We start from the raw sequence: 57,671 nt of genomic DNA on the forward strand, positions 1-57,671 counted from the left end.
CCGAGATGATGGACCAGGAAGTTATTGGACATCTCCGTATACTTCTCCAACCGGATCGCCCATCAATTATGTGCATGTATATCCTGAAAACGGAACAATCGCTCCTCAGCAACGAAATTACATCATGGCTTATGTGGACACGGTAGAAGATGTGTTGGCGAGTCCGACATTTAACGACCCCGTAAATGGCTATAGCAAATACATGGGTGTTAATACCTTTATTGATTATTTTATTCTGAATGAAATCAGTAAAAATGTGGATGGCTACAGGTTGAGTACATATTTTTATAAAGACAAACAAAGTAAAGGTGGCAAGCTAAAAGCCGGACCGGCATGGGATTTCAACCTTGCCTGGTGGAATGCTGATTATTGTGCAGGAAACATCACTTCAGGCTGGGCCTATGATTTCCCTTCTGTTTGCAGTGGTGATGGATGGCAACCAAATTTTTGGTGGGCACGTTTGTTACAAGATCCGAACTATGTTGCACAATTGCATTGCCGTTGGGATGAGCTACGTTTAACAACGTTGAGCATTCCTGTTTTAAATAATTATGTGGATTCATTGGCTACATATTTAGATGAAGCACAAGGCCGTCATTTCACCGCTTGGCCGATTTTAGGAATTTATACCTGGCCAAACCCAAGTCCGATCCCAGCTGATTATCCTGGAGAAATAGCTGCCATTAAAACGTGGATCAACGATCGTATCTTATGGATGGATGCGAATTTACCGGGAACATGCAATGTGAATGTCAATGAAAATGTATTGACAGAACACAACTTCACGGTTTATCCAAATCCATTTTCGAATGCATTAAAAATGAGTTTTTATTTACCAAGTTCACAAAGCATACAACTTGAATTAACGGATGTAATGGGAAGAGTGGTGAAACAAATTGAGAAAAAGGACTATCCAGAAGGAGAAAACACTTTGGAAATCGACCTGAATTCAACCTCCCTGAAAAATGGGATGTACCTGTTGAATATTGTTACTGATAAGGGGATTTTGGTGAAAAAGGTAACGAAAATGGAATAGTCGTACTGCCACCAGCCAAATCATAACCACATAGATACATAGGCTGGGATTGGTTTTGAAGGCAAAAAAGAGAAATACATAGGAAAAATCGTTTAGCGATTTTTCCTATGTATTTCTCTTTTAGAGCAAGTAGACTCCTTACTTTTCTATGTTTCTATGTGGTTAAAATACCCTGTTTAAGGTATTGAATTACCCCATGAATTTCCCCAATTTTGTAGGGTAAATGAATCCGACACCGAACCTCTATTTTATTCAACAAGCCATTACGGAAGAAGTGGTTAACAATTTATGGGCATTTTATCCGGAAACGATGGAATGTAAAAAGTTGAAGAAAAAATGTTGTAAAAATTATAAAAAGGAAAAACGTTGTAAACGTTGTCCGATGCATTCGTAGCTCTCATTTTCAATTACAAACCACCACCCACTTAGTCACCTAGTCACTTCTTCAACTCCCCATTTTTATACTTCTCTACTTTTATCACTTTTCCGGTTTCATCCAACTCTTTCCAATCTCCTTCTTTTTTACCATGAATGTATTTTCCTGAAATTTTTAATTTTCCACTTTCAAAATATTCTTTGTATTCGCCTTCTTCCAAATTGTTTACAAAATTTACTTCTGAGTTGATTTTCCCGTTTTTATACAATGCTTTTTGAATGCCTTCCAAAGAACCATTCTTGTAATGATATTCTATACTTACTTGTCCTTCCGGATAAAACCATTTTGCAACACCATCCCGTACATTGTTTTTATAAGTTCCTTCTTCTTGAATTTTTCCATCCGAATAATATATTTTTTTCACGCCATCCAACTTTCCCATTTTATATTCCGTTTCGGATTTCAACTTTGCGGTGGAATGATACGACATGCTTTTCCCATCCAACGTATCGTTGACATACGACTCTTTTAGGTAATAGTATCCCGACTTATCAATCAACACATAAATGCCATTGAGCTTTCCGTTTTTGTATTGTCCGATGTTACTGATCACGCCATTTGCATGATAGCAGACCCACTGTCCTTCTTTCTTCCCATCTTCGTAATAACCATAACATTGGTTTTGAACCATCTGTTCTTTCCACAGGCCAATTTTTTTGCCGGCATTGTTTGTTTTATTGGTATCGCCAACAAGCACAATTGCATTCAATGATACTGTGAGAAAAAATATTGAAATTAGTACTAGAATTTTTTTCATGTAATTTGTTTTTAAATCAGTGTTTTGCTTTTGGTTACAACCATTTCTTTTTTCTAAAATACACCACCATCGAAATCATCATCACCAACATCACCACCCAAGCGAACGTGTAGCCCCAAGCATGTCCCCACTTACTATGAATTTCAGGCATAAACTCAAAATTCATTCCATATACTCCGGCAACAAATGTTACCGGAACGAAAATGGTTGTGATGATGGTTAATACTTTCATCACTTCATTCATTTTGTTGCTGACACTCGACAAATAAATATCCATCATCCCGGAAAGCAAATCACGATAGGTTTCAACGGTATCAATTACACGAATGGTATGATCGTGTACATCTCGCAAATAAATGTCGGTGGTTGGTTTAATCAATTCTGTTTCGCAGCGTTCCATATTGTTAATCAATTCGCGCATTGGCCAAACGGATTTTCTTAAATAAATCATTTCTCGCTTCATGTCATGCAATTGGCGCATGGTTTCTTTCGTGGGTTCATCAATCAAATCTTCTTCCAAGGCTTCAATTCGATCTCCGATTTTTTCAAGAATCCCGAAATAGCAATCCACAACAGCATCCACCAGCGCATACGCTAAATAATCGGCACCCATTTTACGGATGCGACCTTTCCCCAAACGAATTCGATTTCTAATCAATTCAAATGCATCACCACCTTGCGCTTCCTGAAAAGAAATGACCATTCCATCCATCAGCACCACACTTAACTGCTCTGCTTGTAATTCAGCATCGTAATAAAGCATTTTCATAATCGCAACAACATAGTTGTCGTAATCTTCAAACTTCGGTCGCTGATTCGTATTTACAATATCTTCGAGTGTAAGCGGATGAATGTTAAATCGTTTCCCAACCGCGTCAATGAATTCAACATTGTGAATGCCATCAACATTTATCCAACGTACCAATTTAGGATCAACATGATCCAGACATTCGGATAAATCATAAAATTCTTTTTCTATAAACTCCGTCTCGTTGAATTCAATTAAAGAGATCTTCACACGATCGGTTTGTTTGTCGCCCAAGTAAACTAAGGTTCCCGGAGGTGCGCCTGTTTTATTCGTTTTATCTACCATGTAGTAAAATTATTCTTCTTCGTCAGAACGTTTATCTTTTTTATCTTTTGATTTCTTTCCTTCCAACACAATCACGATTTCACCTTTCACCGTTTTTGTTTTGAAATAATCTGCTAATTCTTTGAGTGTTCCTCTCTTATTTTCTTCAAACATTTTTGATAATTCACGCGATACAGATGCATTTCTATCGGCACCAAAGAATTCAATAAATTGTTCCAATGCTTTTACCAATCGGTGTGGAGATTCATAAAAAACCATGGTGCGATGCTCTTCCATCAATGCTTTGATTTTTGTTTGGCGGCCTTTCTTCTGTGGCAGAAACCCTTCGAAACAAAACGTATCGGTTGGCAAACCTGAGTTCACCAATGCTGGCACAAATGCGGTAGCACCCGGCAAACATTCCACGTCAATGCCTTTTGCGATGCATTCACGAATCAATAAAAATCCAGGGTCAGAAATTCCGGGTGTTCCAGCATCTGTTATCAATGCAATTTTCTCTCCATTTGCAATCCGTTCCGAAATCATCTCCACCGTTTTATGTTCATTGTGCATGTGATGGGCAAACATCTTCTTATCAATGTTCAGATGCTTCAACAGTATTCCCGACTTACGCGTGTCTTCCGCCAAAATCAAATCTACTTCTTTCAAAATGCGTATCGCACGAAGGGTAATGTCTTCGAGATTTCCAATGGGTGTAGGGACTATAAAAAGTTTCAAAGTTTAAAGTTTTAAAGTTCTGTGTACTTTGTTGTGTATTATTGGAACGCAGATTTTTTATGATTTTTATGATAAAAAAAGATTTTTATCGCCTTAGGCGATTATGATAAATTATGATTCGATCTGAATTAAATCATAAATCAAACCCAAAATATACCATAACCTTAAAACATAAAAATCATAAAAATCTGCGTTCCTATTCTTTATTATTGCTGCAAATAATCACCAAACTTCGTAATCAGTTTAAACAAATTTTCAAATTCATTCAAAGGTAGTGTTTCCGGCCGATCATAAATATCATGATAGGCCTTGATTCCACCCATCGAATAAATAAAAAAAGCTTTTACACCTTTTTCTGAAAAAAAGTAATGATCGCTGTTGGCAGACTTTCCTCGTATCTTCACCTCTTTGATGAAATTGTTCTGTGTATTTATTTCTTTGAGCTTATCAAATTCCGTTTTGAAAACACTTCCATTCACTACTGTTATTCCTTCTTCTCCCGTTCCCATGATGTCCATATTAAAAACAAATTTGATGTTCTTTAATGGAAACAAAGGATTTTCGGTATAATGCTTAGAGCCGAGTAAACCTACTTCTTCTCCACAAAATGCCATAAAGGCAATCGAGTATTTGGGTTGATTTTCGGGCTTTGAATAATGTTTGGCCAAATTCAACAACATGGCACAACCGCTGGCATTGTCATTCGCTCCAGGGAAATAAACATCTTTCCCCATTTGTCCGAGATGATCATAATGTGCAGAATACACAATAAATGAATCAGGATAAACAGAACCTTGTACATAGCCGATTACGTTCTGAGAAAGGTGATACGGAATGAATTCATTGGTAATATCAAAGGAAAGCGTTTTGGGCTGAACAAGCAAAGAAGTTCTTAAAATTTCGATTATTGGATACTCGTTTGTGGATTGTGCCATACTCCACGTTAGCTTGTCTTTCAATGATACGATTGCTTTTGCATGAATCGTGTTGCCAAGAATATCCTGCAGTTCCTTCGTTTGTTTTCCTGTGTCATTTACAATGACAACTTTATTTGAAAAATTTCCTTTAAGAAATTTGTCGAATTTTTTTTTATTTTCAACCAGCTTATCATCCGCAAACACAACCTTGAAATCCCCTTTTGATGCAGGTGAATGCGCGTATATAATAAAGTCTTTTCCGGGAACTAATTGCTTGCCATTTATTCCAACCGAAATCGTATTTGGAAAAGTATTAATCGGAAAACTCATCTTCTGATAGTAATCCGATTTAAACGATTTTAATCCAAACTTTTTAAATTCATTTTTGAGATAATGTGCAGCAATACTGTCGCCACCATTCACATACCCTCTGCCGTGCATGTTTTGAGAAGCCAGTGTGTCCACAATTATACGCGCGTAAGCAAACACTTCCCCTTTTTTTATTTCTTGGGAATAAATAGATAGGGTGATAAAGTGATAGAGTAATAAAGGAATTAGTAATTTGGAGTACATATTTTTATTGTAATCTATTTAACGCCCTCTCCCTTTTTCAAGGAGAGGTTTGGGGTGAGGTCTAGCTATAACGTCTATCCACTAAATCCAACAGTTGTTTTATTGTTTCTTTCTCCATGTCCCATTCATACAATTGCTGTAAGGTCGAAAAATAATCCATTGCAGACTCCAGACTACCTGCGCCATTCAATTGCTGAATCGCAATATTGTATTCTTGCATACTCCCTTCAAACAATTCGTTTGCAAATAAAAACTTATCGTTCAAACCAATCGCTTTTGTTAAATCTTGAATGGACGGCTTTTGAATTTTATTAGAAGGAACAATTTTTTCTATTGGTTTTTCTATTGGTTTTTCTATCTTTTTTTCTTGCTTTGGTTTTTCGGTAACAGGAGGTATTTCACTTCCAAATAAGTCAATCGGTTTTTCTGAAATTGGAGCCGGTTTAATCGCTTCGGTCTTTATTTCTACCTTCGCTGCTTCCACAATCGGCTTTTCAGCAATCGGTTCTGATTTTGGAGAGGTCGTTATTTTATCCGGAAAGGTATTCAAATGGTTAAAAACAATGGATTTTTGGTATAATTTTTCAATTTTATGAAGAATTAACTCCAATTCCAACTGAGGAATATGCTCCTTGTCACCAATATTATCAGAATGTTCCTTAATACTGTTAATCAAAGCTGCAATCTCTTTTCTAATGCTCGACTTATCCATGACTTTATTTTACCTTGTTAAAAAACAAAACGCTTTTTTGACTAAATTTGTTGTGCAATAAAAATACATTAAAATTGCGAATTTTAACACGATTTTTCAAACAAAATCAACTGGATGTTCCTCGAAAATACCATACACCTTCATAAACGCAAAGGCTCCATTGAAGTCATTTGTGGATCTATGTTTTCGGGCAAAACAGAGGAACTCATCCGGAGGATGAAGCGGGCGCAATACGCCAAGCAGAAAGTGGAAATTTTTAAACCGGAAATAGACAAACGCTACGATGATGTGAAAGTGGTTTCCCACGAAGGAAACTCCATCCATTCTACTCCTGTTCCTGCCTCTTCGCACATTCTATTGCTTGCCAATGAAGTGGATGTGGTGGGCATTGACGAAGCACAGTTTTTTGATGCCGGGCTGATTGACGTCTGCAATCAACTTGCCGACAGCGGGATTCGTGTGATTGTTGCCGGATTAGATATGGATTATCTGGGCAAACCATTCGGCCCTATCCCAGCACTTTTAGCCATTGCCGAACATGTTACAAAAGTACATGCCATTTGTATGCGCTGCGGAAACATTGCTAATCATTCCCACCGCATTACCGATGAAGAAGAATTGGTATTATTGGGGGAAACAAATAACTACGAACCACTTTGCAGAGATTGCTTTGTTGAAGCAAAAAATAAATAATGAACTACTCCATCTCTACAATAGCCTCGGTCATCAATGGAACAATTAGTGGAAACGCCACCTCAAGTGCATCCATTAAAAATTTATTAATTGATAGTCGTAAACTTTCCAACGCGGAAACCTCCTTATTTTTTGCGATTAAAGGCGAACGACATGATGGACATGCTTACTTAACTGATCTTTACGAAAAAGGTGTAAATCATTTTGTTGTTTCGACATTACCACAAAATATTGCATCCTTTACCAATGCAAATTTTATTCTAGTTAACGATACCTTGCTAGCATTGCAATTATTGTGTGCTCATCATCGTCAACAATACAAGATTCCTGTAATCGGAATAACAGGGAGCAACGGGAAAACCATTGTAAAAGAATGGTTGTATCAGCTTATGCGTGAAGATAAAAACATTGTCCGCAGTCCGAAAAGTTTCAACTCGCAAGTAGGTGTTCCGCTTTCTGTTTGGCAGATTTCGGAAGAACACGACTTAGCCATATTCGAAGCGGGTATTTCTAAACCAAAAGAAATGCGCTTGCTCGAAAATATTATTCAGCCGACTATTGGCATCATTACCAACATCGGACAAGCACACGATGAAAATTTTGAAAATCAAAAACAAAAAGTTTGCGAAAAGCTAAAGTTGTTTTTGAATTCAGAAGTATTGATTTATTGCAAAGATTATTTATCCATTCATGATGAAATCACGACCAATAAATCGTTTGCCGATGCGAAATTTTTCACGTGGTCGAAAAAATTACGTGCTGATTTATTAGTCGGACGTATCACCAAAACAGAAACCGATACTGAAATACAAGGCGTTTATAAAAATGATTTCATCCGGATTACTATTCCGTTTACAGATGAAGCCAGCATCGAAAATGCAATTCATTGCTGGGCAACCATGCTCTATCTCGGATACGAAAATAAAGTCATTACCGAACGAATGCGATTTTTAAGTCCGGTTGCGATGCGACTCGAACTCAAAGAAGGAATTAACAATTGCTCCATCATCAACGATAGTTACAACTCCGATTTAGGTTCTTTGGCCATTGCCTTGGACTTTTTAAACCAGCAAAAACAACATCCGAAAAAAACATTGATTCTTTCTGATATTTTGCAGAGCGGACAAAATGATGCAACACTTTACAAAGAAGTTGCAGAGCTGATTCATAAAAAAGGAATATCTCGTTTAATCGGAATCGGAGAAGGAATATCTTCACAAGCGGATCAGTTCAACTGCGAAAAAAGTTTTTATAAATCGACAACCGATTTTTTACAACAATTCAACAATTCCTTTTTTAGAGACGAAACCATTCTCTTGAAAGGAGCGCGAGCATTTAGTTTCGAGGCTATCAGCAAAATCATTCAGCAGAAGGCACATGAAACTGTTTTGGAAATAAACCTAAACGCCATCGTTCACAACTTAAACTATTTCCGTTCCAAGTTAAAAGCCGATACCAAAGTGATGGCAATGGTAAAAGCGTTTTCATACGGAAGTGGAAGTTTTGAAATTGCCAACATCCTTCAATTTCACCGCGTAGATTATTTAGCAGTTGCCTACGCAGATGAAGGCATCGAATTGCGCAAAGCGGGAATCACCATGCCGATTATGGTGATGAACCCTGAGGAACAAAGTTATGATGCAATGATTCAATACAACCTTGAACCTGAAATTTACAGCTTTAGAGTATTGAGTTTGTTTGAGGAAACATTAAAACGCAGCGAACGAAATAATGCACAACCCATTCCGATTCACATTAAACTGGATACCGGCATGCACCGCTTAGGCTTTGATGAGGATGAAGTGAATGAATTGATTGTACGTATCAGCAACAACAAACACCTGAAAATAAAATCCATCTTCTCTCATTTAGCAGCAAGCGATGAAGGCGAGCACGATGATTTTACTTGGCAACAAATCAAGAAGCTGAATGTGATGAGTGAAAAAATAAAATCGCATTTCAATTATCCGATTTTAAAACACATTTTGAACTCAGCCGGCATTTCACGCTTTCCGGACGCACAATTTGAAATGGTGAGATTGGGAATTGGCTTGTATGGAATTGGCGCCAATGCAACCGAACAAGCACAATTACAAAATGTGAGTACATTAAAAACAAGCATCTCACAAATCAAAAATATACCGGCTAAAGAAACCATTGGTTACAGTCGCAAGGGTGTTGCCAAACGCGACATACAAATAGCAACCGTTCCAATTGGTTATGCAGATGGACTGAGTCGTAAGCTTAGCAACGGAGCCGGGAAAATGATTGTAAAAGGGAAAGAAGCGCCAATCATCGGAAATGTGTGCATGGATATGTGCATGATTGACATTACGGATATTCAAGCAAACGAAAATGATGAAGTAATTATTTTTGGCGACTTAAATCCAATCACCGAAGTAGCAAAAGACATTGGAACGATTCCGTATGAAGTGTTGACAAATGTTTCGAGGAGAGTGAAGAGGGTTTATTATCAGGAGTAAAATTGCGGAGCGTCATTGCGAGGAACGAATACAATTATCATCCGTTTTTTCAGCGTTATCCGCGTTCCATCCCTTTCACAAAATTATACAAATTAAAATCCTCCTTCTTCAATTCCGCGTCAATCTGCTTTTGTAAATCTAATTTAGAAACACCTTTCATCTTTTTGTTTTGGATAAGGCGATATGCTTTTTCTGCAAGCAAATAAGAACGTTTGGTATTTACTCCAACCTTATTGTGTTTGTCGATGGCTGCAATCAACTCCTCCACTCCTTCGCCTTTGGTTGCAATTCCTTTAATTACAGGAATGTTCCACTCACTCGCCATCTTAGAATGTACCAACTGAACAATATTCTTAATAAATGTATTCGCTCCGTCTCTATCCGATTTGTTCACCACAAAAATATCAGCAATTTCCATCACTCCGGATTTTATTGCCTGCACATCATCACCACCTTCGGGAACTAAAACCAATACCGTTGTATCTGCTAAACCAACCACTTCCACTTCACTTTGTCCGACACCCACCGTTTCCACAATGATGTAATCAAATGGAAAAGCACGCATTACATCCACAATTTCAATTGTTTTAGCAGATAATCCACCCAAGGAACCTCGTGTTGCTAACGAACGGATATACACCTTATCATTATTAAAATGTTCTGCCATCCGCAATCGATCTCCCAACAATGAACCATAATTAAAAGGAGAAGTAGGATCTATCGCGATAATTCCAACCGACTTTTTTTCATCGGTTAGCTTTTTGATGACCGCATTGATTAATGTGCTTTTTCCGGCACCTGGAGGGCCGGTAACGCCAACTACAGGAATGGATTGATTGAACTTTAATGTGGTCAAAATTTCTTCATAACCCTCCAGTTCATTTTCAACAATAGTAATACAACGCGCCAATGCTTTTTGGTCGCCTTGCTGCAATTGTTGTATGAGTGTTTGGGTGGTTGACATGATTACAAATATAGCATATAAATGTGAAAATTTAACCACATAGAAACATAGATAAAAAAGGCGCTGTGCTTAACATAGCTCGCACAAACTGCAGACATAGCTCTCTGTGTAAAAATTTATTTTCTATACGATCCTCCTTTTCTATGTTCCTATGTGGTTAAAATTGTGTTACTTTTGTGAAATACAAAGCAATCTATAAATGCCACAACTATCCGTTGTCATTATCACGTTTAATGAAGAAAAAAACATTGGTCGCTGCCTCGAATCCATTCAAGGCATAGCGGATGATGTGGTGATTTTGGATTCCTTTTCTACGGATGCAACAGAAAGCATTTCTAAAAAATATCCTGTCAACTTCATTTCTCGAAAGTGGGAAGGCTATTCAGCATCTAAGAATTTTGCGAATGCACAAGCCAAATACGATTGGGTTTTATCCTTAGATGCGGATGAAGCTTTATCTGAAGAATTAAAAAAATCTATTTTAAAAGCGAAAGAAGGGAACGAATTAAAAACGTATAAATTCCACCGCTTAACGAATTACTGCGGTTCTTGGATCAAACATTGCGGCTGGTATCCTGATACAAAAATCAGAATCTTCGATAGACGAATCACTAAATGGGAAGGCATCATTCATGAGAAACTAGTGATTGATTTCTCGGCTTCGCTCGAAATGACAAAAGGAATTTTATTAAGTGGTGACTTACTTCACTATAGCTATTATTCTATTGAACAACATTATGCACAAACCGAAAAATTCTCTTCTCTTGCTGCACAAAATATGTTTGAGAAAGGAAAAAAAGCTTCTGTATTAAAAATGTATTTGAGTCCGATAGTGAAGTTCATCAGCGACTATATTATCAAACTCGGAATACTGGATGGAGCGGCTGGATTTACAATTTGCAGAATTTCTGCGAAACACTCGTTTCTGAAATATAAGAAGTTGAGGGAGTTGTGTGCAAAATAATTTTGAAGTGAGACTTTCACAAAACAATTAGCAAGAATGAAAAAGTATTCTGTCCTCTTTGGTATTCTTTTTATTGTTGGTTGCTCACATATAACTTCTAAAAAAAATCTAAAAGAATATGTAGATAATGCAATTGAAATTATTGAAAAAAATTCTATCCGTAAAGATTCTATTAATATAAATAATATTAGAGAACAGGCATACCTAAAGTTAAAGAATGCTAACACAATAGAAGATTGTCATACAATAATAAAATTTATTCTTAAAGAACTAAAGGATAATCATAGTCAATTTCTTGAAAAGAGCGAAATTGAGCACCTAGATAAAACTCCAGACAAATTAAATAATTTTTTCACCTTTAAAGGTGAAATTTTGGATGAAAAAATTGGATATTTAGAGGTAAAAGGATTTCTAAATTCTAACTCTGCTTCAGAGACAATTTATGCAGATAGTTTGCAAGAGTTAATAAAATCAATAGACAGTAAAAACATAACAGGATGGATAGTAGATCTTAGGCAAAATACAGGAGGTAACTGCTGGCCAATGCTCGCAGGTTTAGGCCCTTTAATAGGAGACGGAATATGCGGTTTTTTTGTAAATGCTAATAAAATAATGCACCCCATTTGCTACAAAAATGGTGTCGCTAGCCTAGATAAAGAAGCAATCATAAAAATTGATAAAAACCTTATTATACTATTAATAATCTTCCTATTGCAGTTTTAACTGGTCCAGCAACAGCTAGTTCAGGGGAAATTGTAACAATAGCTTTTCGTGAAAAAGAAAATTCTAAAAGCTTTGGTCAAAAAACTTTTGGATTATCTACAGCAAATGGCACATATACACTTTCAGATGGCTCTGCTTTAATACTTACAGACGCTATTGATGCCGACAGAAAAAAAAATATTTTTGGAAAAGAAATTACTCCTGATTTTATAGTAGAGCCAAACCTCAATAGGATAATATTACACGATGATAATGTTATTGCAACCGCTATCTCTTGGATAAATAAATACAAGATAGTTGAGCAATGAAATTTATTACTTCTTCTTCACCCAATTCTTCACCTTCACCATCAAAGGCACACTCGCTTCTTTCAGCGGACCATCAAACTTTTCTCCTCTACGTAAATAATATTTTGAAAGCGTACTGTTGGTCATTCCCCATTTGGAAATGAATTTATGGTAGCCCGGGTTTTTGGTAATCCGTTTTACAGATTTAGAACCGAAATGATAGACTCTACTTTTACTCACACCTTTGAACAATCGAATTCCTGCTTGCCATAGCTTCATCGAAAAATCAGGATCGGAATACATGCCCGGAGAAAACTCGTTGCTATAACCTCCAACTTTGTCCCAAATGCTTTTGTGAACAATGTTAGGCGGCCAAGTGGCGCCTTGCCAATCACTCATAGGCAAAGACGCAAATTCTTTTAATAATTTTTCTTCCTGAAAGGATTGAATATCGGTTCCAAAGTTTTTTTCAATCATGCAATTGCTTTGCGACTGAGGTTCAATGGAAGTGGCGGAAATAAAAAAGTTGTTGTGACCAATTGCTGCAATTTCTTCTGCTAAGTATTTATCCCAATTCGGACAAACATACATGTCGTCATTCATGTAAAGCAAGTAATCGGTGCTGAGTAATTCGCGACAACTGTTCAAGGCATAACAAACACCTACATTTTTTTCACTATAGGAATAATCAATATCGGTTTGTTCTTTCAGCCATTCCAATGTCCCGTCTTTTCCTTCGTTGATGTGAACAATCAGTTGATGTTTGAATGTAGAATTTTTTCGAATACTTCCAATACACAATTTTAAATACTCTAAATTATTCCAGGTCGGAATTACAATAGAAAATTTAGCAGAAAGGTTTTCTGTTCGTTTTACACGTTGTATGGGGAAGTCGTAAGACATTGATTGCCTAAAATTAGGGAAAATATGCGACAATGCAAGACCTCACCCCTTGCCCCTCTCCTTGTTCAAGGAGAGGGGTTGGGCTCCGAAAATAAATAGAAAAAATGAATTAAAAAAAGCATAGAAAGTAACACCTGCTTGAGTTTCCAGCGTGTCTTCCGTTAAAAATGAAACAACAGCAATCAATAAAAAAGTAATATATAGGTAGTCGAACGTTTTTCCTTTCAACACCATTGGATAGAATAGCGTAATTAAAAACCAAATCAATCCGACTAAACCAAAAGCCACACCAATCGATAAATATTGATTGTGAGAACGCAAACGCCATTCTTTCGTAAGTGGAGAATTCATTTTATCGTATTGGGCTTCAAAAGCCATTTTTACATCACCTGTTCCAACTCCAAAAACAAGGTTGTCTTTGATGATCCCCATGGCTGCTTTCCAAAATTCAAAGCGCTGTGTCAGTGAATGTCCGCTCGGGTCACCTGTAATTTTATACATTTCCAGCTCCCATGATATTTCATGCAATCGTTTTTTTAAACTCGAAATGTGCTGATAATTTACATTCACCACCCCTCGCTCGATGGCTTTTATTTCTTCCGTAGTCAGTGTTTCCACAGCATCAGCATCTTTCTTTAATCCTTTGGATGCGAGAAAACGGACCAATGTAAAATAAACCGGATTGCCTTTTAAATCTTTTTCAGAAAGTGGAATGGAGCTTCTTTTGCTCCACGATTCTTCCAATTCTTTGTTACAAAAATTTACCCAAATGTAATGCCCGTTTTCACTAAACCTACTATTTATATTATGTTCGTAAGCATTCCCGCGTGAAGTTGTTTTTTCCAATTGTGAAACATCCAGGGGTTGTGATTTTGGAATCGCATTGTTAATCTGACTGAATAAATAAAATACAAAGAGTCCGAGTGCCAATACAATGACTCCACCTGAATAGCGGATAAATGTTTGCTTCGACTTAAAAATGCTGTAGAAGGCAACTACCAATGCAGCAAAACAAAATGCAAAAAGTCCGGTGATGGATTCGGTTATAATTAAAAATGTGATGAGCCAACATCCGATTAACAGCCACATTCCTTTGTATATGGCTTTTGTTGAATAATATAAATAATATCCGGAGACAAACAACGCGATACAAATCAACAAGGCAAAACGAATGTGTGAAATGAAAATGGAAACACTTCGAATATCTACCAATTCGCGATGAATGATTCCTGTTAAAATAGAGGTGCTGATGATGGTTCCAACAATAATAGCTGCAACAAACACTTTTAAAAGTAAATCAACGACTTGCTTACTCAACGGTTTAGAGGTAGAGAAAATCAAGGGTAGCACAATCAAAGGCATCTTGATGCGCATATCGTTAGAGGCGTAATGAAAATCAGTCGTGTAAAATAAACCGATGGCATGAAGTAAAAAAAGAGAACTGAGGATCAGAGCCGGTTTATTTTTAAAGAAGGCTTTAAATTTGGCGATTACCCCACCTTCCAACAAAAAATTACACGCCAGAATAATTTGAGAAAGGCTCATCAAAAATTTTGATAGCGGCAAACCTATCACCAATAAAAGAAGGGCGAATATATAAACGTAAGTATGGTACTTCTCCGGGAGTAGCGATTTCCTCATATCCAATTGCAACGCAAATGTTGTAAAAATATTGCGTTTAAAGCCTAAAAAAATGATCCAATTTCAGTTTAGAAATTATTTCTTCGGACTTTTCCCTTTTTCCGGATTATACAACGGTTTATCAGTGGTTCCAGCAGTGGTTAAAATTTTGGTATACTTATCCATATCCGCCAATAATGCAAATGCTTCTACCAGGTCTTTGTCGTCTTTTAAAGACGACTCCAAACGGCCATTTTGGAAATAATAACGGGATGCAATTTCTTCTTCCAGGAATTGCTTGATTTCCGGTTTGTATTTTACTAAATCTTCTTTTTTGTTATGAGTAATTTTTGATTTTAATGCTTCAATGTCGGCACCAATCAAGTCAATCGATTTATCATTTTTTGCATCTTCCGTAAAGTCTTCCAACGCTCTCTCTGTTCTTGTGGTATAATCATATTCCTTATCACTTAAGAATGCAACAAATGCATCGTATTCGGCATCCGTTAATTTAAAATCTTTAGCAGGAACAATTGTTTCATGTGCTACGCGGTATTTTGTTGCATAATCAAAAATTAAATTTTTGGTTACCAGACTTGCCAAAATGCTGCTGTATTTTTGGATTTCAACGGAAATATCCGGAGCAACACCTCCACCATCATACACGATTCTTCCATTTTTTGTTTTGAATGCTGTAATCAATGAATCCGGCACTTTGTCTACACTTCCGTCTTCGTTGCGGTGAGAATAATCCAAGGCTTGAATACATCTTCCGCTAGGCGTATAATATTTAGCAACGGTAACTTTTAATTGTGCATTGTAGCTCAAAGGTCGAGTTTGTTGAACCAATCCTTTTCCATACGAACGTTGTCCAATCACTACACCACGATCCAAATCTTGAATGGAACCGGAAACAATTTCAGAAGCAGAAGCAGAACCTCTGTCTACCAATACAACAATTGGAATATTCACATCAACCGGAGAATTCACTCCTTTGTAAACTTTATCCCAGTCTTTTACTTTCCCGCGAGTACTCACAATTTCGGTTCCTTTATCGGCAAACAGGTTCACAATGTCTATCGCTTCTTTTAAAAGTCCACCGGGATTTCCTCTTAAATCAAATACTAACGATTTGAATTCCGGATTCTTTTTTAATTCTAACAATGCTGACTTTACTTCTCCAGCTGCGTTCTCCGTAAATCCTGTTAGTTTGATATAACCTACATTTTTAGAAATCATACCCGAGTATGAAACGCTTTTAATTTTTATTTCTTCTCTGCCAATCGTTTTTTCAATTGGTTTCGCTTCGCCTTCTCGTTCAATTAATAATTTAATGGACGTGTTCGCTTGTCCTTTTAAATATTTACTGATGTCATCTGTTTTTTTGCCTTTTACATCAATGTCGTTTACTTTCAAAAGTTTATCTCCTGCGCGCAAATCTGCTTTTTGTGCAGGGAATCCTTCATACGGTTCAGAGATTACAACATAGTCGCCTATCTGACGCACCAGTGCACCAATACCACCATATTGCCCGGTTGTCATGTAACGGTAATCCTCAATTTCCGATTCAGGAATGAAGTTGGTGTAAGGATCAAGCGACTCCAACATATCATCGATGCCTCTTTTCATTAAGTCACCGGGATTGGTTTCATCCACATAATAAATATTCAACTCGCGGAAGAGTGTCGCGAAAATGTCGAGGTTTTTGGATACTTCGAAGAAGTTATCTACGAAGCTATAGGATATCATTGCATATCCGGATATCAGTATGGCGATGATAAGTAATTTGAATTTTGAAACTAGTTTTTTCATTCTATTTCTTTTTATCTTTTATGTTTTGACTTTCTATGGTACCGGATCATGTCCATGTCCGCCCCAAGGATGACATTTTGAAATGCGTTTTACTGTTAATACGAATCCTTTTAAAAATCCATGTTTTTGAAATGCTTCAATTCCATATTGCGAACAGGATGGTTGAAATCTGCAAGCCGGACCTAATAAAGGAGAAATGCTATACTGATACAGTTTTATTAAACCAATGAACAAATAACTAAACGGTGCGCTGATCCATTTCATTTTACAGCAACGGTTTTACTTAAACGCTCCAATGCTTCTTTTAATTTTAATTCCAACTCTTTAAATTCAAGCTTTGTTTTGGCGGTGTAAAAAATCATCACCAAAAGTTTATTTTCACCCAATACATCGTACACATTTTGTTTATGCTTTCGATATATTTCGCGTGTTTGTCGCTTCAACCTGTTTCTGTCAACTGCTCTTTTAAACGAACGCTTCGGAACACTAATCACCACTTTTATCGGAGCGGAACTTTCTGCAATCGGAAGCCAGCTGATTCGGTAAGGCGAATGATTGAACGATTTTCCTGTTTCAATCAGTCGCTCGATTAATATCTTACTGCATAAACGTTCGTTTTTGGAAAAAGTTTGCATTACAAGTATAAAAGTAATTGAAATAATTAGTCCAAACAATAAGATTGTGATGGAAGTAGTATAAAGAATGTTAAATGGCTTCGATTTGAATAGACTACTTTGCTTTATTCGCAGCAGTAATATATTGTTCCAAGGCCATGGTCATGGATGGTGCTTTTGGATTTGGAGCATGAATGTCCAGGTTCAATCCAGCATCCTTCACCGCTTTAGCAGTAGTGGGACCAAAACAAGCAATTCGCGTTTTATTCTGTTTGAATTTCGGGAAGTTTTTAAACAACGAGCGGATTCCGGCAGGAGTAAAAAACACTAGAATATCGTAATTCACATTTGCCAAATCACTCAAATCACTGGCAACGGTGCGGAACATAACCGCTTTGGTATATTTTATTTTTGCCTCGTCCAATTTATCCGCAATTTCTTCTTTGGCAATATCCGAGCAAGGCAATAAAAAGTTTTCCGTTTTGTGCTTTTTAATCACTTCCATCAAATCGGTTACCGTTTGTTTACCGTGGAAAATTTTGCGTTTACGATACAACACATATTTTTGAAGGTAAAAAGCAGTTGATTCAGAAACACAAAAATATTTCATGGTTTCGGGAACCGTTACACGCATCTCTTGACACATTCTAAAATAATGATCTACCGCATTTCTGCTGGTCATAATCACAGCTGTATGCTCTGAAATATTTACTTTATCTTTTCGGAAATCTTGGGCTGAAACGCCTTCTATTTGTATAAACGGACGAAAGTCGATTTTAACATTGCACTTTTTTGCAAGGTCCAAATACGGTGATTTATCCCCTTCGGGCTTCGGCTGAGAAACGAGTAATGTTTTAACTTTCAATTTTGTGCGTTTAAGTGAAACAAACAAAATAAACACTCTTCTTTGCGGTTAGCTATTTAACGTTTTGGATAAACAACTTCACCATAATTACCAATGGGAGTATTTCAAGGGTGCAAAGATATAAAAATAAATAGAATTTGGAAACTCTAATGCTATTTATACCGATTATAACTCCACGCAAAACCCTGATTAACAATAACAAAGCAAAAACACTAACCCCGGAATAAATAAAAATCAAAGGCGAAACATCCTTTACAAAGGCCATACAAATGACAATTGGCAATAAAAACAGCCCTAAAATGTTACAAAACAGGAAAATCATCATGGAATAATCGGCAGCTTCTTTTTGGTTTTGAAAGAGGAACCCAAAAAAACGAACCATCAACATTTTAACGCCATATACCAAGCAAATAATAAAAGCCAGTTTCAGAAAAAACAAAACATTACTTGGCTCATCTATGTAGCCGTAAAAACGACCTACCTGATAGATGAACAATGAAAACGTAAGCACAAATAGAACGGATAAAAAAACCGATACACGATTCCCTAAGGAGAGTTCATCTCGCCCCAATTGATTGCTGAATCTGCTCACGTAAAATGATTTTACAATCTGGTTCAAGCGTTTGCTATTGGTTGCGTATAGCCAAACAAATAAAACAAAAGCCAACAAAAGGATACCGGCTATTCCAAAATCAAAATCCGTGAAATGTAATTGAGGTTGCTCCGACTTTTGAGGCAATAAATGGTTTTCAAAAAGCGAAGTTGTTGTTGTTGTATCCACCGGAGTAGAAACAAAGGTTTTAGCTTTGATATGATTGGATGGGCTTGGCAAAGTTTGGCAAAGTTACGCATTTCCTCATAAAAAAAGAGGTTGCTCATCAGAACAACCTCTTTTTTCTAAAATACCTGATTAATGTTTTTTCTTCCCACCCAAAGTAAATACTCTGGAAATGTTAAATCCGAATTTATATCCTCCCTTTAACCAACTATCAGTTGTGTTTGGGATGTAATTATTTTCGATGATTCCAGATGCATTTGTAAAGTTTAAATGAAACACGTGTCCACCGGTTTCGATTTCAAATCCTAAAGCAAGTGGATTGTAATATGGATTAATACTATTGTTTTTTCTGTAATCAGAAAACGTATAATAGTAATCACCAATTATACCAAAACGTTTTGTCAACATAAAACGGAACCCAACTCCCATAGACAACAAATCGTTTGTTTCTATTGCATCATTATCTGCATTGACACTTGCTAAAATGTAGTTACGGTGTTGATACGTTGGTGTTAGTTGCATAGAAAAGCGCCATCCGAATTTTCTTGCAATCAACAATTGTGTGGTATAGGCAAAACGATGAATGTCATTTTGCTTAAAAGATGGATCTTGAATCATTCCACTGTAAAACTGGGTAGCATCTTGCGGACTATAACTCATATCAGCATAAATCGCCAAAGAAAGCGGTATATGGTTATCAGTCGTTTGATTTAAGATGCGGTATTTCACTAATCCGTCAATCAATTCTGCTTGTTTACTTCTACCAATTCCAAGAGTCAAGTTATCCGTAATACCAAAATCAAAACCAATTCGGATGTCGGCTGAATTATCAAAACCATAGAGCTGATGTCCACCACCACCACTTTGTTTACCAATATTTCCGAAACGATGTGCAACACTAAAATCCATCGTTTTCTTTTTTACTGTTTCGGTCGATTGCATATTGATAATTTTTGTGCCTTTAAATGTTGCACTAACTTTATCATGTGTTTTTTTTGCATCCGGTGAATCCAGCATGGATAACATATCATCCTGAGCATGTAAGAATGAACCAAGAAATATACAACCGATTAAAATACTCGCTTTTTTAGAAATCATCATAACTATTAATTCTTTTTAATTGGGGCCAGTACTGCGTTTAATTTTACATCCACAATTTCTGCGATGTTCTGAACATACAAACTGGGAACTTTAATTTTATAATCGGCAACTTGCACTTTGAATTTTGAAAACAACAAAATCTCTCCACCTTTTACAGTTAATACACCATCAATGGTGATGTCTTTGTCTACGCCATGCATCGACATTTTACCTGTAACGGTTACTTTGTGTTCGCCATCTTTTGTATAATCAATCTTTTCATTGATTTTTCCTTTGAAAATGGTGTTTGGATACTTTTCACTTTCCATGTAATTCTCATTGAAATGCTCCTGCATCAATGGTTTTTCAAACATAAAAGCGGTATTGGTAATTTGTATCTGCACATCATTGGTAGCAGTATTCAAAAATGTTTTCGGCACTTTTGCAGTAGCTTCAATGTTCTCTAGCGGAGAAGCCGAAAAGAAACTTACTTCACATGTTTTTGCAACAAATATTTGTGCAAACATACCTGTGCTAAATACAAGTGCTGAGAATGATAAGACCAGTTTTTTCATTGTTTTGGGGTTTATGTTTAAATCTATTTATTCGAATTTACAATAACTATGCCCTTTGATTAATTATTTGGAGCACCTTGGTCTACCCAGCACTTTAATTTGCCTAATTCCTCTTCTGTTAATTGGGTAGAGCCACCCGGAGGCATATCTTTCAGGGTGAACACCCTGTTTTTAAATGTGCCATTGTCTACTTTTGTTTTCACTACTCCATAGGTAGTAAAATCACCTTGACTTGCACCGGTTGTATGACAAGAAACACATTTTGCATCAATTATCGGTTTGATATCGGTTTGATAAAAAATGGTGGTTGTGCAACCTACCGGCAAAGGAGTTGATTTTTCAAATGTACATGATGTGTATAAAAAAGTAGTCAGCGAGGCAATCAAAAATATTTTTTTCATAATATAGATGTTTCAATACACAAATATAGAATAATAATAAAATAAACAAAGTTTTATCTGTAACAACAAACTGTTACTTCTTTCCAAAATCTTTTGTTGTGGCTACACTCCCCTTTTCATCCCAATAGGTCCAGGTACCACTTTCAACATCATTCGTATAAAAGCCATCGTAACGCTTTTTCCCATTCTCATACCAGGTAGTTGTTTTTCCATTTCGAATACCATTGGAAAAAGTTGTTTCACTCCAAGGCAAACCGTTTTCATAGAAACTTTTCCATAAGCCATCACGTTGACCGTTTTTCATCATGCCCACCATCTTAACATTCCCATTAGGATACTTCACAATGCTTTCACCGTTTGCAATGGTTGAGTCTTGTGACCCAACAATCGTAAACCTCGCTGAATCAGGATTAGGCGCAACAATTACTTCAGCAGTTTGTACTTTTTCATCTCCTGCTTGGTTGGAACAGGAAATCAATCCTGATACAATAAAGAAGCATCCAACGATTTTCGTTTTCATAGAAATTAATTTTTACGTTCGGTTGTATATTTTACCAATGCCTGCAAAGATGCACGAGAAGGATTGTCTGAAAATTGCTCCAACAATTGCAAGGCAGCATTTTTATATTCATTCATTTTACTTTCTGCATATTGAATCCCTCCACTCTTAATCACAAAATCAATCACCTCTGCCACTTTTTTAGGATTGTTATTGTTGTTTTTTACAATGTTGATGATTCTTCTTTTTTCAAAATAAGAAGCATTGTTTAATGCAAAAATCAACGGTAAGGTCATCTTCTTTTCTTTAATATCAATTCCGGTTGGCTTCCCGATATTGGATCCATCACCATAATCAAACAAATCATCTTTTATCTGAAATGCAATTCCAACAGCTTCTCCAAACGCACGCAATTGTTCTACCACATGCTCATCTTTCGTTACCGATGCTGCACCACAAGCACAACAGGATGCAATTAAAGACGCTGTTTTTTTACGAATGATATCAAAATAAACGGCTTCGTCAATGTCCAGTTTCCGTGCCTTTTCAATTTGTAATAATTCCCCTTCGCTCATCTCGCGCACTGCATTCGAAACCAATCCTAAAAGATGAAAATCTTTATTGTCGACCGATAACAACAACCCTCTCGATAATAAAAAATCACCGACAAGCACAGCTATTTTGTTTTTCCACAAGGCATTGACAGAAAAGAAACCTCTGCGTTCGTTGGAATCATCCACTACATCATCGTGGACCAAAGTCGCAGTATGCAAGAGTTCAATTAAGGATGCAGCACGATACGTAGAATCATTCATTTCCCCAACCATCTTTGCGGACAAAAACACAAACATTGGTCGCAACTGTTTCCCTTTGCGTTTCACAATGTAATGTGTAATCTTATCTAAGAGCGGGACAGAACTCTTCATCGAAGCTTTAAACTTCAATTCAAATTCCGCCATTTCAGCTTCAATCGGTGCTTTTATTTGATCTACTGTCATGCTTTCGCCTTCATTTTTCTTTTTTCAAACCCTTCTTTATTCTTATTTGCCAATTGTCCGCAAGCTGCATCAATGTCTTTTCCTCTGCTTCTTCTCACATTCACAATAATATTTTTACTCTCTAAATAGTTTGCAAAGGCATCTAATCGTTCGGATGTTGTTTGTTGAAACTCCCCATCATCAATGGGATTGTATTCAATAATATTGACTTTACAAGGAATGTGTTTACAAAATTTTGCTAAATCCTGTGCGTCTTCAATTCCATCGTTAAAATCTTTAAACGCAATGTATTCATAAGTTACACGCGTTCCCGTCTTTTCATAAAAATATTTTAATGCTTCAGCCAATGCTTCCAACGAATTGCTTTCATTGATTGGCATGATGTGATTTCTTTTTTCATCGTTGGCCGCATGGAGCGATAAAGCTAAATTAAATTTCACTCCATCATCCCCTAACTTCTTAATCATTTTTGAAACACCTGCAGTGCTCACCGTAATGCGTTGTGGCGACATGTTCAATCCTTCCGGAGAAGTTATTTTTTGAACCGAATCCATCACATTTTTATAGTTCAACAACGGCTCTCCCATTCCCATATACACGATGTTGGTCAAAGGTGTTTTGTACTTTTCTTCCGCTTGATTTTTAATCAACACCACCTGATCATAAATTTCATCTGCATTTAAGTTTCGCAAACGTTCCAGCTTCCCAGTGGCACAAAATTTACATGTTAAACTGCAACCCACCTGAGAAGAAATACAAGCCGTCATACGAGTTGTACTCGGAATCAGCACTCCTTCAACAATATTACTGTCATACAATTTAAATGCATTTTTAATCGTGCGGTCGCTACTGATTTGCATATCATCTACCTTCACGGCATTGATTACAAAATGTTGGTCTAACAATTCACGGGTAGATTTGGAAAGATTCGTCATTTCCTCAAAGGTGGTAGCCGACTTTTTCCAAAGCCATTCATACACTTGTTTTGCTCGAAAAGCTTGGTCACCGTTTTCAACAAAAACAGTTTTTAGTTCTTCGAGTGAAAGTGCCCGTATGTCTTTCTTTGATTCCATTTGACTGAAGAACAAATTTACGAATAGATATTGATATATGGAGCAGTTATAATTTCGTAAATTCGTGCTTTATACCAGTTATTTATGCGTAAAATCTCTGCCGACTATATTTTCCCAATTGCCTCCGAACCCATTAAAAATGGGATAATTAGCGTGGAAGAAGATGGAACAATTATGGAGATTTCTGCCCCATCTTCCAACATACCTTCTACATCTGACATCCACTATGAGGGGATTATTTGTCCGGGGTTCATCAACACCCATTGCCATTTAGAGCTTTCTCACATGTGGGCTCAGGTTTCTGAAAAAGCAGGGATGATGCAATTTATAAGAGAAATCCTTAGCAAACGTGCATCTTTCTCGGCAAAGGAAATTCAAAATGCAATTGACGAGGCAGATGCTGAAATGATTAAAAATGGAATTGTAGCCGTTGGGGATATTTCTAATAATAACGATACATTTCTGCAGAAATCCAAAAGCCCAATTGCTTACCATACCTTTATTGAAGCTTTTGATTTTAATCCCGAAAAAGCAGATGAAACGTTTGCGAATGCACTAGCGCTTGGACAGCAATTGAAAGCACTTTCGCACTCCATTGTTCCCCATGCCCCGTATACTGTTTCTGAAAAATTATTTAAACTAATTTCAGAAGAGGCAATAAAGAAAAACTCCATCATCAGCATTCACAATCAAGAAAGTTTAGCTGAAAGCGATTTGTTTATTTCACATTCCGGGCCCATGTTTGACGCTTTTTCAAAAATGGGAATGAACATGGATGCGATTCCTAAAACTGGTGTGAATTCTTTACGAACCACACTTCCGAAATTACCATTATCACAAAAAATTCTGCTTGTGCACAATACGTTTACATCAAAAGAAGATTTACAATGGGTGAAAAAAATCCTAAATCCTAAATCCCAAATGCTAAATTTATTTTGGTGTACTTGCCCAAATGCGAATCTTTACATCGAAAACAAGTTGCCGGACTATTCCATTTTTATCGAAGAAAACGTATCCGTAACCATCGGAACCGACAGCCTGGCATCCAACTGGAGCCTTTCCATTTTAGATGAAATCAAAACAATTACAAAACACGCTCCTCAGATTCCTCTGCAGACATTGCTAACCTGGGCAACAAAAAATGGAGCCGAACTTTTAGGAATGAATCAACTGGGAACTCTTGAAAAAGATAAAAAACCTGGATTGAACTTATTGAAAAATGTGGATGGGATGAAGCTTACAGAAAAAACAGAAGTCGTGAAATTAGCTTAACTCATTAATGCCGCAGCCACTTTCAAATCCAACTCCGTAGTAATCTTTATATTTTCCCGATTGCCTTCAATCAAATTGATCTTTTCTCCAAATGCTTCCAGAACCGTTGCATCATCAGTGAATTCGGGTTTGTATTCTTTCAAAAAGGCCTTTTTGATTAAATCGGAATGGAAACATTGAGGCGTTTGAATAATGGAATAATGTGTACGATCAACGGCACAACTTTCTGATTTTTTAATATACCGTATCGAATCGTTTAATGGAATTGCAGGTGATGCATTGCCTCTCACCTCAGCGGCTTCAAATGTACTTCGTATCGTTTGTTGACTCACCAATGGTCGCGCTGCATCATGAATTCCTACCACACAAGCATCCGGCACAAGCGACAAACCATTTTTTACAGAATGATAGCGTGTTTCTCCGCCATCAATCAGTTGATGTGGAATGGTAAAGTTGTGTTTTACACACAGTGCTTTCCAATCATCGTTTAAGGCTTTTGCCAAAACAACAATCACAGTAATATCGGGAAAGGTCGTAGTGAATTTTTCAATGGTATGCATCAAAACCGGTTTCCCGTGCAGTTCAATAAACTGTTTGGGAACTGCATTGTTCATGCGACTCCCGGTTCCACCAGCTACTATGATAACGTACTTTTTCATTTTCTAAAGGTACAGATAACGAACAAAAACGAAATTACGAAATGTGAAATGCAATAACGATTGGCTAGAGATATTTCTTCTTTACGCCACTATTATTACACACAGATTCGCAGTTTCGTTTTTGTTCGTGATTCGTACTACAAGATTAACATTGCGTCACCGTATGTATAAAAGCGATACTTTTCTTTGATTGCTTCTTTATAAGCTTTCATCATCAAATCATATCCGCCAAATGCGCAAACCATCATCAACAAAGTTGATTCAGGTGTATGGAAATTGGTAATCATACAATTTGCAACACTGAAATCATACGGAGGAAAGATAAATTTATTCGTCCAACCATCATACGGCTTCACATATCCATCTGTACTTACTGATGTTTCAATCGCACGCATCGATGTTGTTCCAACACAACAAACTTTCTTTTTTCCTTCACGGGATTTATTGATAATCGTACAATCTTTTTCAGAAATGTACGCTTGTTCCGAATCCATTTTATGTTTTGTCAAATCTTCTACTTCAACAGTGCGGAATGTTCCCAATCCAACGTGCAAAGTAACGTTTGCAAAATTTACGCCTTTTAACTCTAAGCGTTTTAAAAGTTCGCGACTGAAATGTAAACCTGCAGTAGGTGCAGCAACTGCTCCTTCATTTTTTGCATATACCGTTTGGTAACGCTCTTTATCATCTTCCGTTGGAGCACGTTTGATGTATTTTGGAAGCGGTGTTTCACCCATATCGTTTAATGTTTTACGAAATTCTTCGTAAGATCCATCAAATAAGAAACGTAAGGTACGGCCACGAGAAGTAGTATTATCAATAACTTCAGCAACCAAAGTATCGTCATCACCAAAATACAATTTGTTTCCAATACGAATTTTACGAGCCGGATCAACCAATACATCCCATAAACGGCTTTCTGCATTTAACTCACGTAACAAAAACACTTCGATTTTAGCGCCTGTTTTTTCCTTGTTACCATACATACGTGCAGGAAACACTTTTGTATCATTCAAAATCATACAATCGCCATCACCGAAATAACTCAACACATCCTTAAAATGTTTGTGCTCAATTTTTCCTGTTTTGCGGTGTACAACCATTAATCTAGCTTCGTCACGAGTTTTTGCAGGTGTTTCAGCAATTAATTCTTTCGGTAAATTAAATTTAAATTGTGATAATTTCATATATAACTATTTGTTTTGAAGTAAGATAGTCTGGAATGACGGGAGCAGGACGCTCTGGCTATTTCATAAATCTTACGGGATTTACTTATATGTTTTCGATGAACAAGGGTGCAAAAGTAAGCTTTTAGAGAGGCGTTGTCAATGAAAATCGTGTTTATTTTGCTTATTGATTGATTTGCAGCACGTTCAGCTTGGCATTTCTATCTTCAAACTTTTTTCAAAGTCTTCAATACTCATTGCATCTTCTAATTTGTATTCCCCTATTCGGGTTCTGCACAATGCAATAAGGTGGGCTCCACTTTTTAAAGCTTCTCCAAAATCACGTGCCAACGAACGAATATAGGTTCCTTTGCTACATACCACTCTAAAATCCACTTCTGGCAAGGCAATGCGTGTGATCTCAAAAACAGATATGGTAATTTCTTTCGATTTTATTTCAGCTGTTTGTCCGGCACGCGCAATATCATAAGCCCGCTTCCCATCAATTTTTATAGCTGAGTACAATGGAGGTGTTTGTTGTATTGTTCCCGTAAATTGTTTGGTCGTTTCTCGAATCAACGCCTCAGTGATATGTTCCGTTGGATAAGTAGCATCAATTTCTTTTTCCAAATCATAACAAGGTGTTGTTGCTCCAATATAAAATGTTCCCGTGTATTCTTTTTCTTGCGCTTGGTAACTTTCAATGTTTTTCGTCTGCTTTCCCGTACACACAATCAATAAACCGGTTGCCAAAGGATCCAACGTTCCTGCATGTCCAATTTTGGGTTGCACTTTTTTGCCGTCTAACAATAAAGAAGGATGATTTTTAATTAACCATTTCATCTTATTCACCACCTGAAAGGAAGTCCATTTGAGTGGCTTGTGAATGAGTAGGACTTCGCCTGTTCTGAAATCGGTCATTATTTTAAGGTATAGGCATACACCAAAACAGCTATCCCTAACACAATTCGGTACCAGCCAAATAATCGGAAACCATATTTTTGAATGTAGCTGATAAAAAACTTAATAGCTAACAAGGCAACAACAAAGGATACAATTGCACCAAGTGTAAGCGTAAACATATTGTCTTGGTGCAATACTTCCGGACTGTCTTTATAGACATCGTAAAAACTTTTTGCGGAGGCAGCACACATGGTTGGAACCGCCAAAAAGAAAGAAAATTCAGCAGCCAATCTTCGAGTAAGCTTTTGACTCATCCCGCCAATAATGGTTGCTGCACTTCGGCTTAAGCCGGGTAATAAAATCGATAAGGTTTGAAAACAACCAATCAAAAATGCTTTCGGGTAAGATATTTTCACCTCTTCATCCAAGTGATTATTGGTAAATAGTTTATCAATAAATAATAAAACGATCCCACCTACAATCATCACACAAGCAATAAAGGTAAGGTTACTCAATGCGCTATCAATATGCTTTTTAAGCAAGGCTCCTAAGATTAAAGCCGGTATAACAGCGATAACCAGTTTGATGTAGAGATTTAGATTTTTAAAATCGAAAAACTTTTTCCAGTATACAACAACTACAGATAATATAGCCGCCAATTGAATCACTACTTCAAAAAGATTGGTAAAAGGAGTTTCAGCAACATGCAACAATGGGTTTGCAATCTTCATGTGAGCAGTGCTGGAAATAGGAAGAAACTCTGTTAGTCCTTCAATAATAGCAATAATAAAAGCTTGGATATACGTCATGAAATCGTAATTGGAAACAGCTGCCTCTCCTCCTGGAAAGGGCTGGGTGATGTATTAGTGTTTCGACTTTTTCATGATGCCGAAGAGCACCACTACAAATCCAGTAAGGATAACAATTGGAGATAAGGTGATTCGTCTGAAACTAAAAATTTCATCTGCATGGAACTCATTCGGATTTTCTGATCCACCGCCAACCATCAACATATAGCCAATAGCAACAATTACAACACCAATGATTAAAATACGGTAGTTTTCTTTTGTAAAAGCAAAACCCGGTTGTTTTTTAGATTCCTTACTCATCTGTTCTTTTTAATTTGATATCACAAATGTAATATAATTTGTGAAAAAAAGGTGTTAAAAAAGGTGAATGCTAATAATACAACTCATCGGTTTTTAGTCGTAAATACTTACGAACCGCTAACGATGTGCTGATCCAGGAGATAATGATGCCCAATAGAATAACAATTCCAAACAAGGAGGCCAACATGTTCGGATCTTGAAGTTCTGCCAATTCCGGCAATTGCTTTTGAAGAAAATATAAAAATCCAATCAACATTCCAATGGCGATACCCGCTCCATAAATACCATGACGAATGCCTTTGAGCACAAACGGCAAACGAATAAACCCTTGTGTGGCGCCAACCAATTGCATCGTTTTTATAATGAATCTTTTGCTGTAAATTGACAACCGAATGGTGTTATTAATCAAGGCCAATGCAATAAACATCAATACACCACTGATGATTAATACCCATAAACTCAAGGTCCGTACATTTTCATTGATACTATTGACTAATGATTTCTGATAAATCACTTCTTTCACCAAGTTGGTAGCTAACAATTCACTTTCAATCCAAGCCAAACTATCCGCATTGGCATATTCCGCCTTTACACGCACCGAGATGGAAGCCGATAAGGGATTAAAACCTAAAAAGTCGATAAAATCTTCGCCAATATCTTCTTGTAATTTTTTTGCTGCTTCTTCTTTGGAAACCGATTGTGTTGATTTTACATAATCAGAAGCATCCAATGTTTTGATCAGGTGTTGCACATCCACTTCCTTTGCATTGTCGTTGATGACCACCTGTACACCTATGTTCTCTTTGAAATTATCGGAAAGTTTACGTGTATTTAAGATGATGATTCCTAACAATCCAAGCATGAACAATACCAGTGAAAGACTCACTACTGTTGTGATAGAAGAACCCGTTAATCTGCGTTTTGAATATTTATCCGACACGTTTAATTTTTCGTTTGTAAAAATAGACATTAAATGACCCCTACTTTTTACTAAAACCAAATTGAAATAAACAATCAAACGTTAATAACCTCGCGATAGGAACGCAGATCTTTATGATTTTCACAGATTAATATTAAAAATATGATGTTTTATATTTTTGCCGTCAACAGAAGCATAACCCTTTAAGCATAATAAACACAGCTATCCTTTTTTATCATAAAAATCATAATCAATCCGCGTTCCCATCCCACACAGATTTCGTATATTCGCTCCTCAAAATTTTGAATACTAACACAATGGAATACAATTTCAGAGAAGTAGAAAAGAAGTGGCAAGCTTACTGGGCAAAAAACAAAACGTTTAAACCGGAAGAAAAATCGTCAAAACCAAAATACTATGTTTTGGATATGTTCCCCTATCCAAGCGGTGCCGGCTTACATGTTGGCCATCCGTTAGGTTATATCGCTTCCGATATTTTTGCACGCTACAAACGTTTGAAAGGATTCAACGTCTTGCATCCGATGGGTTACGATTCATTCGGTTTGCCGGCTGAACAATATGCGATTCAAACAGGACAACATCCTGAAATTACTACCAAAACAAACATCACACGTTACCGCAAACAATTAGATAAAATCGGATTTTCGTTTGATTGGGACAGAGAAGTGAGAACGTCCAACCCTGATTATTATAAATGGACACAATGGATTTTTATCCAGCTTTTTAATTCCTGGTACAACCCGGAAACAAATAAAGCAGAAAACATTTCGACACTTATAGAGAAATTTCGGAGCGGCTCCCTCTCCTTTGGAGAGGGCCGGGGTGAGGTCTGGGAGAAGCTTGATGAAAAACAACAATCAGACTTACTTCTCGAATACCGACTAGCATACTTGAGCGATACCATGGTTAATTGGTGTCCGCAATTAGGAACTGTATTAGCGAATGAAGAAGTGAAAGATGGCGTTTCGGAGCGTGGCGGATATCCTGTTGAACGCAAGTTGATGAAACAATGGAGTTTGCGCATCACTGCGTATGCTGACAGATTGTTAGCCGATTTGGATGGCATCGATTGGACCGAATCCATCAAGGAAGCACAACGCAACTGGATTGGCAAATCAGAAGGAACATCCTTGAAGTTCAAAGTTGAGAATTCTAGTTCTGAAATAGAAGTTTTTACAACAAGACCGGATACCATCTTCGGAGTTTCTTTTGTAACACTTGCTCCAGAGCATGAATTGGTTGGTCAACTAACAACACCTCAACAAAAAACTGCAGTAGAAGAATACATCACGTTTGCAAAAAACAGAAGCGAACGTGAACGCATGGCGGATGTAAAAAAGATTACCGGTGTATTTACCGGTGCTTATGTGATTCATCCATTCACCGGAAAACAAATTCCCATTTGGTTAGGAGATTATGTGTTGGCCGGATACGGAACGGGTGCTGTAATGGCTGTTCCTATGCACGATGCCAGAGATTATGCTTTTGCTAAACACTTCGAAAGTGATTTACATTTGCAATTGAAAAGAATACTTTTAAAAATTGGTGAAGCTTTAATCAAAAGAAGATCTATATGAAGCAAAAGAAGGGAAACTTATTGATTCCGATTTTCTAAATGGATTGGAAGTAAAAGATGCAATCAAAAAAGCAATTGCAAAAATTGAAGAACAAGGATTAGGAAAAGGAAAAACAAATTTCCGTTTGCGCGATGCCATCTTCGGCCGTCAGCGTTATTGGGGTGAACCAATTCCGGTGTATTATGAAAACGGAATTCCCAAAGTACTGGATGAAAACGAATTGCCACTTGTACTTCCGGAAGTAGATAAATATTTGCCGACTGAAACCGGTGAACCACCCTTGGCACGCGCAGCATCCTCATGGAGAAAAGATGGAAAACACAAATACGAATATTCCACCATGCCTGGATGGGCTGGTTCGTCTTGGTATTTCCTGCGTTACATGGATGCTCACAACGAAAAAGAATTTGTTTCCAAGGAAGCAGCTAACTATTGGCAGAATGTAGACTTGTACATTGGAGGTGCTGAACATGCAACCGGACATTTATTGTATGTTCGCTTCTGGACAAAATTTTTGAACGACTTAGGTTTGATTCCTGTCACTGAACCTGCAAAGAAATTGATTAATCAAGGGATGATTCAGGGGGTTAGTAGTTTTGTGTATAGAATTGGAACAAACATTTTTATTTCAAAAAACAGAATAGGTGGTCCTTTATCTGTAGAAGAATTAAAACTAACTGGCCTTGAAAGAAACGATCCTAATGTAACTCCACTTCACGTTGATGTAAACATTGTAAATAATAATGTTTTGGATATTGATGCTTTCAGAAATTGGAGAGAAGAATATAAAAATGCAGAATTTATTAGAGAAGATGGTAAATACATCTGCGGTAGCGAAGTAGAAAAAATGTCCAAATCAAAATGGAATGTTGTTTCTCCTGATACCATTGTTGAACAACAAGGTGCTGACACTTTGCGTTTATACGAAATGTTTCTTGGACCCTTGGAACAAAGCAAACCATGGAATACCAGTGGAATTAGCGGTGTTAGCAATTTCATTCGCAAACTTTGGAGATTGTATCACATTGGAGATGCATTGAATATTAGCGATGAACCTGCAACAAAACCGGAACTAAAAGCCTTACACAAAACCATCAAAAAAATCGTTCACGACATTGAGAATTTTTCGTTCAATACTTCGGTGAGTAATTTTATGATTTGTGTAAACGAGTTGACAGATTTGAAATGCAACAAACGTGAAATATTAGAACCACTTGCCATCATCATTGCTCCATACGCGCCTCACATTGCAGAAGAACTTTGGAGCAAGTTGGGACATGCCACAAGTATTTCTTACGCAACGTTTCCTGAAGTAAACGAATCGTATTTGGTTGAAAGTGCATTTAGTTATCCGGTTTCATTCAATGGAAAAACACGTTTCTTTCAAGAGTATGATTTATCCTTAACCAAGGAACAAATCGAAAAAGAAGTCTTAACCCTGGAACAAACCCAAAAATACCTCGAAGGAAAGACTCCAAAGAAGATTATTGTGGTCCATAACAAGATCGTAAATATTGTAATTTAAGTCGATTTCGACTGATTTTTGATTAAAAAAGGAGCATTTTTGCTCCTTTTTTGTTGTTTTAAGCAAAAAACGACAAAAAACACCTCTTCACCGATTGTTTAAAAACGCCCACAACAATCCTTAAGGAATCACGTATATAGGTAACGGTTTGGCATAGCATTTGAATATCCCTTGTCAACTAATTCTAAACAGTATGAAAAAGTTTGTTTTAATAGGAACAGTTGTAATGATCGCAGGTATTGCCTGTATCTCATTTCAGAAAGAAAAAGCATTGCCGTCAATTGAAAATAACGGCCCGGTGAAAGAGCTTCCTGTCATCAATAACGAAGCTTTTAAACGTGGTGAGCTATTGACCTTCCGCATGCATTACGGAATTATTGATGCCGGTGTGGCAACACTTGGTATTACCGAAGAAGAAAAAGAAATTGCCGGAAGAAAAACCTACCATGTAATTGGTTTAGGACAATCCAGAGGAGCATTCGACCTTTTCTTTAAAGTGCGTGACCGCTACGAAACATACATTGACGATCAATCCATTGTGCCTTGGATTTTTTTAAGACATGTGGATGAAGGCGGTTATAAAATTGATCAGAGTTATGTATTTAACCACTACAGCGAAAAAGTAAATGTTGGAGAAGGTGAAACATTCGATATCGAACCGAATATGCAAGACATGTTATCTGCATTTTATGCGGCAAGAAATTTAGATTTAGGTGGCGCAAAACCCGGAGAAACCTATGCAATTAAATGTTTTATGGACAAAGAAGTTTGGCCATTAAAAGTAAAGTTCATCGGTCGCGAAACCATCACCACCGGACTTGGAACATTCAAATGTTTGAAATACCGCCCAATTGTACAAAAAGGACGTGTATTTAAACACGAAGAAGATTTGAATATTTGGATTACTGACGATAAAAACCACATTCCTATTTTAGGACAAGCTGATGTGTTAGTCGGTTCTATCAAAGCAGAATTAAAATCCTATAAAGGATTAGCTCATCCTGTTGCCAAGGTGAATTAAGCAACATCCCCATACGCGAAAAACGCCATTCTGAAAAGAGTGGCGTTTTTTATTACCGATGTTAAATCCCTAAAGGGATTAAGCATGTTTTAAATAGTGCAAAATATGATTCTTCGTTTTATAATCCCGTTGGGATGATATATCAGTAGAAAAAACATCAACAACCGGAATAAAAATCCCGTAGGGATGATATATTGCAATACCGAAAGCACGACATTGTATGTCTGACGACTATCATTTTTTATAATTATAAGCTTTTACTATCTTGCACCTGAATTAAACAAAGTGCTGAACTATGGAATTAAAACCTGAAATAGTAGAACGTATTAAATTGTTGGATGAAAAATTCCAGGCAATGGGACAAGATCTATCATCTTATTTGGATGGATTACTTTATGCCGATTATTTAACCTATTGGGATTACATTCACCTCGACACCTTGTTGAGTTTACAAAGCCCGAAAACAAAAATACCTGATGAAGAAATTTTTATCATGTATCACCAAATAACAGAATTGTATTTTAAACTTTGTTTACACGAATACAATCAGATTGCGGATAAAAAAGACATCGATGTAAAATTCTTTACGGAACGCATTGGCCGTATCAACCGCTACTTTGAAGGATTAATTTCTTCTTTCGACATTATGGTGGATGGAATGGATCCAAAACAATTTTTGAAATTCCGAATGAGTTTATTGCCTGCCAGCGGATTTCAATCAGGGCAATACCGAATGATTGAAATTTGTTCGACTACTTTTAAAAATTTAGTTGCGAAAGATGTTCGTCCGAATTTTTCTGATGATGTGAACGATGCACAAATTGAAAAGATGTATGAACACATCTATTGGAAAGCTGGAGCAACAGAGCTTGCAACAGGTAAAAAAACGTTGACATTAGTTCAGTTCGAAGAAAAATATCAGAAACAATTTATTGAGCTTGCAAAAAAATTCAAGCATACAAACTTGTTAGCGATTTATAAATCACTTTCGGCTGAAGACCAAAAAAATGAAAAATTGGTTTTAGCATTGCGACAAATGGATGTGAATGTCAACATCAACTGGCCATTATCACATTATAAATCTGCTGTTCGTTACCTACAAAAAGATCCTGAAGACATTGCTGCTACTGGCGGAACCAACTGGCAAAAATATTTACCTCCACGTTTTCAAAAACGTATTTTTTATCCGGAATTATGGAATGATCAAGAAGTGGATGAGTGGGGAAAAAGTTGGGTAAAGAGTGTTGCGTTTGGGCATAAGTAATTGATGGAATCTTTCATTAAGGAGCAGGTTCACCTTTCTTCGTATTATTAATTGGTCCTGCTTTACGCTACGATCTTTTTGTGAAAAACAAAAAGGATCTTTGCTTCAATCAGGGCTATCGATTAAATTATTCTTACTAAGGATAAATATTATTTTATAGCCCCGATTGTAGTGGAAATCCTCTGAAGTGAAACGAAAGAGATTGAAACGAAAAGCGGGTGAAAGTATCTTTGCAGCGACAAGATAAACTGCTCCAAATATTCGGTCTACTTCTTATTAACCTTATTCATCACATCCGTTTGTCTACGAATAGATTCATCGTGTATCAATTGATACAATCCTTTTATAAAATCTTTTGGAAGCCCCATTGCATCGGCATTGGACAAACTGCTATCAATCAATTTTTTCCAATGTGCAACTTGTAGAATCGTCAAATTATTTGCGCGCTTGTATTCTCCTATTTGTGTTGACACCGCCATTCGTTTTGCCAACAGCTCCAACAAATCATTGTCTAATTTTTGAATGATGCAACGCAGTTCATCTAACTTCGATTGCAATTCTAAATTTTCAATTGCAGCTGAACGAATCTGTAAGTCGGAAATAATTTCTTTTAACTCGTACGGAGTAATCTGTTGCTTTGCATCGCTCAACGCCACACTCGGATTACGATGTGTTTCAATCATCAATCCGTCCATATCCATATCCATTGCCTTTTGAGAAATGTATGGAATCAATTCGGGTGTTCCGCCAATATGAGAAGGATCGCAAAAAATCGGTAATTCCGGACAAGCTGCTTTGAGTTCAATTGCCAATTCCCACTTTGGAGAATTGCGGAATGGTCCGTTATCATAGGAATGAAAGCCACGATGAATCGCTCCAATTTTTTTAATCCCGGCATTGTTTACTCTTTCCAATGCTCCTGCCCACAATTGTAAATCGGGATAGATCGGGTTTTTTACGAAGACAGGAATATCAACTCCTTTTAATGCATCTGCAATTTCCTGTACAGAAAAAGGATTCACCGTTGTACGTGCACCAATCCATAAAATATCGATTCCAGCCTTCAAACATTTTTCAACGTGATCAGCCGTTGCAACTTCTGTTGCGGTTAACAATCCCGTTTGTTGTTTTACCAACTTCATCCATTCTAAACCAATATCACCAATGCCTTCAAAGGTATTCGGACGCGTACGTGGTTTCCAGATACCGGCACGAAAAATCGCATTCGGATAAAATGCAGCAATGTTTTTTGCCGTTTCCAAAAGTTGTTCTTCGCTTTCGGCACTGCAAGGACCTGCAATTAAGCCTGGTTTCGAGTAATTCGGAAACCAAGTAGTTAATGGTTGTATGTTAAGGTCTAATTTCAAATTATATAAAGTTACCACTAAGGCACTAAGTTCACAAAGAAAATAAAATTAAAAATTCTTAGTGTGCTTAGTGCCTTAGTGGTGAAAAGTCTACCATCCGAGGATCCAAGCAAACATCAATGGTGCAACAATGGTCGCATCACTTTCTACAATGAATTTTGGTGTATGAATATCTAATTTCCCCCATGTAATTTTTTCGTTTGGAACAGCTCCTGAATAAGAACCGTAGCTGGTTGTAGAGTCAGAAATCTGACAGAAATAGCTCCAGAAAGGAATGTCTTGCATTTCCATATCTTGGTACAACATTGGCACCACACAAATCGGGAAATCTCCGGCAATACCACCACCAATTTGGAAGAACCCTACTCCTTTTCCACCTGAATTTTTAGGATACCAATCCGCCAACCAAGCCATGTATTCGATACCCGACTTCATGGTTGATGCTTTGATTTCTTTTTTAATTACATAGGAAGCAAAGATGTTTCCCATCGTTGAATCTTCCCAACCCGGAACCACCATTGGCAAATTACGTTCAGCAGCAGCCAACATCCATGAATCTTTCGGGTCAATTTCATAATATTGTTGCAATTCACCGCTCAATAGGATTTTGTACATGAATTCATGCGGGAAAAAGCGTTCTCCTTTGTCATCCGCATCTTTCCATATTTTATGAATGTGCTTTTGTAATCTGCGGAATGCTTCTTCTTCCGGAATACAGGTATCAGTAACACGGTTGTAATGGTTTTCTAATAAATCCCATTCTTCCTGCGGAGATAAATCTCTGTAGTTTGGAACACGCTTATAGTGTGAGTGTGCTACCAAATTCATGATATCCTCTTCTAAATTGGCTCCTGTACAGGAAATAATGTCAATTTTCCCTTGACGAATCATTTCTGCTAATGATTTACCCAATTCAGCTGTACTCATAGCACCGGCAAGGGTCACCATCATTTTACCACCTTCTGTTAAATGGGTTTCGTATCCTTTGGCAGCGTCTACCAAAGCGGCTGCATTAAAGTGTTTATAATGTTTTTCAATAAAATTTGAAATCGGTCCTTTGCTCATGATTATGGTTTTTGTATATTATATGTATGAAGGTGCAAAAGTAAGAGATAATTAAAAATATCGGGTGGTTAATGTAAAAAATATGTTACCTGTTCATTATCTGTTAATTACTATTGAAAACTGCGATTGACATCTAAAAAAAAGGTTGTACATTTGTGCCGTAAATTAATAGGGAGCGAACATCCTACAAGAATTCTTCACTCGAAGAGTATTCCGAAACCGCTCCCGTTCGGCTTTTAAAAAACTATTATTAAACCAAATCACATGAAATAGCCATATGCCCTTGGTATATATATATTTAATATGGCGTATTCCATGTACAACTTAAAAAACAAATAAACACATGAAAAAACTATTACTTTCAGTTTTCGCGTTAGCTATTTATTCAGGCGCAAGCGCACAATGCAGTGAACTTTTTATTTCGGAATACGTTGACGGAACAGGGAATGACAAAGCATTGGAAATTTTTAACCCAACTCCTAATCCAATTAACTTAACCGGATACTCTTTAAATCGTTACTCAAACGGAGCAACTACATTTACTGCTGGTGGAACACTTAACTTGAGTGGAACCATTGCTTCTGGTCAAGCATTTGTAATTGTAAACGGGCAAACAACAACCAGCGGTTCATCTCCTGCTTGTAGCCCCGTATTGCAAGCAATGGCTGATTTATTGGATGGTGTTTATCCTGCTCCTACCTATATGAATGGAGATGATGCCATCACGTTAGAAAAAGGCGGCCAAAAAATTGATATCCTTGGTAAAATCGGTGAAGATCCGGGTGCTAGCTGGACAGATGTATTCCCTTTCAATGATGCAGCGGGTGCGTATTGGACAAAAGATCATACCTTACAAAGAAAAGCAAGTGTTACTGGTGGCGTTACAACCAACCCAACAGCATTTGACCCAACTGTACAATGGGATTCATTACCAAAAAATACTTGGACAGGATTAAATTCACATACATGTTCTTGCCCAACTGCGGGAATTAGCGAAGTAGACAATACCGTTTCTGTATTGGTGTTCCCAAACCCTTCTAACAATGGTTCTGTAACAATTACTTCTACTGAAGGAATTGTAACTGCTGAAATTGTAAACATGGTTGGACAAGTAGTGATGAACAAATCAGGAAATAAAAATGATAAAACAATGTTACTAGACACAACTGAACTTTCAAAAGGAGTTTATTTTGTAAAGGTTTCATTTGAAAAAGGAAAATCCACTGTTGTAAAGCTCTCCATACAGTAATTTAAAATAAAAGCTGCTGAAGTCGAACATGCTTCAGCAGTTTTTTATTTGTCATTTCCATGAAAAAAGTTGGTCTATTCATCCTTTTTATTGTTACTGCTCTTTCAAATTTCGCGCAAACAGGCGGAGAAATAAGAGGGGTTGTAAAAGATGTTGCTACCGGTGAAACGGTTGTTGGCGCCAGTGTTATGGTAGCTGAAGGCAAAGTTGCCGTTACAGATATCAATGGAAATTATTCGATTAAAGTAGATTCCGGTTCCTATACCGTTTCTATTTCCTATGTTGGTTTTGAACCACAAAAACAAAAAATTAAAGTCGGCAGCAAACCTGTTACCATCAACTTTTCATTGGAAACAAAAACACTCAATGAAGTAGAAGTGGTTGCTGATGTTGCCAAAAATAGAGAAACCCCGATTGCCTTTTCTACAATCACGACCAAACAAATACAAGAAGAATTAAATTCCCGCGATTTACCAATGTTACTAAACTCCACTCATGGTGCATATGCAACCGAACAAGGAGGAGGTAGTGGTGATGCCCGCGTGAACATTCGAGGATTCGATCAGCGCAATGTGGCTGTTATGGTGGATGGTGTGCCCGTAAACGACATGGAAAACGGTTGGGTATACTGGAGCAACTGGGACGGATTGGGTGACATTACAAAAAACATGCAAGTACAAAGAGGTCTTGGTGCTTCTAAACTTGCAATTACCTCCGTTGGTGGAACAATGAACATTATCACCAAAGGAATTGACTCCAAAAAAGAAATTAGCATCAAGCAAGAAGTAATGAGCAACCTTACTCACAAAACTTCTCTTGCTTTTAACACCGGACAATTAAAAGGCGGATGGGGATTTACCGGAGCGGTTACCCGAAAAGCAGGTGACGGATATATTGATCAAACTTGGGTTGAAGCTTATTCCTATTTTTTAAAAATACAAAAACGTGTTGGTAAGCATTTAATCAGTTTAAGTGGGAATGGTGCACCACAGCGACATGGACAAAGAGCAACCGGAATTTTATTTCCAATCTACGACCGTGATTTTGCAAACAGTTTAGGGATTAATGCAGATAGTGTTATAGCAAACAATCAATATACCAATACTCAAAATGGTGAAATGGGAAGAAAATACAATCCGCATTGGGGTGAATTAGATGGCAAACCATTTAACGAACGCATCAACTATTTTCACAAACCACAATTCAACTTATCTCACTTTTGGAACATCAATAAAAAATTATACTTGTCGTCCATCGCTTATGTTTCTATTGGTAAAGGTGGTGGAACCCGATTAGTGAATACTGTTACTCCGGATAAAAACACAGGGCAGATTGATTTTGATGCCATCTACAATATCAATGCTTACAATGTTGATGGATTGTATAGTTCAACCGAACATAAATCAACCAATATCATTCAAAGTTCTGTAAACAATCATTATTGGTATGGTATACTCTCTTCACTTAATTATCAAATTGATTCATCATGGTCCGCATTAATTGGAATTGATGCACGTTACTATAAAGGTTTTCATTACACCGAAGTGTATGATTTATTAGGTGGTGATTATTTCGAAAATCATACAGATGCCAATCAGCCAACCGGACAGTTTTTCGGAGATCCGAATTTTCAATATCAAATGAAACGCAAAGGCGATAAGATTTCTCGTAACTACGAAGGAATGGTAATGTGGGGTGGTGCATTTGGACAATTAGAATATAAAAAAGAAAAGTGGAGTGCTTTTGTTACAGGAAGTGTATCCGAAACGGGATATGAGCGTAAAGATTATTTTAAGAAGAAAGACATTGTTTTAAGCGACACAACATTAATTCAAGCAGTTGGATTTGCAGACACTGTTACATATAATGGAACAGAATATACTTCCTCGTCACCGGAAGCAAGAACATCTACCACCGATCGTTTATGGTTTTTAGGTTATACTGTAAAAGCCGGAGCAAATTACAACATCAACGATCATCACAATGTATTTTTAAATACCGGCTATTTAAAACTCCCACCAAAATTTGATTTGGTATTTACAACCGGAAACGTTGAAAATCCCAAAGCAAAGATGCAAGAAGTGGTTTCACTTGAATTGGGTTATGGATACAAAAGCAAATTATTTGCTGCCAATGTAAACTTGTATTATACCGATTGGAAAAACAAACCACTGTCTGAATTCCCAACCATCCGCATTGCCTCCAACGACTATTACTACAACACCAATGGATTGAAAGAAGTTCACAAAGGAATCGAATTGGATTTTATTTATAAGTTATTTAAAAATTTAGATGTGGAAGGCTTGGCCTCTATCGGTGATTGGACATTGAACACATCGGATGAGGTGTATTTATTTGACATGAATACGGATTTGCCTACTGATACGATTCAATTCAGTGCACAAGGTGTTCATGTGGGTGATGCCGCACAAATACAATTGGGTGGAAGTGTTCGCTACGAAATCATTAAGAACTTATATGTTAAAGCACGCTATACCTATTTCACAAAAAATTATTCGAAATACAATTTATTAGACTTACAAGTAACGTATTTACCAAGCGGAGCAGTGAAAGCCGACAATCGTGATCGTGAATCCTGGAAAATGCCATCGTATGGATTACTGGACTTATTTGCAGGATACAATTTTAAATACTGGAAACTTCGCTTTAATGTATCAGCAGGTGTAACCAATCTATTTAACACAATGTATATCAGTGATGCATTAAACAATTATAGTTTTGATGCAACTACTGCAACCGGATTTATTGGAATGGGAACACGTTTCAATTTAGGATTAAAAATTACTTTTTAAACACAAATACTAATAACTACTCACATGATTAAAAAAATTATTTATGCTTTGCTTTTTGTTTTAACAACAAATCTAAATGCAATTGCACAAGCGGTATTGCCAACCAGCTGGAGTTTTACCACTACTGGCTTGCCAACAGGATGGACCCAAACAGGAACCGCATTTTATACCGCTTCTGGTGCAACACCACCCGCATGTAAATTTGATAATACCGGTGATATGGTGACTATTAATTTTGCTAGTAATCCTGGCAATTTAACCTATTACATTGCTGGAAATAGTTTTGCTGGAGGAACATTTATTATTGAAGAATCGGTGAATGGAACTACTTGGACAACATTACATACTTTTACAACATTGCCAGCAGGAACCTATACTTTATTTACAGATGTTCCTGCAAGTGCAAGCCGGTTTATTCGTTTCAACTATTCAAATAAAGTTTCGGGAAATGTTGGATTGGATGATGTAGCAATCGCTGCTGGCGCTGCTGGTCCGGCTCAAGAAATAAATGTAAAACAAGGAATAAGCACCATTGTAAATGGCGGAACATATACTGCCAGTTCTCCGGTGAGCACCATGCTTCCAACTACATTTACAATCGAAAATTTAGGAACATCCAACACCTTAAACATTTCTTCTGTAAACATTACTGGTCCTGCAGCAGCAGATTTTGCAGTTGGTTCAGCGCCTTCAACAGTTGCAGCTTTAAGCACCGGAAATTTAGTTATCAATTTTACTCCATCTGTTGCCGGAACACGAAATGCAATCATCACCATCAACAGTGATGATGCAGATGAAGCGGCTTACGTAATTAATTTCAATGGTATTGGTGGTTCTTATGCAACTGAGCCAACCGCACAGTCGACTGCACTTACATTTACAAACATTAAATCATATCGCTTCACAGGAACATTCACCGCTGCTGCAGGTTCACCGGACGGCTACATTGTTTTGCGCAGAACTGGTTCGGCAGTAGTTGACATTCCTGTTGATGGAACCATTTATCAACGTGGAGATGTCATCGGAAATTCGATGGTGGTGATGAGTGGAACTGGTACTACCTTTTCACCAAACAATGTTGTTGCAAGCACCAACTATCATTTTGCTGTGTTTACATACAATGGAACAGGTTCATTTAGAAACTATTTAACTACTGCACCTTTAACGGCAATGGTAACAAGTTTGGGAAGTATGCAACCTGCCTCTTACTACAGCACGGTTTCAACATCCAGCGCATCGTTTGTAACGGATTTACACAACAAAATTAACCCACACGTACAACAATTTTACAGCAACTATGGAACGAAAATGGTTTCTCTGTTTGCGGCACGTGATACCACCGGTGATCAGCGCGTTTTAACATGCGTGTATAGTGGACAAGAACAAATTTATACCGAACCTTTCGATTGGACAGCGAATGATTTCAGTCGTGAGCATACCTATTGCCACAACTGGATGCCAACAAACCCGGCAGGTGGTTTACCGGAATACGATGATTACCACCATTTGTTCCCAACTAACCAAACAGATGCAAATGCAATAAGAAGCAATTATCCATTAGGAGAAGTAGTAACGGCATCCTATACGTATTTGGGATGTAAACTCGGACCAGATGTAAACGGTAACATTGTGTTTGAACCTCGCGATGCTCAAAAAGGAGATGCTGCTCGTGCGATGATGTACGAAGCAACGTGTTACAACGGTGTTAGCGGAAACAACTGGTCGTTTCCAAACCCAATCAGCGGAAGTATTCCATACGGGCAAGATCAAAATGTTTTGAAAAGATGGCATTATCAAGATCCTCCTTCTTCATACGAAATAGCACGCAACGACTTTGTCGATTCATTGCAAAACAATAGAAATCCATTTGTTGACAGTGTTCAATTTGCATGTTACATTGACTTTTCTACTATGACGAAAATATCCGGAACGCCTGCACCATGCAATACTGCGAGCATTGCCGACAATGATGTATTTAATTCTATTGCTTTGGCTCCGAATCCGAACAACGGAAATTTCACAACATACTTTACTTCTGCTAAAGATCAAAAAGTAGGAATGAAACTTTTTGATGTAGCCGGCAGAGTTGTTTATTCAAATGAAGTAAACGTGAACACAGGAAGTAATTCGATTGAATTAAAATTAAATGATTTAAATAAAGGTATTTATCTCTTTGAGTTTACCACCCAACAAGGTAAACAAGTTGTGAAGTTGGTGATTGATTAAATTTAGGTTTAAATTGAGAGGAAAACGTCTTCGAGTAATCGGAGGCGTTTTTTTTATTTAGCATCCACCAAATTAAACCACATAGATACATAGGTTGAGATAATGTTAAAGGAGTTTCTAAAAATACATAAGCAAAAATTGTTTTAACAATTTTTGCCTATGTGCAACTTTAGATCCCTTAGCGCAAACTCTCTTTCTTTTTTCTATGTTTCTATGTGGTTAAATTTTGTTTGAAGCTATTTAATGAACTTGATTACACTCTCAAAAAACTCTTTCGGCTTTTCTGCATGCAACCAATGCCCTGCTCCTTCTATCGTTTGGAGAACACTGTTTGGAAACAATTCCTGAATTAAATCCAAATCTTCGTCTAATATATAGTTTGAATGTTCTCCTCTCAAAAACAAAGTAGGAACATCACAACTTTTATCTACCGGAGTGGCATCACCAATATGATCTACTTCTTGTCCTACGTTTTCAATTTGTTGAATAATCACTTTTAAATTAAACCGCCAGGCCATCTCCGTATCATCTATCCAAAAAATATTTTTCAATAAAAACTGTTTTGTGCCAAAGTCGGTAATGTACTGCGACAAAACTGCTTCCACTTCTTTTCGTGTTTTCACAATATTAAAATCAACGGCTTGCAAGGCTTGCAAAACGCCTTGATGATGCATTGGATAATATTTCGGAGCAATGTCCGCAACAACCAATTTATCTAAATAATGTGGATAGTCGATTGCAAATTGCATGGCCGTTTTTCCACCCATGGAATGGCCGAGCAGGATTACATTTTTTAACTCGTGCTCTTTAATCAACTCAAAAATATCCTCACTCATTGCTTTATAGTCCCAAACATCACTATGAGGAGAAAGGCCGTGATTCCGCTGATCCACGGCATATACTTCAAACCCTTGCTCAGAGAATTGTTTTGCAAGTGAATTCCAATTATCACTCTGCCCGAATAATCCGTGTAAAATAATAAGCGGTTGTCCTTCACCAAATTTTCTATAAAATAATTTCATCCTTGCCTTTACCTGTTAGTTATTATTCGTTAATCGTAAAGTAAAATTCAACCTTTTAATTAGCTTTTAACTATTTGAGTTCCCTCAAATACAACTGTATTGTATTCTCCAATCCAAAATATAAACTATCGGATATCAATGCATGACCAATTGAAACTTCTAATAGCCCTTCAACATTTTTTGCAAAATAATTTAAATTTTGCAAACTCAAATCGTGGCCGGCATTAATGCCCAAGCCAAGTTCATTTGCTCGTTTAGCCGCTACTATAAAAGGTGCAATGGCTTTTTCTTTATTTTCAGAAAAGTGCTTTGCATACGATTCGGTATACAATTCTATTCTATCTGTACCAGTTTCCAATGCTCCTTCAATCATTTTTACATCCGCATCCACAAAAATGGAGGTACGAATGCCGGCATTTTTAAAAAGAGCTATTGTTTCTTTTAAATATGTTTTATGATTGATTGTATCCCAACCATGGTCGGATGTAATTTGTCCTAATCCGTCAGGAACCAACGTCACTTGACCAGGTTTGTTTTCTAAAACAAGATCAACAAATTTTTGTTCTTTCGGATTACCTTCGATGTTAAATTCGGTGGTGAGCAATGGTTTTAATTCTCGCACATCTGCATAACGAATATGACGTTCATCCGGACGCGGATGCACCGTAATACCTTGTGCGCCAAAACGCTCACAATCCATCGCTACTTTCAAAAGGTTTGGTGTGTTTCCTCCTCTGGAATTGCGAATGGTTGCTATTTTATTGATATTTACACTTAACTTTGTCGACATACGTTTCTAAAAAATGTTGAGTCCCAAGATTTATGCGGGATATACAGACCGATTAATTTATGTAAGAGCAAAAAGTTGATTCAAAAATTATCTTCTTGCAAAGCTAAAAAATTACTAAGTTTGTGTAATAAGATTGACAATTAATTGTTTTAAAGATACGAAACAATTATAAAGATTGGGAGAAAAAGAATGTTAGCAAAAGATTTAATAACAGACGAAATACCACCACTAAAAACTACGGATACCGGATTAATGGCAATTAACTGGATGGATGAGTTTAAAGTGACACAATTGCCTATTGTAAAAAACCACGAATACCTTGGTCTTATTTCCGATACCGACATCTTAGATTTGAATATCACCGATGAGCAACTTGGCAGCAATAAACTTTCGTTATTGCGCCCATTTGTATTTGAAAGTCAACATGTTTATGAAGTCATCAAAATGGTTTCCAGCATGAAACTATCGGTTTTACCTGTATTGAATCAACACCAACATTATGTTGGATTGATTCCTGTTTCATCACTCATTCATCAATTCGCAACACTTGCTGCAACACGTGAACCGGGCGGAATTGTAGTTTTAGAAATGAATTTACACGATTATTCCATGACACAAATTTCACAAATTGTGGAAGGGAATGATGCAAAAATTTTGAGTAGTTACGTAAATTCATTAACCGATTCAACCAAAATTGAGGTGACGCTTAAACTCAATAAAGAAGACCTTTCCGGAATATTACAAACATTCTATAGATACAATTATAACGTAAAAGCATCGTTTCATCAAAGCGAATTTTCGGATGATATGAAAAATCGTTTCGATTCGTTTATGAATTATATTAATATTTAAGTTCTATTCAAGAAAGTTTAACCACATAGAAACATAGAAAATGTGGATAGAAAAAAAGAAAGACATAATTTCGCACAGAGCTACTAATTTGAAATAAAATTTTCTTTAAATGAAGCATGCTTCATCTATGAAAACCTGAACCAAAAAGGACCTATGTACCTATGTGGTTAAAACAAACCAGCAAACAATCTATAAATGCAAATAGCCATCTACGGTCGTTCCACAAATGATAATACTTCCGAGTATATTCAGCAGCTATTTCATAAACTGAACGAATACAAAACCGAGATTCTTATTTACGAACCGTTCTACAGCTTTATCAAACAAAAGCTCGAACTAACGGGAAATATTAAAACGTTTTCTTCCCATACCGACTTGCATGGAAAAGTGGATGCGATGTTCAGTTTGGGTGGTGATGGTACTTTTTTGGAAACCTTGTCCTATGTGCGTAATTCAGGAATTCCGGTTTTAGGAATCAACACCGGTCGCTTAGGCTTTTTAGCGAATGTTGCTAAAACGGAGATTAACATGGCCGTGGACGCTTTGATGCAAAAAAAATACACCATCGAAAAGCGATCCTTGTTAAGCGTTTCCGGGCCAAAAGGCATTTTTGGAGAGGTGAATTATGGGTTGAATGAACTAACCGTTTTGAAAAAGGATACCTCTTCCATGATTACCATCAATGCATACATCAATGGGGATTATTTGAATTCCTATTTTGCTGACGGATTAATTATTGCAACTCCAACAGGCTCAACTGCTTATTCTTTGAGTTGTGGTGGTCCATTGGTGATGCCCGGCTCCGAAAATTTCGTAATTACTCCCATTGCTCCCCACAATTTAAATGTTCGCCCCTTGGTTATTTCCGATAACAATATCATTACTCTAAAAGTAGAAGGAAGAAGTCCGAATTACCTTGTAACCCTCGACTCTAGAAGCGAAGTGATTGAATCCAACATCGAATTAACCATCAAAAAGGCAGACTTTTCTGCCCACCTCATAAAACTCGAAAACCAAAGCTTTTTTACCACCATGAGAAACAAGCTACTTTGGGGATTGGACAAGCGCAATTAACCTATTTTAACAGGTCAGAATTACCAAAAATCTATTATATTTGCTATCCCTTGCAAAAAAGACAATAAATTGTCCTTTTTGGAGTTATTTATCGGGTAATTTTAATTCGTGAAAAAACACTCTTTTATACTATTCATTGCTTTGCTTGTCGGCCTCACCGGCATGGCACAACGTAACAAAAGAACCGCTGAAGTGGGTGTGTTTCTGGGTGGATGCTATTATATTGGCGAATTAAATCCGTTGAGACATGTCAATCAGTTTACCAAGCCAGCCGGAGGGTTTGTATTTCGATATAACATCAACAAACGCTTAGCTGCAAGAGCGAGTGCTTTGTTTGGCAGTGTTGAAGGACACGATTCATTTTCCAACTCCCAAGCAGCTCAGCAACGCAACTTAAGTTTTAAATCTCCTATCAATGAGCTTTCTGCACAATTGGAATTCAACTTTATGGACTACCAGATTGGTATGGAAAAACATAAATTTTCGCCCTATATTTTTGTTGGCCTTGCCGGATTTAAATTTAACCCACAAGGACAATTGGGAAATAACTGGGTAGCATTGCAGCCGCTAGGAACAGAAGGCCAAGGTTTAGAAGGCGGAGCCTCCAAAAAGAAATACCGATTGATCCAGATGTCCATCCCGTTTGGTGTTGGTGCAAAAGCAAATCTTTCCAAAAACATCGGTTTATCCTTTGAATGGGGGATGCGTAAAACATTTACCGACTATCTTGACGATGTGAGTACAAAATATTACAACCCGGTTGTTTTAGCGGCTGCTCGCGGTGGCACAGCTGCAGTGATGTCGGATCCCAGCATTGGAACCGACCCTGCATTTAACAATACAGGAAGACAAAGAGGAAATCCAACGAATAAAGATTGGTACTCGTTTATTGGTGTTGCATTAACCATCCGTTTAAAAGATAAACCGGAGAAATGCCCGGGTGTGCAATAAAATGTAACAAATAGCTATGTGAAATCGTTCTGCGCATGCGGAACGATTTTGTTTTGAAACTAGAGAAATGAAAGAAAAAATAAACCTTGAAAAATTACCACAGCACATTGCAATCATCATGGATGGCAACGGACGCTGGGCAAAACAACAAGGGGAGCAACGAATCTTCGGGCATGAAAATGGAGTAAAATCTGTTCGCGATGCCGTAGAAGCCGCTGCCGAATTGGGCGTAAAATACCTCACACTTTATGCCTTTTCAACTGAAAATTGGAACCGCCCGAAGGAAGAAGTCATTGCATTGATGCAACTGTTGGTGCATACAATCAGTGCTGAAACAAAAACATTGAACGAAAACAAAATCCGCTTACAAGCCATTGGCGATTTAAAAAGTTTACCGGAAGATTGTCTTTTCGAATTGCAAGAAGCAATTGAAAACACAAAGAATAATAACCGCACCACACTGGTACTGGCGTTGAGTTACAGCTCACGTTGGGAAATTACAAATGCCGTGAAACGCATTGCAGAACAAATAGAAAACAAAAAACTTACTGCTGCACAAATAACGGAAGAGATTATCAATGCGAATTTAAACACAGCAGATATGCCGGAACCGGAACTGATGATTCGCACCAGCGGTGAACACCGCATCAGCAACTTTTTATTGTGGCAATTGGCTTACTCTGAACTTTATTTTACTGATAAATTATGGCCCGACTTCCGAAAAGAAGATTTATACGAAGCTATAGTTGATTATCAAAACCGTGAGCGCAGATTTGGGAAAACGAGCGAACAATTAATTTCATAAACAGGATTACCTGGAATACAAAACGAATATGCATCTAAAAATAAAAATACTTTTTTTCCTTTTTCTGGTTGGCTTCAATGTAACCGCTCAAGAAGTAATTAAACTCGGTGGCGACTCAACAGACATCGACTTTTCTGTTCCCAAAGAATATAAAGTAGGTGGTGTTACAATCATCGGTGCAGAGCACTTGGATCAAGGCGTTTTGGTGTTGCTTTCCGGATTAGCACTGGGCGACAAGGTACAAGTGCCGGGAGAAAAGTTTTCTACGGCCATCTCCAATCTTTGGAAACAAGGGTTGTTTGAAGATGTAAAAATTACCGGTCGTGTTCAAGGAGAAAATATTTTTGTAACCATCACCGTAGTTGAACGCCCGCGTCTTTTGAAATTCTCTTTGAAAGGGATGACAAAAAGCGAAGCGGATGATGTGCGTGAAAAAATAAAATTATTTAAAGGAACGGTTGTTACCGATCGATTACTCTCTTCTACTCATGCTAAAATAAAAGAGTTTTTTGTCACCAAAGGTCACATGGATGTAAAGGTGGACATCAAACAGGAGAAGGTAGAAAAGGCGGACAATGCAGTGATTCTTTACATCACAGTTGACAAAGGGAGCATGATCCGCATCAAAGACATCAACTTGGTTGGAACCAACAGCATTAAAATGTGGAAACTCCGCAGAACCTTTGATGAAACAAAACGCAGGTTCTGGTGGAATCCGTTTAACTCCGGAAAATTTGATGAAGACAATTACGAAAAAGATAAAAAAGCACTCATTGCCAAATACAATGAAAAAGGATTTCGTGATGCAAAAATTGTGCGTGATTCTATCTACAGAACTCCAGGTTCAAAAAAACGCATCAGCATCGATATCGTTGTAAGTGAAGGAAGCAAATATTATTTCAGAAATGTGACTTGGGTAGGAAACAGTAAATACACCGCTAAAACATTGGCTGAAGTTTTCGGAATTAAAAAAGGAGATGTGTATGACCAAGCGGAGTTAGAGCAAAAATTATTTATGAATCCAAATGGAAATGACATCAGTTCATTGTACATGGATGAAGGATATTTGTTCTTTAATGTGAATCCGGTTGAAACAATGGTAACAGGCGATTCCATAGATTTGGAAATGCGAATTTTTGAAGGAAAACAAGCCACGATTAATAAAGTGACGATTGTAGGAAATTCAAAAACCAACGACCGAGTTATTTTACGTGAGATCCGAACAAAACCAGGACAATTGTTCAGACGTTCGGATGTTATTCGTTCACAGCGTGAGCTTTCGCAATTGGGGTATTTTGATCCTGAGAAAATGAATGTATTACCAACACCAAATCAAGCAACCGGAACCGTTGATATTGAATATACCGTTGAAGAAAAACCTTCCGATCAAATTGAGTTATCCGGTGGATATGGTGGCGGACGTGTTGTTGGAACACTTGGTGTTTCGTTCAACAATTTCTCTGGAAGAAATTTCTTCAAAAAAGATGCTTGGCGCCCTTTACCTTCCGGTGATGGACAACGCTTGAGTGTTCGTGCGCAATCCAATGGTTTGTTTTTTCAATCCTATAATATTTCATTTACAGAACCTTGGTTAGGAGGTAAAAAACCAAATTCGTTGAGTGTTACTGCGTATTATTCTGTTCAAACAAACGGACAAAAGAAATTAGTGACCAGTAGCGTAACCGGTGAAAAAATCGACAACCCATTGCGTCAATCACTCGATATTTTTGGTGTTTCTGTAGGATTAGGGAAACGACTAAAAAAACCAGATGATTATTTCACCTTGTATCAAGAATTAAATTATCAATACTATACGTTGAATAATTTCAACTCGATTTTCTCATTCAGTAAAGGATATTCTAACAACATCTATTATAAAATATCCATTCAACGTAACAACATTGACAAACCGATTTTTGAAACCAGAGGTTCACAAATTGCTTTAACCGGACAATTTACACCACCGTATTCCTACTTCAACAATGTGGATTATGCGAGTCCAACTCTTACAGACCAGCAACGTTATAAGTTTGTAGAATATCAAAAATATAAGTTTACAACCACCTTCTTCACGCCAATCACCAATAAACGCGGGGCAGATGGAAAAGAGGCACGCAATTTGATTCTGAAGACATCAGCAGGTTTTGGATTCCTAACTTCCTACAATAGCAAAGTTGGAATTTCACCTTTTGAACGTTTTTATTTAGGAGGAAGTGGTTTAACAGGATTTGCTTTGGATGGTAGAGAAATTATTGCTTTGAGAGGATACGATGATCAATCATTGTCACCACGAACAGGAGCAGCGTTTATTACAAAATATTCAGCTGAATTAAGATTCCCTGTATCTTTAAACCCTCAAGCAACAATCTATGTTCTTGGATTTGCTGAAGCCGGAAATTCCTGGGATCGATCAAAAGATTTCAATCCTTTTGATGTTTACCGTTCTACAGGAGTTGGGGTAAGGGTATTCTTACCAATGTTTGGTTTATTAGGGTTTGATTACGGTTGGAGATTGGACGATGTACCGTCTAACTTAGGAATGCAAAAAGGACAGTTCCACTTTACAATTGGAGCATCTATTGGAGAGTTATAATAAATTACTAAATTCGTACCGTTATTCGGGCGAATGACTAAAAGAGAAGAAAAAAATGAAGAAGTTAATCTTGACACTCAGCATTTTGATTGCAACATCCGTTGCAACATTTGCACAGAAATTTGCTTACGTTGATACAGAATATATCTTAGGACAAATTCCTGAATATAAATCAGCACAAGCTGAATTGGATAAAATATCCATTCAATGGCAAAAAGAGATTGAAGCAAAATATGCTGAAATCGATAAAATGTATAAAGCCTACCAAGCAGAGCAAATTTTGCTTACCGATGATATGAAAAAGAAACGTGAAGCGGATATCATCGCAAAAGAGAAAGATGCCAAAGATTTACAAAAACAACGTTTTGGTGTAGATGGCGAACTTTTCAAAAAGCGTCAAGAATTGGTTAAGCCCATTCAAGACAAAGTTTACAATGCCATTAAAGCTGTAGCAGAAAAAGGTGCATATTCTATTATCTTTGACAAATCAAGTGACTTAACAATGCTGTATGCAAGTTCAAAACTTGACAAAAGCGATGATGTATTAAAACAATTAGGTTATGGTGCGGGTGCAAAACCATCTACACCCCAAAACAAAAAATAATTAACTATCAATTTAAAACAAATCAAAAACCAAAAAATAAATACTATGAAGAATTTTTTTAAAATAGCTGTTGTAGGAGTTGCATTAGTAGTAAGTTCGTTTACAGCTTCAGCTCAAAAAGTTGCACACATCAATTTGGATTCATTAATCACGTTGATGCCTGAATCAAAAGTAGCTCAACAAGCTGTTCAAGATTATGCAAAACAATTGGAACAACAAATTGTGGCAATGCAAACCGAATTGCAAACAAAATATGAAGCATTCCAAAAAGATGCTCCAAACATGGCACCAATTGTAAAAGAGTCGAAAGAAAAAGAATTAAACGACTTAAATCAACGTATTACTGATTTCCAACAACAAGCACAAGCTGATTATCAAAGAAAAAGCGCTGACTTATCGAAACCTGTTTACGAAAAGGCTAAAAAAGCAATTGATCAAGTTGCTAAAGAAACCGGTTATAAATATGTGTTAGACACTAGTACAGGTTTGGTTTTGTACAGCGAACCAACAGAAGACATCATCAATGCAGTTATGAAGAAATTAGGAATTACAGCTCCAGCTGCAAATACTCCTCCAAAAAAATAAGCATTCCTTTACAAATATTTAAAGCCCTGAGTCAATAACTCAGGGCTTTTTTATTTGTATATTTGAGATACAAATTATTCCCCTTGAACAAAAAAAAACCAATAGGTGTATTCGATTCCGGTTTCGGAGGCTTAACTGTTTTAAAAGAAATTGTAAAACAGATGCCTCAGTATGATTTTATCTACTTGGGCGATAATGCACGTGCTCCCTATGGTCCTCGTTCATTCGAAACTGTATATGAATACACTTTAGCGTGCGTAAAAAAATTGTTTGATATGGATTGTGAGCTGGTTATTTTAGCCTGTAACACCGCTTCAGCAAAAGCACTCAGAACTATTCAACAAAAAGATTTGCCGACTCTCGCTCCAAACAAACGCGTATTAGGCGTCATTCGTCCGACTACTGAAGTGGTTGGAAAATTAAGTAAAACAGGACATATTGGTGTTTTAGGGACAACAGGAACAATAACATCCAACTCCTACCCGATTGAAATCTCTAAATTTTATCCGGAGATTACGGTACATCAGGAAGCTTGCCCGATGTGGGTTCCGATTGTGGAAAGCAATGAAATTGAAAATGAATCCACCGATGCATTTATTAAGCAGCATTTAGACAATTTACTCTCTCAGGACAAAAATATCGATACGATTATTTTGGGTTGTACGCATTATCCCTTGCTGATGAATAAAATTAAACAACAGTTACCTGAAAACATTCTCTTATTATCGCAAGGAGAAATTGTTGCAGACGGGTTAGTGGATTATTTAAAACGCCATCCGGAAATGGAAGAGAAATGTTCAAAAGGAAATTCTATTGAATTCTATACTACGGATGCACCCGAAAAATTTGACAGTGCGGCCAGCATGTTTTATGGGAAAGAAGTAAAATCAAAACACATGGAGTTGTAAAACAACTCAAAAAAGAGATTGCTTCGTCATTCTTCCTCGCAATGACGCTCCAAAATTAGCAGATCACTTCTCTTCTTTAAACCAACCACTATACATGATGTAATTATCTGCAATCCGATTGATTTCTCCTTTGATTAATTCCTGATTGATGTCTTTCACTTTTTTTGCAGGAACACCGGCATAAATCACACCTGACTCAACTTTTGTATTTTCCAATACTACCGCACCGGCAGCAATGATGGTATTACTTCCGATTTCACAGTTATCCATTACAATGGCTCCCATCCCAATTAATACATTATCATGAATCGTACAACCATGAACCAAGGCATTGTGACCAATAGAAACATTATTTCCAATCACAACTTTTGTCTTTTCGTAAGTACAATGAATTACTGCACCATCTTGCACATTTACTTTATTTCCCATACGAATGGAATTCACATCCCCACGAACAACCGCATTGAACCAAATACTGCATTGGTTGCCCATTACAACATCTCCAACAACTGTTGAATTTTCTGCGAGGTAACAATCCTCTCCGAATTTCGGATGAATGCCTTTAACCGGTTTTAATAATGCCATACGAATAGGTCTATTTTAAACTTTTTATTCTACTTTTTTCTTGAAAATTTTATTTTTAAAAGCTGCGAATATTCCAACAACAGCAATAGCAATTAGTTTCCATCCCTTTACTAAAAAAATTCCCAGTTTAGCAAGCATTCCTGTTTTTGCCAAGATACCACCGGCAATCAAACCACCAATACCATACTCTGCAACTTTATCAATGCTTGAATCAAAATCATCGTATTGATTTCCGGCATTAAAATTTGTGCTTAACAAAATAGCATCAATGTTTTTTTCAACTGTTTTGATATTGTCCATTCCGGAAACAATGTTCATCACCAAAACCCCTTTTCTTCCAAGCATTCGGATGTTATAATTGAGTGTATTGACTGAATCACTTCCAAATTTTAATTCTTTCGCCCAATGTAATTTATGTGTCGCCTTATCATAAAAAGGGGCTTTTGCCCATCCTACTAAAGCAATTGCGTCATAGCCTTGTTTCACTCTTTCTGCACTCCCATCAACTGTTTGCTGCTTCATTTCATCTAAGAGTTCATTATAGTCATAATCTTCTGCATCATCATCATCAACATGACCATCCTCTTCGTAGGTATAAACAATTGCCCAAGATTCTGCGGCTAGCATATTTACATTTTCAGGAATAAGGATACCAAGAACATCCGCATCTGCAGGGTTTCCCCAAACTTCTTCCAAAATATATCTGGCGTCCTTCCCTTCTAAGAATGAAAAACCTTTCGGAACATTAATTGTGGCTAAATCACTTTTTAAAAGAATTTTTCCTTTTTTGTGATCCAGTGCATTTACTGTACTATCGAGCTGCAAAAGAGCATTTGCAAATGCTACAGAATCTAATTCAACGCTTGTCGAATCAGGTGCTGCATTAATAAGAAATGGCGCGCATAGGATTAGGATGCACAATCGTAAGTTTTTCATGTTTCAGTGTTTTAGTTACGTAAATGTAAAAAAATAAAGACATGAAATCAGATTTATTTATGCTTCACCATCAATCGCTTTATCAATGGGAGAAGTTACTTTTTATCGTTACAAACTGCACCCTTTTTGCAACAAGCATCTAATTTTTTGTAGGCTTTCGGGTCAGCTGGAACATCATCAGCATCGTACCCAATTTTTGAAAGGGCCATCCTTAACTTCTCGGGTGTGGTTTTTTGAGGGTTATAAGTAACAATTAAAACTTTCGACTCAACATCTAATGTTGATTTTTTAACGCCCTTTTCGAAGGCCATATTTTTTTCGATGGTTTCTTTGCACATGTCGCAAACAGATGATGTTTTAATCTTCAGCTCAGCAGTTGTTGCATTTTGTGCCTTTAAGTTCGCTGCTGACAACACAAACAATAATATAATGTTTACAAATAAAATTGATTTTATATTTTTCATATTTTTAGTTTTAGATCTCTATGCTTCGGTCGAAATGAGACAAAGCAGTTGAGAGGATGTTCGTTATTTTATTTCTAATCGTATTCCTAAATAAATAATTCGTCCTTCCACCGGTGCATAAATCATCGATGCATCAAAATTAGGACCGAAAGGGTTTTCAGAAGCTACTATCGGATTTTTTTGTGTGTAGTTCAAAATGTTTTCACAACCCAAATACGTTTCAAATTTTCTGAATTTTTTAGTAATCTGGGCGTTGAACAAAAAGTATTCTTTGGAGTATTTCGGCAACTTGTATTGCAAAGGGCTCAATTCTGTACTTGGGATTCTACTCTTCCCTAACCAGTTGGTTGTAAAATCAAACTTCCAGATTTCCATGTACGTTGAATACGCCATATTCATCATCAAACGGTGTTTCGGAACGTAAGGCTTGTCCATCAACTCATCCCGATAGCTATCGGGATTGTATGTTGATTTTACATCATACCATTTGTATGCAAACTTCATTACAAATTCTTCGAAAGGCTCAAAACCCATATCCACTTGTAAACTATGTGAATATGATTTTCTTTTCAAATTATAAAACACTACTTTGTTTACACTTTGATCCAAATCCATGATGACTTGATTTTCAAAATCGGTTCTAAAAAAATCAAGGTTGATGAATGCCTCGTTCCCGAACAATTTAAATTGTTGATTTCCTGAAAAACCATAATTCCATGCTACTTCGGGATTTAATTGTTCATTCATCACAATGATTCTCGAGCTTGCAAAAACGGCTTGATTTTCAACAAAAACATTGCTTGTTCGAAACCCTCTTCCGCCCGACAAACGCAACGTTGTTTTCTTTCCGGGATTGAATCGCATGTGCAAACGAGGTGTATAAAACATACCGTGTAAATTATGATAGTCGGCTCGAACACCAGCCACCAAAGAAAAGTTTTCGGCATGTGTATATGTGTATTCTGCAAATACACCCGGAACACTTTCTGTTCTTGCAAAAGTGGTATCATTAAATGTTTCATCATAATCATCCAACAAGTAGCTTGCACCTAATTTATATTTATGGTCGGTGGTGGAAATAATGTTTGCAAAAATCACATTGGCATAAAAGTTTTTTTGAATGCCTTTATAATTTCTTAGGCCAAAATACATGTCCTGTTCTTGCCATTTCCCGGATGTTTGAATGCCCAAGCTTTTATAGGGTTTAGAAGGAAACATAAACCCCGTTTTAGAAAAGTATTCCAACGATTTTGTATTGATTCCGATTCCATAATTATTGGATGAATCTCTTTCCGGAGCGTATACAAAATTGGTTTGTCCACCTTGACGTGTTTCATACAAGCCTTTTATACCAAACTGAGCTTCAAAGTTTTTCTGATTATGGAAATCCCATCGATTAAAAACATTGTATTGTTGTGTTAGCGGCATATCCAAAAACCCATCTTTATTCATATCTTGTTTCATGGTATTGGAGCTGGCATGCGTAAACAACATCGTAGCTAATTTTGTATTCAACTTTTTTGCTAAATGCAAATTTGCTTCTGCTCTTCCTTTTTGGTTTCCATAAACATTGATAAAAATTCGCTTCTTCTGCTCTTGTGGTTTTAAAAATTCCAGATTGATTTGTCCGGATATACTCTCATACCCATTCACAACAGAACCTGTTCCTTTGGTAACAAGAATATTTTCAATCCAAGTTCCGGGAATATAATTGATTCCGTAAGCAGCAGAAAGTCCGCGTAACATCGGCATATTCTCTGAAAGAATTTGCGT

56 protein-coding genes (2 of these 56 cut by a window edge) are annotated in these 57,671 nt (G+C 37.1%); 23 read left to right on the forward strand and 33 right to left on the reverse strand.

What is annotated here, in order from left to right:
- Together IPP64_16585 and IPP64_16590 are read left to right on the forward strand one after the other, a co-directional pair.
- A protein-coding gene (locus tag IPP64_16585) for a CotH kinase family protein (protein ID MBL0330978.1) crosses the window boundary here: on the forward strand, window positions 1–1,036 show its 3' end. It extends 1,043 nt beyond the left edge of the window; the window shows 1,036 of its 2,079 coding nt (coding positions 1,044–2,079); its start codon lies off the left edge, out of view; its stop codon occupies window positions 1,034–1,036.
- Window positions 1,037–1,259: 223 nt separating this feature from the next.
- On the forward strand, window positions 1,260–1,430 hold the full coding sequence (locus IPP64_16590) for a hypothetical protein (protein ID MBL0330979.1): 171 nt from the start codon (window positions 1,260–1,262) through the stop codon (window positions 1,428–1,430).
- 43 nt (window positions 1,431–1,473) lie between these two features.
- On the opposite strand, the gene IPP64_16595 is transcribed toward IPP64_16590, so the two are convergent.
- The 5 genes from IPP64_16595 to IPP64_16615 all read right to left on the reverse strand — a co-directional run bounded on the left by IPP64_16595 (window position 1,474) and on the right by IPP64_16615 (window position 6,241).
- Complete coding sequence (locus IPP64_16595; protein ID MBL0330980.1) at window positions 1,474–2,229, reverse strand: toxin-antitoxin system YwqK family antitoxin; 756 nt, start codon at window positions 2,227–2,229, stop codon at window positions 1,474–1,476.
- 34 nt (window positions 2,230–2,263) lie between these two features.
- On the reverse strand, window positions 2,264–3,322 hold the full coding sequence (corA, locus tag IPP64_16600) for a magnesium/cobalt transporter CorA (GenBank protein ID MBL0330981.1): 1,059 nt from the start codon (window positions 3,320–3,322) through the stop codon (window positions 2,264–2,266).
- A gap of 9 nt (window positions 3,323–3,331) precedes the next feature.
- Window positions 3,332–4,039, reverse strand: a complete 708-nt coding sequence (rsmI, locus tag IPP64_16605; GenBank protein MBL0330982.1) for a 16S rRNA (cytidine(1402)-2'-O)-methyltransferase — start codon at window positions 4,037–4,039, stop codon at window positions 3,332–3,334.
- Window positions 4,040–4,245: 206 nt separating this feature from the next.
- Window positions 4,246–5,529, reverse strand: coding sequence for a M20/M25/M40 family metallo-hydrolase (locus IPP64_16610; protein MBL0330983.1), 1,284 nt, complete (start codon window positions 5,527–5,529; stop codon window positions 4,246–4,248).
- A gap of 61 nt (window positions 5,530–5,590) precedes the next feature.
- Window positions 5,591–6,241: a hypothetical protein gene (locus IPP64_16615; protein MBL0330984.1), complete on the reverse strand. Its 651-nt coding sequence runs from the start codon at window positions 6,239–6,241 to the stop codon at window positions 5,591–5,593.
- A gap of 114 nt (window positions 6,242–6,355) precedes the next feature.
- On the opposite strand from IPP64_16615, the gene IPP64_16620 reads away from it, so the two are divergent.
- Both IPP64_16620 and IPP64_16625 read left to right on the forward strand, forming a co-directional pair.
- Window positions 6,356–6,934 (forward strand): thymidine kinase, encoded by a 579-nt coding sequence (locus IPP64_16620; protein ID MBL0330985.1) that lies wholly within the window; start codon window positions 6,356–6,358, stop codon window positions 6,932–6,934.
- The gene (locus IPP64_16625; protein MBL0330986.1) at window positions 6,934–9,417 is read left to right on the forward strand and encodes a bifunctional UDP-N-acetylmuramoyl-tripeptide:D-alanyl-D-alanine ligase/alanine racemase; all 2,484 of its coding nucleotides are present in this window, start codon (window positions 6,934–6,936) and stop codon (window positions 9,415–9,417) included. The genes IPP64_16620 and IPP64_16625 overlap by 1 nt, the downstream gene beginning before the upstream one ends.
- 55 nt (window positions 9,418–9,472) lie before the next feature.
- Here IPP64_16625 and meaB read toward each other — a convergent pair whose 3' ends face one another.
- Complete coding sequence (gene meaB, locus IPP64_16630; GenBank protein ID MBL0330987.1) at window positions 9,473–10,381, reverse strand: methylmalonyl Co-A mutase-associated GTPase MeaB; 909 nt, start codon at window positions 10,379–10,381, stop codon at window positions 9,473–9,475.
- A 199-nt stretch (window positions 10,382–10,580) separates the two neighbouring features.
- Here meaB and IPP64_16635 point away from each other — a divergent pair, with 199 nt between their 5' ends.
- Genes IPP64_16635 through IPP64_16645 form a run of 3 tightly spaced genes read left to right on the forward strand, consistent with a single transcriptional unit; the run spans window position 10,581 to window position 12,376 of the window.
- A complete protein-coding gene (locus tag IPP64_16635; protein MBL0330988.1) occupies window positions 10,581–11,345 on the forward strand; it encodes a glycosyltransferase family 2 protein in 765 nt (254 codons plus the stop codon).
- A 36-nt stretch (window positions 11,346–11,381) separates the two neighbouring features.
- Window positions 11,382–12,068, forward strand: a complete 687-nt coding sequence (locus IPP64_16640; GenBank protein ID MBL0330989.1) for a hypothetical protein — start codon at window positions 11,382–11,384, stop codon at window positions 12,066–12,068.
- Window positions 12,041–12,376 (forward strand): hypothetical protein, encoded by a 336-nt coding sequence (locus IPP64_16645; protein ID MBL0330990.1) that lies wholly within the window; start codon window positions 12,041–12,043, stop codon window positions 12,374–12,376. The genes IPP64_16640 and IPP64_16645 overlap by 28 nt, the downstream gene beginning before the upstream one ends.
- Before the next feature lie 6 nt (window positions 12,377–12,382).
- Here the strand turns inward: IPP64_16645 and IPP64_16650 are convergent, their stop codons facing one another.
- The 13 genes from IPP64_16650 to rlmN form a co-directional block, all read right to left on the reverse strand.
- Window positions 12,383–13,258, reverse strand: coding sequence for a glycosyltransferase (locus tag IPP64_16650; protein MBL0330991.1), 876 nt, complete (start codon window positions 13,256–13,258; stop codon window positions 12,383–12,385).
- Between the two features lie 42 nt (window positions 13,259–13,300).
- Complete coding sequence (locus IPP64_16655; protein ID MBL0330992.1) at window positions 13,301–14,803, reverse strand: O-antigen ligase family protein; 1,503 nt, start codon at window positions 14,801–14,803, stop codon at window positions 13,301–13,303.
- A 171-nt stretch (window positions 14,804–14,974) separates the two neighbouring features.
- Window positions 14,975–16,690: a S41 family peptidase gene (locus IPP64_16660; GenBank protein MBL0330993.1), complete on the reverse strand. Its 1,716-nt coding sequence runs from the start codon at window positions 16,688–16,690 to the stop codon at window positions 14,975–14,977.
- 33 nt (window positions 16,691–16,723) lie between these two features.
- Window positions 16,724–16,954: a membrane protein insertion efficiency factor YidD gene (gene yidD / locus IPP64_16665; protein ID MBL0330994.1), complete on the reverse strand. Its 231-nt coding sequence runs from the start codon at window positions 16,952–16,954 to the stop codon at window positions 16,724–16,726.
- Window positions 16,951–17,325 carry a ribonuclease P protein component gene (gene rnpA / locus IPP64_16670; protein ID MBL0330995.1) on the reverse strand — a complete coding sequence of 125 codons (375 nt, stop codon included), beginning with the start codon at window positions 17,323–17,325 and terminating at the stop codon, window positions 16,951–16,953. Before rnpA ends, yidD begins: the two co-directional genes overlap by 4 nt.
- Window positions 17,326–17,419: 94 nt before the next feature.
- On the reverse strand, window positions 17,420–18,169 hold the full coding sequence (locus IPP64_16675; GenBank protein ID MBL0330996.1) for a uroporphyrinogen-III synthase: 750 nt from the start codon (window positions 18,167–18,169) through the stop codon (window positions 17,420–17,422).
- A gap of 52 nt (window positions 18,170–18,221) precedes the next feature.
- Window positions 18,222–19,001 (reverse strand): DUF4271 domain-containing protein, encoded by a 780-nt coding sequence (locus tag IPP64_16680; GenBank protein ID MBL0330997.1) that lies wholly within the window; start codon window positions 18,999–19,001, stop codon window positions 18,222–18,224.
- Between the two features lie 78 nt (window positions 19,002–19,079).
- Window positions 19,080–20,048, reverse strand: a complete 969-nt coding sequence (locus IPP64_16685) for a hypothetical protein (GenBank protein MBL0330998.1) — start codon at window positions 20,046–20,048, stop codon at window positions 19,080–19,082.
- A gap of 5 nt (window positions 20,049–20,053) precedes the next feature.
- Window positions 20,054–20,602: a YceI family protein gene (locus tag IPP64_16690; protein ID MBL0330999.1), complete on the reverse strand. Its 549-nt coding sequence runs from the start codon at window positions 20,600–20,602 to the stop codon at window positions 20,054–20,056.
- 59 nt (window positions 20,603–20,661) lie between these two features.
- Window positions 20,662–21,003 carry a cytochrome c gene (locus IPP64_16695; GenBank protein ID MBL0331000.1) on the reverse strand — a complete coding sequence of 114 codons (342 nt, stop codon included), beginning with the start codon at window positions 21,001–21,003 and terminating at the stop codon, window positions 20,662–20,664.
- A gap of 73 nt (window positions 21,004–21,076) precedes the next feature.
- Entirely contained in the window at window positions 21,077–21,523 is a 447-nt protein-coding gene (locus tag IPP64_16700) for a hypothetical protein (GenBank protein MBL0331001.1), read from the reverse strand.
- A 5-nt stretch (window positions 21,524–21,528) separates the two neighbouring features.
- The gene (locus IPP64_16705; protein MBL0331002.1) at window positions 21,529–22,500 is read right to left on the reverse strand and encodes a polyprenyl synthetase family protein; all 972 of its coding nucleotides are present in this window, start codon (window positions 22,498–22,500) and stop codon (window positions 21,529–21,531) included.
- Window positions 22,497–23,573 (reverse strand): 23S rRNA (adenine(2503)-C(2))-methyltransferase RlmN, encoded by a 1,077-nt coding sequence (gene rlmN, locus IPP64_16710; protein ID MBL0331003.1) that lies wholly within the window; start codon window positions 23,571–23,573, stop codon window positions 22,497–22,499. The genes IPP64_16705 and rlmN overlap by 4 nt, the downstream gene beginning before the upstream one ends.
- Before the next feature lie 84 nt (window positions 23,574–23,657).
- Here rlmN and IPP64_16715 point away from each other — a divergent pair, with 84 nt between their 5' ends.
- Entirely contained in the window at window positions 23,658–24,845 is a 1,188-nt protein-coding gene (locus IPP64_16715; GenBank protein MBL0331004.1) for an amidohydrolase family protein, read from the forward strand.
- Here IPP64_16715 and IPP64_16720 read toward each other — a convergent pair.
- The 6 genes from IPP64_16720 to IPP64_16745 form a co-directional block, all read right to left on the reverse strand.
- The gene (locus tag IPP64_16720) at window positions 24,842–25,504 is read right to left on the reverse strand and encodes a 2-C-methyl-D-erythritol 4-phosphate cytidylyltransferase (protein MBL0331005.1); all 663 of its coding nucleotides are present in this window, start codon (window positions 25,502–25,504) and stop codon (window positions 24,842–24,844) included. The two genes, IPP64_16715 and IPP64_16720, sit on opposite strands and share 4 nt — an antisense overlap.
- A gap of 137 nt (window positions 25,505–25,641) precedes the next feature.
- The gene (queA, locus tag IPP64_16725) at window positions 25,642–26,691 is read right to left on the reverse strand and encodes a tRNA preQ1(34) S-adenosylmethionine ribosyltransferase-isomerase QueA (GenBank protein ID MBL0331006.1); all 1,050 of its coding nucleotides are present in this window, start codon (window positions 26,689–26,691) and stop codon (window positions 25,642–25,644) included.
- A gap of 186 nt (window positions 26,692–26,877) precedes the next feature.
- Window positions 26,878–27,591 (reverse strand): tRNA pseudouridine(55) synthase TruB, encoded by a 714-nt coding sequence (truB, locus tag IPP64_16730; GenBank protein ID MBL0331007.1) that lies wholly within the window; start codon window positions 27,589–27,591, stop codon window positions 26,878–26,880.
- A complete protein-coding gene (locus IPP64_16735; GenBank protein MBL0331008.1) occupies window positions 27,591–28,382 on the reverse strand; it encodes an undecaprenyl-diphosphate phosphatase in 792 nt (263 codons plus the stop codon). The genes truB and IPP64_16735 overlap by 1 nt, the downstream gene beginning before the upstream one ends.
- Window positions 28,383–28,436: 54 nt before the next feature.
- On the reverse strand, window positions 28,437–28,682 hold the full coding sequence (locus IPP64_16740) for a DUF3098 domain-containing protein (GenBank protein ID MBL0331009.1): 246 nt from the start codon (window positions 28,680–28,682) through the stop codon (window positions 28,437–28,439).
- Window positions 28,683–28,752: 70 nt separating this feature from the next.
- Window positions 28,753–29,652, reverse strand: coding sequence for a hypothetical protein (locus IPP64_16745; protein ID MBL0331010.1), 900 nt, complete (start codon window positions 29,650–29,652; stop codon window positions 28,753–28,755).
- Between the two features lie 266 nt (window positions 29,653–29,918).
- On the opposite strand from IPP64_16745, the gene IPP64_16750 reads away from it, so the two are divergent.
- The 4 genes from IPP64_16750 to IPP64_16765 all read left to right on the forward strand — a co-directional run bounded on the left by IPP64_16750 (window position 29,919) and on the right by IPP64_16765 (window position 35,009).
- Window positions 29,919–31,199, forward strand: a complete 1,281-nt coding sequence (locus tag IPP64_16750) for a leucine--tRNA ligase (GenBank protein MBL0331011.1) — start codon at window positions 29,919–29,921, stop codon at window positions 31,197–31,199.
- A gap of 43 nt (window positions 31,200–31,242) precedes the next feature.
- Window positions 31,243–32,724: a class I tRNA ligase family protein gene (locus IPP64_16755; GenBank protein MBL0331012.1), complete on the forward strand. Its 1,482-nt coding sequence runs from the start codon at window positions 31,243–31,245 to the stop codon at window positions 32,722–32,724.
- A 193-nt stretch (window positions 32,725–32,917) separates the two neighbouring features.
- Complete coding sequence (locus tag IPP64_16760; protein MBL0331013.1) at window positions 32,918–33,745, forward strand: DUF3108 domain-containing protein; 828 nt, start codon at window positions 32,918–32,920, stop codon at window positions 33,743–33,745.
- Between the two features lie 295 nt (window positions 33,746–34,040).
- A complete protein-coding gene (locus tag IPP64_16765; GenBank protein MBL0331014.1) occupies window positions 34,041–35,009 on the forward strand; it encodes a tryptophan 2,3-dioxygenase in 969 nt (322 codons plus the stop codon).
- Between the two features lie 266 nt (window positions 35,010–35,275).
- On the opposite strand, the gene IPP64_16770 is transcribed toward IPP64_16765, so the two are convergent.
- Complete coding sequence (locus tag IPP64_16770; GenBank protein ID MBL0331015.1) at window positions 35,276–36,376, reverse strand: bifunctional 3-deoxy-7-phosphoheptulonate synthase/chorismate mutase type II; 1,101 nt, start codon at window positions 36,374–36,376, stop codon at window positions 35,276–35,278.
- 90 nt (window positions 36,377–36,466) lie between these two features.
- A complete protein-coding gene (locus IPP64_16775; protein ID MBL0331016.1) occupies window positions 36,467–37,441 on the reverse strand; it encodes a deoxyhypusine synthase family protein in 975 nt (324 codons plus the stop codon).
- A 343-nt stretch (window positions 37,442–37,784) separates the two neighbouring features.
- Between IPP64_16775 and IPP64_16780 the strand changes: the two genes are divergently transcribed.
- The 3 genes from IPP64_16780 to IPP64_16790 are packed head-to-tail and all read left to right on the forward strand — an operon-like array spanning window position 37,785 to window position 43,729.
- On the forward strand, window positions 37,785–38,690 hold the full coding sequence (locus IPP64_16780) for a lamin tail domain-containing protein (protein MBL0331017.1): 906 nt from the start codon (window positions 37,785–37,787) through the stop codon (window positions 38,688–38,690).
- A gap of 59 nt (window positions 38,691–38,749) precedes the next feature.
- Window positions 38,750–41,503, forward strand: a complete 2,754-nt coding sequence (locus tag IPP64_16785; protein ID MBL0331018.1) for a TonB-dependent receptor — start codon at window positions 38,750–38,752, stop codon at window positions 41,501–41,503.
- Between the two features lie 24 nt (window positions 41,504–41,527).
- On the forward strand, window positions 41,528–43,729 hold the full coding sequence (locus tag IPP64_16790) for an endonuclease (GenBank protein ID MBL0331019.1): 2,202 nt from the start codon (window positions 41,528–41,530) through the stop codon (window positions 43,727–43,729).
- Between the two features lie 236 nt (window positions 43,730–43,965).
- Here the strand turns inward: IPP64_16790 and IPP64_16795 are convergent, their stop codons facing one another.
- Window positions 43,966–44,751: an alpha/beta fold hydrolase gene (locus tag IPP64_16795; protein ID MBL0331020.1), complete on the reverse strand. Its 786-nt coding sequence runs from the start codon at window positions 44,749–44,751 to the stop codon at window positions 43,966–43,968.
- Window positions 44,752–44,821: 70 nt separating this feature from the next.
- A complete protein-coding gene (locus IPP64_16800) occupies window positions 44,822–45,541 on the reverse strand; it encodes a pyridoxine 5'-phosphate synthase (GenBank protein ID MBL0331021.1) in 720 nt (239 codons plus the stop codon).
- A gap of 189 nt (window positions 45,542–45,730) precedes the next feature.
- Here IPP64_16800 and IPP64_16805 point away from each other — a divergent pair, with 189 nt between their 5' ends.
- The 8 genes from IPP64_16805 to murI all read left to right on the forward strand — a co-directional run bounded on the left by IPP64_16805 (window position 45,731) and on the right by murI (window position 53,913).
- Entirely contained in the window at window positions 45,731–46,393 is a 663-nt protein-coding gene (locus tag IPP64_16805) for a CBS domain-containing protein (protein MBL0331022.1), read from the forward strand.
- Window positions 46,394–46,588: 195 nt separating this feature from the next.
- The gene (locus IPP64_16810) at window positions 46,589–47,467 is read left to right on the forward strand and encodes an NAD kinase (GenBank protein MBL0331023.1); all 879 of its coding nucleotides are present in this window, start codon (window positions 46,589–46,591) and stop codon (window positions 47,465–47,467) included.
- Window positions 47,468–47,575: 108 nt separating this feature from the next.
- Window positions 47,576–48,418 (forward strand): outer membrane beta-barrel protein, encoded by an 843-nt coding sequence (locus IPP64_16815; protein ID MBL0331024.1) that lies wholly within the window; start codon window positions 47,576–47,578, stop codon window positions 48,416–48,418.
- 67 nt (window positions 48,419–48,485) lie between these two features.
- Window positions 48,486–49,223, forward strand: coding sequence for an isoprenyl transferase (locus IPP64_16820; GenBank protein ID MBL0331025.1), 738 nt, complete (start codon window positions 48,486–48,488; stop codon window positions 49,221–49,223).
- A 28-nt stretch (window positions 49,224–49,251) separates the two neighbouring features.
- Window positions 49,252–51,816 carry an outer membrane protein assembly factor BamA gene (gene bamA / locus IPP64_16825; protein ID MBL0331026.1) on the forward strand — a complete coding sequence of 855 codons (2,565 nt, stop codon included), beginning with the start codon at window positions 49,252–49,254 and terminating at the stop codon, window positions 51,814–51,816.
- Between the two features lie 55 nt (window positions 51,817–51,871).
- A complete protein-coding gene (locus tag IPP64_16830) occupies window positions 51,872–52,420 on the forward strand; it encodes an OmpH family outer membrane protein (GenBank protein MBL0331027.1) in 549 nt (182 codons plus the stop codon).
- A gap of 45 nt (window positions 52,421–52,465) precedes the next feature.
- On the forward strand, window positions 52,466–53,005 hold the full coding sequence (locus IPP64_16835; protein MBL0331028.1) for an OmpH family outer membrane protein: 540 nt from the start codon (window positions 52,466–52,468) through the stop codon (window positions 53,003–53,005).
- Between the two features lie 83 nt (window positions 53,006–53,088).
- Entirely contained in the window at window positions 53,089–53,913 is an 825-nt protein-coding gene (murI, locus tag IPP64_16840; protein MBL0331029.1) for a glutamate racemase, read from the forward strand.
- Window positions 53,914–53,976: 63 nt separating this feature from the next.
- Here the strand turns inward: murI and IPP64_16845 are convergent, their stop codons facing one another.
- The 4 genes from IPP64_16845 to IPP64_16860 all read right to left on the reverse strand — a co-directional run.
- A complete protein-coding gene (locus IPP64_16845; GenBank protein MBL0331030.1) occupies window positions 53,977–54,498 on the reverse strand; it encodes a gamma carbonic anhydrase family protein in 522 nt (173 codons plus the stop codon).
- Window positions 54,499–54,522: 24 nt separating this feature from the next.
- Window positions 54,523–55,434, reverse strand: a complete 912-nt coding sequence (locus IPP64_16850) for a DUF2167 domain-containing protein (protein ID MBL0331031.1) — start codon at window positions 55,432–55,434, stop codon at window positions 54,523–54,525.
- A gap of 95 nt (window positions 55,435–55,529) precedes the next feature.
- Entirely contained in the window at window positions 55,530–55,898 is a 369-nt protein-coding gene (locus IPP64_16855) for a heavy-metal-associated domain-containing protein (protein ID MBL0331032.1), read from the reverse strand.
- A gap of 63 nt (window positions 55,899–55,961) precedes the next feature.
- A protein-coding gene (locus IPP64_16860; protein MBL0331033.1) for a TonB-dependent receptor crosses the window boundary here: on the reverse strand, window positions 55,962–57,671 show its 3' portion. The gene runs 522 nt beyond the window's last position; 1,710 of the gene's 2,232 nt are visible here — the last part of the coding sequence; its start codon lies off the right edge, out of view; it ends in the stop codon at window positions 55,962–55,964.

The organism is Bacteroidota bacterium, from assembly GCA_016722565.1.
Lineage (GTDB): Bacteria > Bacteroidota > Bacteroidia > 2-12-FULL-35-15 > 2-12-FULL-35-15 > 2-12-FULL-35-15.

Excerpts from the sequence above, each read along its gene's own strand:
- IPP64_16590 (MBL0330979.1), top strand. The coding sequence starts at position 1,260 with ATGAATCCGACACCGAACCTCTATTTTATTCAACAAGCCATTACGGAA.
- IPP64_16595 (MBL0330980.1), bottom strand. The coding sequence starts at position 2,229 with ATGAAAAAAATTCTAGTACTAATTTCAATATTTTTTCTCACAGTATCA.
- corA (MBL0330981.1), bottom strand. The coding sequence starts at position 3,322 with ATGGTAGATAAAACGAATAAAACAGGCGCACCTCCGGGAACCTTAGTT.
- IPP64_16610 (MBL0330983.1), bottom strand. The coding sequence starts at position 5,529 with ATGTACTCCAAATTACTAATTCCTTTATTACTCTATCACTTTATCACC.
- IPP64_16615 (MBL0330984.1), bottom strand. The coding sequence starts at position 6,241 with ATGGATAAGTCGAGCATTAGAAAAGAGATTGCAGCTTTGATTAACAGT.
- IPP64_16620 (MBL0330985.1), top strand. The coding sequence starts at position 6,356 with ATGTTCCTCGAAAATACCATACACCTTCATAAACGCAAAGGCTCCATT.
- IPP64_16625 (MBL0330986.1), top strand. The coding sequence starts at position 6,934 with ATGAACTACTCCATCTCTACAATAGCCTCGGTCATCAATGGAACAATT.
- meaB (MBL0330987.1), bottom strand. The coding sequence starts at position 10,381 with ATGTCAACCACCCAAACACTCATACAACAATTGCAGCAAGGCGACCAA.
- IPP64_16635 (MBL0330988.1), top strand. The coding sequence starts at position 10,581 with ATGCCACAACTATCCGTTGTCATTATCACGTTTAATGAAGAAAAAAAC.
- IPP64_16640 (MBL0330989.1), top strand. The coding sequence starts at position 11,382 with ATGAAAAAGTATTCTGTCCTCTTTGGTATTCTTTTTATTGTTGGTTGC.
- IPP64_16650 (MBL0330991.1), bottom strand. The coding sequence starts at position 13,258 with ATGTCTTACGACTTCCCCATACAACGTGTAAAACGAACAGAAAACCTT.
- IPP64_16655 (MBL0330992.1), bottom strand. The coding sequence starts at position 14,803 with ATGAGCCTTTCTCAAATTATTCTGGCGTGTAATTTTTTGTTGGAAGGT.
- IPP64_16660 (MBL0330993.1), bottom strand. The coding sequence starts at position 16,690 with ATGAAAAAACTAGTTTCAAAATTCAAATTACTTATCATCGCCATACTG.
- yidD (MBL0330994.1), bottom strand. The coding sequence starts at position 16,954 with ATGAAATGGATCAGCGCACCGTTTAGTTATTTGTTCATTGGTTTAATA.
- rnpA (MBL0330995.1), bottom strand. The coding sequence starts at position 17,325 with ATGCAAACTTTTTCCAAAAACGAACGTTTATGCAGTAAGATATTAATC.
- IPP64_16685 (MBL0330998.1), bottom strand. The coding sequence starts at position 20,048 with ATGATGATTTCTAAAAAAGCGAGTATTTTAATCGGTTGTATATTTCTT.
- IPP64_16690 (MBL0330999.1), bottom strand. The coding sequence starts at position 20,602 with ATGAAAAAACTGGTCTTATCATTCTCAGCACTTGTATTTAGCACAGGT.
- IPP64_16695 (MBL0331000.1), bottom strand. The coding sequence starts at position 21,003 with ATGAAAAAAATATTTTTGATTGCCTCGCTGACTACTTTTTTATACACA.
- IPP64_16700 (MBL0331001.1), bottom strand. The coding sequence starts at position 21,523 with ATGAAAACGAAAATCGTTGGATGCTTCTTTATTGTATCAGGATTGATT.
- IPP64_16705 (MBL0331002.1), bottom strand. The coding sequence starts at position 22,500 with ATGACAGTAGATCAAATAAAAGCACCGATTGAAGCTGAAATGGCGGAA.
- rlmN (MBL0331003.1), bottom strand. The coding sequence starts at position 23,573 with ATGGAATCAAAGAAAGACATACGGGCACTTTCACTCGAAGAACTAAAA.
- IPP64_16715 (MBL0331004.1), top strand. The coding sequence starts at position 23,658 with ATGCGTAAAATCTCTGCCGACTATATTTTCCCAATTGCCTCCGAACCC.
- IPP64_16720 (MBL0331005.1), bottom strand. The coding sequence starts at position 25,504 with ATGAAAAAGTACGTTATCATAGTAGCTGGTGGAACCGGGAGTCGCATG.
- queA (MBL0331006.1), bottom strand. The coding sequence starts at position 26,691 with ATGAAATTATCACAATTTAAATTTAATTTACCGAAAGAATTAATTGCT.
- truB (MBL0331007.1), bottom strand. The coding sequence starts at position 27,591 with ATGACCGATTTCAGAACAGGCGAAGTCCTACTCATTCACAAGCCACTC.
- IPP64_16735 (MBL0331008.1), bottom strand. The coding sequence starts at position 28,382 with ATGACGTATATCCAAGCTTTTATTATTGCTATTATTGAAGGACTAACA.
- IPP64_16740 (MBL0331009.1), bottom strand. The coding sequence starts at position 28,682 with ATGAGTAAGGAATCTAAAAAACAACCGGGTTTTGCTTTTACAAAAGAA.
- IPP64_16745 (MBL0331010.1), bottom strand. The coding sequence starts at position 29,652 with ATGTCTATTTTTACAAACGAAAAATTAAACGTGTCGGATAAATATTCA.
- IPP64_16750 (MBL0331011.1), top strand. The coding sequence starts at position 29,919 with ATGGAATACAATTTCAGAGAAGTAGAAAAGAAGTGGCAAGCTTACTGG.
- IPP64_16760 (MBL0331013.1), top strand. The coding sequence starts at position 32,918 with ATGAAAAAGTTTGTTTTAATAGGAACAGTTGTAATGATCGCAGGTATT.
- IPP64_16765 (MBL0331014.1), top strand. The coding sequence starts at position 34,041 with ATGGAATTAAAACCTGAAATAGTAGAACGTATTAAATTGTTGGATGAA.
- IPP64_16775 (MBL0331016.1), bottom strand. The coding sequence starts at position 37,441 with ATGAGCAAAGGACCGATTTCAAATTTTATTGAAAAACATTATAAACAC.
- IPP64_16780 (MBL0331017.1), top strand. The coding sequence starts at position 37,785 with ATGAAAAAACTATTACTTTCAGTTTTCGCGTTAGCTATTTATTCAGGC.
- IPP64_16785 (MBL0331018.1), top strand. The coding sequence starts at position 38,750 with ATGAAAAAAGTTGGTCTATTCATCCTTTTTATTGTTACTGCTCTTTCA.
- IPP64_16790 (MBL0331019.1), top strand. The coding sequence starts at position 41,528 with ATGATTAAAAAAATTATTTATGCTTTGCTTTTTGTTTTAACAACAAAT.
- IPP64_16795 (MBL0331020.1), bottom strand. The coding sequence starts at position 44,751 with ATGAAATTATTTTATAGAAAATTTGGTGAAGGACAACCGCTTATTATT.
- IPP64_16800 (MBL0331021.1), bottom strand. The coding sequence starts at position 45,541 with ATGTCGACAAAGTTAAGTGTAAATATCAATAAAATAGCAACCATTCGC.
- IPP64_16805 (MBL0331022.1), top strand. The coding sequence starts at position 45,731 with ATGTTAGCAAAAGATTTAATAACAGACGAAATACCACCACTAAAAACT.
- IPP64_16810 (MBL0331023.1), top strand. The coding sequence starts at position 46,589 with ATGCAAATAGCCATCTACGGTCGTTCCACAAATGATAATACTTCCGAG.
- IPP64_16820 (MBL0331025.1), top strand. The coding sequence starts at position 48,486 with ATGAAAGAAAAAATAAACCTTGAAAAATTACCACAGCACATTGCAATC.
- bamA (MBL0331026.1), top strand. The coding sequence starts at position 49,252 with ATGCATCTAAAAATAAAAATACTTTTTTTCCTTTTTCTGGTTGGCTTC.
- IPP64_16830 (MBL0331027.1), top strand. The coding sequence starts at position 51,872 with ATGAAGAAGTTAATCTTGACACTCAGCATTTTGATTGCAACATCCGTT.
- IPP64_16835 (MBL0331028.1), top strand. The coding sequence starts at position 52,466 with ATGAAGAATTTTTTTAAAATAGCTGTTGTAGGAGTTGCATTAGTAGTA.
- IPP64_16845 (MBL0331030.1), bottom strand. The coding sequence starts at position 54,498 with ATGGCATTATTAAAACCGGTTAAAGGCATTCATCCGAAATTCGGAGAG.
- IPP64_16850 (MBL0331031.1), bottom strand. The coding sequence starts at position 55,434 with ATGAAAAACTTACGATTGTGCATCCTAATCCTATGCGCGCCATTTCTT.
- IPP64_16855 (MBL0331032.1), bottom strand. The coding sequence starts at position 55,898 with ATGAAAAATATAAAATCAATTTTATTTGTAAACATTATATTATTGTTT.